The sequence below is a fragment of the Methylibium sp. Pch-M genome (genome assembly GCF_004136295.1).
Taxonomy (GTDB): Bacteria; Pseudomonadota; Gammaproteobacteria; order Burkholderiales; family Burkholderiaceae_C; genus Methylibium; species Methylibium petroleiphilum.
In genome coordinates this window covers 3,290,420-3,344,009 of record NZ_CP029606.1, presented here as the reverse complement: position 1 = coordinate 3,344,009, position 53,590 = coordinate 3,290,420, and the positions used below count along the sequence as shown (strand labels likewise).

Here is a 53,590-nt window from a genome sequence, read left to right as displayed (position 1 = left end):
GTTGTCCCCGGCACTGTCGAGCAGGCGAGCCGCCACGTTCACGGCGTCGCCGAAGCAGTCGCCATTGAGTTCCACGACCTCGCCGTGCGCCATGGCGACCTGCAGCTTCAGCGCCTGCCGGCGCGTGCCGCTCTGCGGTGCGCCGGCGACGATGCGGTCCAGAGACTCGTGCATCTCGTCGGCGGCCTCGATGCCACCCTGCGGCTGCTCGAACACCGCCATCAGGCCATCGCCCAGCGTCTTGACGACCTGGCCGCCGCAACTGCCGACGATCTGCGCCATCAGGGCGACGCTCTGCGTCACGACCGACGCCGCCTCGGCGTTGCCGAGCTTCTCGAACAGGCCGGTGCTGCCGCGCAGGTCGGCAAACAGAACGGTGCGTTGGAGCAGTGAAGTCATCAAGCCGGCGTGAGATATGTCACGCAAAGTTTATCCCGCGTGGCAGGACGCCTCCATCCCCAACAAGTCCAGCATGAAAAAAGCCCGGCGCAAGGCCGGGCTTCGGGCGGACAGGGCCGCGCTCAGAGATTGTCCAGGTACGTGCGCAGCTTGTCGGACCGGCTCGGGTGCTTGAGCTTGCGGATCGCCTTGGCCTCGATCTGGCGGATGCGCTCGCGCGTCACGTCGAACTGCTTGCCCACTTCTTCCAGCGTGTGGTCCGTGCTCATCTCGATGCCGAAGCGCATGCGCAGCACCTTGGCCTCGCGCGGGGTCAGCGAGTCGAGGATGTCCTTCACCACGTCGCGCAGGCCGGCCTGCATCGCCGCCTCGATCGGCGCCGTGTTGTTCGTGTCCTCGATGAAGTCGCCCAGGTGGCTGTCGTCGTCGTCGCCGATTGGCGTCTCCATGGAGATCGGCTCCTTGGCGATCTTCATGATCTTGCGGATCTTGTCCTCGGGCATCTCCATCTTCTCGGCCAGCGTCGGGGCGTCCGGCTCGAAGCCGAACTCCTGCAGGTGCTGGCGCGACAGCCGGTTCATCTTGTTGATCGTCTCGATCATGTGCACCGGGATGCGGATGGTGCGCGCCTGGTCGGCGATCGAGCGCGTGATGGCCTGGCGGATCCACCACGTGGCATAGGTCGAGAACTTGTAGCCGCGGCGGTATTCGAACTTGTCCACCGCCTTCATCAGGCCGATGTTGCCCTCTTGAATGAGGTCGAGGAACTGCAGGCCGCGGTTGGTGTATTTCTTGGCGATCGAGATCACCAGGCGCAGGTTGGCCTCGATCATCTCCTTCTTTGCGTCGCGCGAGGCCTTCTCGCCCTGGTTCATCTTCTTGTTGATGAGCTTCAGGTCGTCGATCGGCACGACCGCGCGGCTCTGCAGGTCGATCAGCTTCTGCTGCAGGTCCTGGATGGGCGGCAGGTTGCGCGCCATCACCGCGCTGTACGACTTGTTGGCCGCGATCTCCTTCTCGGCCCACTTCAGGTTCAGCGAGTTCGGCGGGAAGGTCTTGATGAAGTGGTCCTGCGGCATGCCGCACTTGTCGACCACGATCTTGCGCAGTTCGCGCTCGTAGCGGCGGATGTCGTCGACCTGCGAGCGCAGGATCTGGCACAGCCGCTCGATGGTCTTGACCGTGAAGCGCAGGCTCATGATCTCGGAGCTCACGCCCATCTGCGCGCGGTTGTAGGCGGGCGACTTGTAGCCTTCCTTCTCGTAAGCCTTGCGCATGCGGTCGAAGTGCGTGCGCAGTTCGTCGAAACGCACCAGCGCCTGCGTCTTCAGTTCCTCGAGCTTCTTGGTCAGCGCCTTCGAGCCGCCGTTGCCGTCGTCGTCGTCTTCCTCGTCGAACTCGTCGAAGTCTTCTTCGGCGACGTAGTCGTCTGCCTCCTCGTTCGACACGAAGCCGTCGACCGCCTCGGAGATCTGCATCTCGCCGGCGCGGATCTTGTCGGCCAGCACCAGGATCTCGGCGATCGTGGTGGGCGATTCGCTGATCGCCAGCATCATCGCCTGCAGCCCGCCCTCGATGCGTTTGGCGATCTCGATCTCACCCTCGCGCGTCAGCAACTCGACCGTGCCCATCTCGCGCATGTACATGCGCACCGGGTCGGTGGTGCGGCCGAACTCGGAATCGACGGTCGATAGCGCCGCCTCGGCTTCTTCCTCGGCCTCCTCGTCGGTCGACGTCGCGGTGGAGCCGCCGGCGATCAGCAGCGTGGCGGCATCTGGTGCCTGCTCGTAGACGGCGATGCCCATGTCGTTGAGCATCGACACGATGGCCTCGAGGATCTCGGCCTCGATCAGCTTCTCGGGCAGGTGGTCGTTGATTTCCTGGTGCGTCAGGAAACCGCGCGTCTTGCCCATCTTGATGAGCGTCTTGAGCTCCTGGCGGCGCTTGGCCACCTCGTCCTCGGTCAGCGCCGTCTCATCGAGCCCGAATTCGCGCATCAGCGCGCGCTCCTTGGCGCGCGAGACCTTCATGCGCAGCGGCTTGGCCTTGGGCTTGTCGCCACCGGTGTCCTCGGCGCTGGCTTCGCCTTCGAGGTCGGCCTCGATGTCGCCCAGGTCCTCGTCGAGCACTGGCAGCGCCTGCTTGGCGGCCGGCTTGCGGCCCGGCTTGCCCTTGGGGGCCTCGGGCGCGGCGGCTTTGGCCGTCTTGGCCGAGGTCTTGGCCGGAGCGGCAGCTGCCTTGGCCTTCTTCGGGTCGGTCTCGGCCTTGCCGGCCGGCTTGGCTGCGGCCTTGGCGGCGGGCGCCGGCGCGGCGGCCTTCGATGGCTTGCTCGCAGGGGCGGGAGCGCTCTTCTTCGCGGTCATGCGATTCCTTGGAGGATGGGTGTCTCGGGTGCCTGAAGCCATGCGCCGTGCGCCGCCCTGGCACCGCATGGCCGTGAGAGGCACCGTGCAGACACAGGTCGGGCAGCCGTCGGGCCGCAGGGGGCCGTCGGGGCATCGGCGTTGGCGGGCAAGCTCGCGTGAGTGTCCTGAAGGTGCAGCCCTGGCGGGGGAGGGTGGCCTGTTGGTAACCCTTGTCGAGGGTGGCCGGGGCCCGGAGGTGCTGCGCTCACTCTTGCCGCATACGACTAGCCGATGATTATCGGCGATTCCCGGTCGGGCGTCAAAGCCGCAGGGTCAGGAACTTGCCGTGGTCTGCCCGCGCGCGAGGCGGCGCTTGATCTCGTCGGCGTTCTGGCGGGTGCGACGGATCGTGTCCAGCATGTCTGCGGTGAGCGGTTCGGCGGCGGTGAGGCTTTCCAGGTCGCGCTCCAGCGCATCGAGGCGCACGCGGTCGGCCACCACCCGCAGTTCGGCCTCGGCGTGCTCGCCGACCTCCACCTCGTGCAGCGCGCCGATGCGCTGTGCCAGCTCGGTCAGTCCCGAGCCTTCGCCGCTGGCCTGCATCTCGGCGAGCAGGGTCTGCGGCGACAGCGGGCCCTCTTCGTGGAAGCGGCGGTCGAGCCAACGGAAGAAGCTGCCATGGGGGTCGAGCACCTCGCACAACAGCTCGTGAGTGGCCACGTCGAGCCGGTCCCACAGGTCGCAGCGCTGCACCAGCAGCCAGGCCCCGCGGTCGAGTGAGCTGGTCGCGGCGCGCAGCGCCCGCCGGCTGGGGCGCGGCGGCGGCCGCGCGGCCTCGCGCCGCGGCAGCGCCTGGCCACCCCAGAGCGCCTGCAGTTCTGCGGATTCGAGGGCGCCAGCCCGCGCCAGTTCGCCCAGCAGCTGGCGCCGCAGCGCGCCGTCCGGCAGCGCCGACCACAGCGGCTTGGCGTTGGCAAGCATGCGCGCGCGCCCTTCGGCGCTGTCGAGATCGCAGCCCTCGCGGGCCGCCTCGAGCAGCTGGCGCGACAGCGGCACCGCCTGCTCGACGCAGGCCTCGAAGGCGGCGGTGCCGTGCGCACGCACGAAAGAATCGGGGTCGTGCTCGGCCGGCAGGAACAGGAACTTCATGCTGCGCGTGTCGCTGGCATGCGGCAGCGCCGCCTCCAGCGCGCGGCCGGCGGCACGGCGGCCGGCCGCATCGCCGTCGAAGCTGAAGACGATGCGGTCGGTGAATCGCAGCAGTTTGTGCACGTGCTCGGCGGTGCAGGCGGTGCCGAGCGTCGCCACGGCGTTCGGAAATCCGAGCTGGGCAAGGGCCACGACGTCCATGTAGCCCTCGACCACCAGTGCGTAGCCGCGCTCGCGCAGCGCCTGGCGGGCCTCATACAGGCCGTAGAGCTCGCGGCCCTTGACGAACACCGGCGTCTCCGGCGAATTGAGGTACTTCGGCTCGCCGGTGTCGAGCACGCGACCGCCGAAGCCGATGACCTCGCCCTGCACCGAGCGGATCGGGAACATGATGCGGTCGCGGAAGCGGTCGTAGCGCTTCTGCTCCGGCCCTTCGTCGCCCTGCACGATCACCAGCCCCGATTCGGCGAGCAACGGGTCGTCGTAGCGCGGGAACACGCTGGCGAGGCCTCGCCACCCTTCGGGTGCGTAGCCCATGCCGAAGCGTGCCGCGATCTCGCCAGTCAGCCCGCGGCCCTTGAGATAGCTCACCGCGCGCGGGCTGCCCCTGAGCTGCTTGCGCCAGTGCTCGCCGGCCTTCGCCAGCACCTCGCTCAGCGTGGCCTGGCGCTCCTTCGCCGCCCTGGCGCGCTCGCGCTCCTCGGGCGAGCTGTCTTCCTGGGGCACGGTCATGCCCAGGCGCTGCGCGAGGTCGCGCACCGCCTCGGGGAAGTCGAGCCCGACATGCTCCGTCAGAAAGCGCAGCGCATGGCCCTGGGCACCGCAGCCGAAGCAGTGATAGAACTGCTTGGCCGGGATCACGTAGAAGCTCGGCGTCTTCTCGCCGTGGAAGGGGCAGAGGCCCTTGAAGTCCTTGCCGGCGCGCTTGAGCTCGACGTGCGGACCGATGACCTCGACGATGTCGGCGCGGGCGAGCAGTTCGTCGATGAAGGTCTGTGGAATCACGCAGAGAGTCTAGCGATCGGCGCGGCGCCTACTTCGGAGCCAGTCGGATGGCGCCGTCCAGCCGGATCACCTCGCCGTTGAGCATCTCGTTGGTGAGGATCTGCTGCACCAGCTTGGCGTAGTCTGCGGGCGTGCCCAGACGTGAGGGGAAGGGCACGCCGGCGGCCAGTGCGTCCTGCACCTCCTGCGGCATCGCGAACAGCATCGGCGTGCCGAAGATGCCCGGGGCGATCGTCATGTTGCGGATGCCGCTGCGGGCCAGGTCGCGCGCGATCGGCAGCGTCATGCCGACGACCCCGCCCTTGCTGGCGGCGTACGCCGCCTGGCCGATCTGGCCATCGTAGGCCGCTACCGAGGCCGTCGAGATCAGGACGCCACGCTCGCCGGTGGCTTCGGGGGCGTTGCGGCTCATCGCCTCGGCGGCGAGCCGGATCATGTTGAACGTGCCGACCAGGTTGACCGCGACCACCTTGCTGAACACCGCCAGCGGGTGGGCGCCGTCCCGGCCCACCGTCTTGACGGCCGGCGCGATGCCGGCGCAGTTCACCAGCCCCATCAACTTGCCCAGCGAGACCGCCTTTGCCACGACCGCCTGGCCGTCGGCCTCTCGGGTCACGTCGCAGAGCACGAAGCTGCCGCCGATGTCGCGCGCCACCGCCTCGCCCGCCTCGGCCTGCAGGTCGGCGACGACGACATGGCCGCCTTCGCGCGCCAGCATCCGCGCAGTGCCTTCACCCAGTCCCGAGGCGCCGCCGGTGACGATGTAGACCTTGCCTGCGATGTCCATGACGAGCTCCAGTGGGGTGGGAGAGGGAATGAAAAAGGGCCGCTGCTGCGGCCCCGGTGCAACAGGGAGGAATGCGGAAAGAGCCGCGAGCCGCCCCGTCGTCGGGCCTCAGGCCAGCGCCGCCAGCGCGCGCGCCGTGATCTCGTCGACGCTGCCGGTGCCAGCGATCTTGCGGTATTTCGGTGCGGCGGCATCGCCGGTCGCGGCCCAGGCCGCGTAGTAGTCGACCAGCGGCCGGGTCTGGCTCTGGTAGACCTGCAGGCGCTTGAGCACGGTGGCTTCCTGGTCATCGTCACGCTGGATCAGCGGCTCGCCGGTCACGTCGTCGATGCCGGCCACCTTGGGTGGGTTGAACTTCACATGGTAGGTGCGGCCCGAGGCCACGTGCACGCGGCGACCGCTCATGCGCTCGATGATGGCTGCATCGGGCACGTCGATCTCGAGCACGAGATCGAGCTTCACCCCGGCGGCCTTCATTGCGTCGGCCTGCGGGATCGTGCGCGGGAATCCGTCGAACAGGAAGCCCTTGGCGCAGTCCGGCTGCGTGATGCGTTCCTTGACCAGGCCGATGATGATGTCGTCGCTGACGAGGCCGCCGCTGTCCATCACCTTCTTGGCCTCCAGGCCCAGCGGGGTCCCGGCCTTGACGGCGGCGCGCAGCATGTCGCCGGTCGAGATCTGCGGGATTCCGAACTTCTGGCAGATGAAGGTGGCTTGGGTGCCCTTGCCAGCGCCGGGTGCGCCCAACAGGATCAGTTTCATCGCGGGTCCTCGTGGTTTCTTGTCGGTTCGCACGCCGTGGCACCCGGAGGCGGCACGCGGCTTGTCTCGCAGCTGCTCGACCGTGAAGGAACGTTGCCTGCAGGGTCAAAATGAGAATACCACGCAGCCTTTCGTCAACCTGACTCGCGTGGCGGTTCTTGCTTCGTATTGAGGAGCAGGGCGCGCACGCGTGCCAGGTCGTCGGGCGTGTCGACGCCCGGGCCGGGACGCAGCGCACTCACGTGCACCGCGATGCGCTCGCCGTGCCAGAGCACGCGTAGCTGTTCGAGCGATTCGATCGTCTCGATCGGGCTCGGGGCCAGTGTCGGGTAGCGGCGCAGGAAGCCGGCCCGGTAGGCATACAGACCGATGTGCCGCAGCGGCGGCGGATCGCTCAGCGCGGTCGCCTGGCGCAGCCCGGCGGCGTAGCCGTCGCGCCACCAGGGCATCGGCGCCCGCGAAAAGCTCAATGCCCGGCCCAGCGCGTCGCACACCACCTTCACGACGTTCGGGTTCTCGAACTCCGCCACGGTGTCGATCGCGTGGGCGGCCGTGCCCATCACGCATTCGGGGCGCTCGGCCAGCAGGCGCGCGCAGGCGTCGATCAGCGCCGGCTCGATCAGCGGCTCGTCGCCCTGCACGTTGACGACGATTTCGCCGTCCGGCAGTGCGAGCAGGTCGCAGGCCTCGGCGAGGCGGTCGCTGCCGGTCGCATGGTCGCGGCGCGTCAGCAGCGCCCGCACGCCATGGCGCGCACAGGCCTCGACCGTCCGCGTGTCGTCGGCCGCCACCACCACCGCGCCTGCGCCGCTGGCCAGGGCCCGCCGCGCCACGTGCACCACCATCGGCAGGCCGGCGATGTCGGCCAGGGGCTTGTCCGGCAGCCGGCTCGAACCGAGCCGCGCCGGGATCAGGACCGTGAAGCTCATTCCGACAGGGGCGCGGCCTGCGAGGGCGACTCGTCCAGCGCGCGTGCCTCCGATTCGAGCATCACCGGGATGCCGTCGCGGATCGGGAAGGCCAGCCGGTCGGCGGCGCAGTGCAGTTCATGGCTGGCGTGATCGTGCGTCAGCGGGCCCTTGCAGATCGGGCACACCAGCAGGTCCATCAATCGGGTGTCCATGCTCATCCTTCGCGGCGCGGTGACAGGGGGGCCAGTGCGGTGTCGAGTGCGGCGAAGAATGCCGGCTCGGGCGAGAAGTCTAGCGGCGCGACCCAGACCCGCGTGCCGGGCCGCTCGCGCCGCACGCGGTCGACCGGGAGCTTGACGGCGTCCTTCTCGGTCACGATCACGTCGGGGGTCGCCGCTGGCCAGGGCAGGGCGTCGAACGCCGCGTGGTCGGGCAGGGCCTGTTCCTGCACGTCGAGGCCGGCGTGGCGCAGCTGTTCGAAGAAGCGCTGAGGCTGGGCGATGCCGGCGCAGGCGAGCACCGGCCTGCCGCGCAGCGAGTCGAGGGTGGCGGCGGCAGCCGGCGTGCCCTGCCACCACGCCTCGAGCGCCACGGCGCCGGTCAGCGCGCGTCGCGTCGCGTAGCCGGGCAGCGGCGTGCTGGGCCGGTCGGCGTTGTAGAGCACCAGCGCGGTCCCGGCACCGGTCGGTGTGTCGATCGGCTCGCGCAGCGGGCCAGCCGGCAGCAGCCAGCCGTTGCCGGCGCCCCGGGCATCGAACACCACCACTTCGACATCGCGCGCCAGGCGGCGGTGTTGCAAGCCATCGTCGGCAACGATCACGTCGATCTCCGGCCGGGCGCGCAGCAGCGCGGCAGCCGCCGCCACGCGGTCGCGGCCGACCACCACCGGCGCGCCGCTGCGCAGGTGGATCAGCAGCGGTTCATCGCCCACGACGTCGGCCGGCGTGTCGGCGGCGACCGCCTGCACGCCGAGGTCCGCGCGGCCGTGTCCACGCGACACCACACCGGGCTGCCAGCCCTGCCGGCGCAGATGGTCCAGCACCGCGATCACGGTGGGCGTCTTGCCGGCGCCGCCGGCGATGCGGTTGCCGATCACCACGACCGGCCGGCCGACGCGCACGCTGCGGCCGGGGTCGAGCCGGTAGCGACGGTCGCGCAGCGCCACGGCCGCGCCGTACAGCGCCGCCAGCGGCCACAGCGCCCAGGCCACCGGCCCGCGGCGCAGCCATTGCTGGGTCAGGAAGGCTTCGAGCGGTGCGCGCCGGGGCACGCGGGGCCGGTCCGCATTCAACGCGGCTCGGCGTCGGCGCCGTTGCGGCTGCCTTGGGTCGCGAAGGTCAGCTGCTGCAGGCCCGCGCGACGGGCCGCGTCCAGCACATTGATCACGCTCTGGTGGGCCGCGCTCGCGTCGGCGGAGACGATCACCACCCGGTCGTTCTGGCCCGCGGCAGCGGCGGCCAGTGCGGCCGTCAGCGTGGCGAGGTCACGACCCGCGACCGCGTCGCGGTTGACCGTGTAGCGGCCGTCGCTTGCGACGCCGACGATGATCTCCTTCGGATAGTCGCGAGCGCGTTCCGAATCGGCCACCGGCAGGTTCACCTTCAACTCGGTGAACTTGGAGTAGGTGGTCGAGAGCATCAGGAAGATCAGGATCACCAGCAGCACGTCGATGAACGGGATCAGGTTGATCTCCGGCTCCTCGCTGCGGCGGTGGCGGAAGTTCATCGCCATGCTGTCTTTGCTCGCCTTCCGTGCCGCTCAGTTCGGTCGCGCGGTGAAGCGCAGAAGGTGCGGCATGATGCGCTCGCTGGCCTGCTCGAGGTCGATGGTGTACTCGTCGACTCGCCCGCGGAAGTAGCGGTAGAACATCAGCGAGGGGATCGCGACCACCAGACCGAAGGCCGTGTTGTAGAGCGCGATCGAGATACCGTGCGCCAGTTGCTCCGGGTTGCCGCCTACGCCGGCGGTGGTGGCCGGGGCCTGCGAGCCGAAGATCTCGATCATGCCGACCACCGTGCCGAACAGCCCCAGCAGCGGCGCGGCCGAGGCGATGGTGCCCAGCGTGTTCAGGTAGCGCTCGAGACGGTGCACGGCGGCGCGCCCGGCGGTCTCGAAGGCGATGCGCAGGCCGTCCTCGGTGATGCGCGGGTCGGCGATCACCGCGCGCAGGCCGCTGGCCAGCACGCTGCCCAGCACCGAGTTGGCCGACAGCTTGTTCACCACCTCGGGCGCCGGCAGGCTCTTGCTGGTGACGGAGATGACTTCATCGAGCAGTCGCTGCGGCACGACGCGCACGGTGCGCAGGCTGCTGAATCGCTCGATCACGAGCGCCAGCGCAACGATGGAACACAGGATCAGCGGCCAGATCGGCCAGCCCGCGGCTTGTATGATCGAAAACAACGAGGTTCTCCTGATTCGGGTCGCGGCGATTATGGCCCGGCCCCGGCGGTGCCTGCCGCGGCAGGCCCCTCGAGTTCACTGCCGCAATCGTCCACCGTTGTTGTGGATAACTTTGTGGGCAACCCCCTCGCCCCCCGCCTCAAACGCCCGCCAGTCAAGGCCGCGAACAGATTGCTCAAACAATGAGCACAAAAAAACTCTTTGGAATCAAAGGCTTGCACAACTTTGACAGGCTCATGACGGGGTCAGTGCGGTGCGCGGCCTTATTTGGCGCGGCTGTGGAGTTCCGGCCCCGCATTTCGAGGGGGCTCGGAGCGTATCGGGGCCGTTGCGATGGCCGCGGCTGATCGCCCCGCGGTGCGCGGCGTGATGCCCGCGGAGGAGGGCGCGGGCCGTGCCATCGGACCTCGGGTCTGGGAGGTCGCGGCGCTGGTGCATGCGGTCGCCGACACGCTGGCGGCGCGCTTTGCGTCCGTCGCCGTGCGTGGCGAGGTGTCCGGCTACACCCGAGCCGCCAGCGGCCATTGCTACTTCACGCTGAAGGACGCCGAAGGCACGGCCGCGCTGCGCTGCGCGATGTTCCGCCGTGCCGCGAGCCTGCTCGACTTCGCGCCCGAGGAGGGGCATCTCGTCGAGTTGCGCGGTCGTCTGGCGGTGTACGAGCCACGTGGCGAACTGCAGTTCGTCGTCGAATCGATGCAGCGTGCCGGCGCAGGTGCCCTCTACGAGCGCTTCCTGCGGCTCAAGGCCCAGCTCGAGGCCGAGGGCCTGTTCGACGCGACGCGCAAACGAACGATCGTCCGCCACCCTGCCTGCATCGGCGTGGTCACGTCGCTTGCGGCGGCGGCGCTGCACGACGTGCTGACCGCGTTGCAGCGCCGAGCGCCGCAGGTGCGCGTGATCGTCTACCCGAGCCCGGTGCAGGGCGCCGAGGCCCCGGCGGCGTTGGCCGCAGCGATCGAGACCGCCGGACGGCACGGCCGGGCCGACACGCTGATCGTCGCCCGGGGCGGTGGTTCGCTGGAAGACCTGTGGGCCTTCAACGAGGCGCTGGTGGTGCGTGCCGTCGCGGCCAGCCGCATCCCGGTGATCGCCGGCATCGGCCACGAAACCGACGTGAGCCTGGTCGACTTCGCCGCCGACCTGCGCGCGCCGACGCCGACCGCGGCGGCCGAGCTGGCCGCCATGCCGCGCGAAGAGGCGCTGGCGGTGCTGCACGATCTGGCGCGGCGCGCCGGACGCGGCGTGGCGCTGCGCCTGGACGGCCAGGCCCAGCGGCTCGACCGCACCGCGCTGCGGCTCGCGCGGCCGGCCCAGGCGCTGGCGCCGCACCGCGAGCGGCTGGCGCTGCTGTCGCAACGGCAGCGCACCGCGATGCACCGCCACCTCGAGCGCCAGCAGCAACGCCAGGCGGTGCTGGCCTCGCGCGGGATGCAGGCGGCGCGGCAACTGCGCCTGCGCGCCGTTCAGCGGCTCGACGTGCTGGTCGCCCGCCTGGGAGCGCTCGACCCGCAGCGTGTGCTGTCGCGCGGCTATGCGTGGCTCGGTGACGCCGAGGGACGTGCGCTCACATCGGTGAACCAGCTGCAGCCCGGTCAGACCGTGAAAGCCCGGCTGGCCGACGGCCGCATCGAGGCGCAGGTGATCGGCATCGAGCCCGACAAGCCCCGACGCTGATGCAGGCTTGCGCCGCGCGGGCTGCCGGCCAGCGGGTGCTGCCTACAATGCCGATCTCATCCCCCAGGCTCAAGACCAAGGAAGGACAGACCTCATGGAACACACCCTGCCGCCGCTGCCGTATGCGATGGACGCCCTCGCACCGCACCTCTCGAAGGAGACCTTCGAGTTCCACTACGGCAAGCACCACCAAGCCTACGTGACCAACCTCAACAACCTGATCAAGGGCACCGAGTTCGAGTCGCTGAGCCTGGAGGACATCATCAAGAAGTCCAGCGGTGGCGTGTTCAACAACGCAGCCCAGATCTGGAACCACACCTTCTTCTGGAACAGCATGAAGCCGCAGGGCGGCGGCGCGCCGAGCGGCGCGCTGGCGGCCGCGATCGACGCCAAGTGGGGCAGCCTGGCGGCGTTCAAGGAAGCCTTCGCGAAGAGCGCCGTCGGCAACTTCGGCTCCGGCTGGACCTGGCTGGTGAAGAAGGCCGACGGCTCGGTGGACATCGTCAACACCGGCAACGCCGCCACGCCGCTGACCAGCGCCGACAAGGCGCTGCTGACCGTCGACGTGTGGGAGCACGCCTATTACATCGACTTCCGCAACGCGCGCCCGAAGTTCGTCGAGACCTTCCTCAATTCGCTCGTGAACTGGGACTTCGCGGCGAAGAACTTCGCCTGAGCGACGCCGCGGCGCGATCCCGGGCCGGCCGAGTGCCGGCCTTTTTCATGCCGCGGCGCGGCTACGGCCTGAAGGCGTCGCCGCTGAGCCGGCTGCCCGTCTTGAGGCCGCGCTTGGCGAACCAGCCCTGGTTCATCTCGAGCACCAGCCGCACCGGCTGCGACGAGCATTTCGAGTCCAGGGTCTGCGGCGGCATGTCGACGATCTGCGTGATGGTGCCGTCGTCGGCCAGGTAGGCGATCGACAGCGGCAGCAGCGTGTTCTTCATCCAGAAGCACTGCGTCGCGGCCTCGTCGAACACGAACAGCATGCCGTCGTTCGGGGGCATGGTCGGCCGGTTCATCAGGCCGATGGCGCGCTGCTCGGGCGTGCGCGCCACCTCGGCCTGGATGTTGTGGATGCCCGCATTGAGGCGCACCGAGGGCAGCTTCTGCGGGCCCGATTGCGCCGGTGCGGTCGCCGCCAGCAGCGAAAGCAGCGCGGGAAGGACGAGGCGGAGGTGACGGCGACGTGCGGGCTTGATCTGCATCAGTTCGACGGGGGGAGTTCGGTCCTAGAGTAACGCATGGGGCCTTCCGCAGCCGACCGCAGGCTGACGCCTGCCGCGCTCCGTCGACCTCCATGCCTGCCACCACCCTGACACTTGCCGCCCCTGCGCTGGCCCCGCCGCCGACCGAACTGTCGGGGCGGCAGCGCGTTGCGCTCGACGACGACACGGCGCTGGCCGCCTGCACGACGTGGCAGGAGGCTGCCGACGGCCGGCGCGAGGCCCGCACCCGGCTGGTCCTGCAGGGGCTGCACTGCGCAGCCTGCGCGGGGCTCATCGAGGCGGCACTGGGGCGGGTCGATGGGGTGCATGCGGCGCGGGTGAACGGCGCATCCGAGCGGGCCGAGGTCGACTGGGACCCCGACCGCACCCGCGCCTCGGCCCTGATCGAGGCCGTGCAGCGGGCCGGTTACCAGGCCTACCTGGCCGATGCCGAGGACGCCCTGCGGGCTCGACAGGCCGAATCGCGCCAGGCACTGTGGCGGCTGTTCGTCGCGGCCTTCTGCATGATGCAGGTGATGATGGCTGCGGCGCCCGGCTACTTCGCGGCGCCGGGCGACATCGCGCCCGACCTCGCCGCGCTGCTGCGCTGGTCGGCCTGGGTGCTGACGCTGCCGGTGCTGCTGTTCTCGGCGCGGCCCTTCTTCAGCGGCGCCTGGCAATCGCTGCGCCAGCGGCGCATCGGCATGGACGTGCCGGTGGCGCTCGGCATCGCGGTCACCTTCGTGGCCAGCAGCGCCGCGAGCTTCGACCCTGGCGGGGTCTTCGGTCACGAGGTGTATTTCGACTCGCTGACGATGTTCGTCTGCTTCCTGCTGGCCGGCCGCTGGCTCGAGGCGCGCTCGAGCGAGCGCAGCACGCGCTCGCTCGACGCACTGTTGCGCCGCCTGCCCGACAGCGTCGAGCGACTCGCCGCCGACGGCAGCGTGGCCTGGGTGCCGGCGGCGCGGCTGGCCGCGGGTGACCGGGTTCGCGTCGCGGTGGGGCAGGCGTTCCCGGCCGACGGCCGCCTGATCGAGGGCCGGACCCAGGCCGACGAATCGCTGCTGACCGGCGAGTCGCGGCCGCTGGTGCGCGACGTCGGCGACGCGGTGATCGCCGGCAGCCTGAACCTCGGCGCGCCGGTGCTGATCCAGGTCACGCAGGTCGGCCATGGCACCCGCCATCAGCAGATCGTTGCGCTGATGCAGCGAGCGCTGACCGAGCGGCCGTCGACGGTGCGCTGGGCCGACCGCGTGGCCGCGCCGTTCGTGGGCGGCGTGCTGCTGCTGGCGGCGGCGGCCTTCGGTGTGTGGATGCACATCGACCCGTCGCGTGCCGTGTGGGTGGCCGTGTCCATCCTGATCGTCACCTGCCCCTGCGCGCTGTCGCTGGCCGCCCCGTCGGCGCTGATCGCGGCCACTGGCGCGCTGGCGCGTCGCGGCGTGCTGGTGCAGCGCCTCGACGCGCTCGAGACGCTGGCGCAGATCGACGTCGCCTGCTTCGACAAGACCGGCACGCTGACCGAAGACCGGCTTGCGCTCGCGCAGGTGGTGTGGCCGGACGGTGACGACCTGCCGGCCTGGCAGCGGCGTGCGGCAGCGCTGGCGGCCCACTCCCGTCATCCGCTTTCACAGGCGCTGGTGCGCGCGACGCCCTCCGAGGACGCCGCGTCCTGGCCTTGGCACGGCGTGCGCGAGCAGGCGGGGCAGGGCCTCGAGGCGTTCGATGCCGACGGCCGGCGCTGGCGGCTCGGCTCGGCGGCCTGGGTCGGCGTCGTGCCGCCCACCGATCTTGCACGGCCGGCGGTGTGGCTGGCGCCGCAGGACGGGGCAGCGGTCCCGCCGCACGCGCGCTTCGAGTTCGACGAGGTGCTGCGCCCCGATGCGGCCGGCCTGCTGCAGTCGCTGCGCGAGCAGGGCATCAGGTTGCGCCTGCTCTCGGGCGACCGCGCGGGGGCCGTGCAGGCGGTGGCTCAGCGTCTGGGCCTCGCGGATGCACAGCACGACGCGACGCCGCAGGACAAGCTGGCCTGCCTGCGCGCACTGCAGCGCCAGGGACACCGCGTCCTGATGGTGGGCGATGGCCTGAACGACGGCCCGGTGCTGGCCCAGGCCGATGTGTCCGTCGCGCTCGGCCACGGCGCGGCGCTCGCGCAGCAGCGCGCCGACATCGTGGTGCTCGGCAGCCGGCTCGGTGAGATCGCCCACGCGCGTGGCGTCGCACGTCGCTGCGCCGGCATCGTGCGCCAGAACCTTGCCTGGGCGGCAGGCTACAACGCGGTCTGCGTGCCGCTGGCCTTGCTGGGCTGGCTGCCGCCGTGGGCCGCGGGGCTGGGCATGGCGCTCAGTTCGCTCGTCGTGGTCGGCAACGCGCTGCGCCTCGCGCGCTGAACACGAAGGGACGGCGGACCGGATGGACAGCCTCTACCTGCTTTTGCCGATTTCGGTGCTGCTTGCGCTCGCCGTGCTCGGCGTGTTCGCCTGGGCGGTGCACCACGGCCAGTTCGACGACCTCGAGCGCGAAGCCGCCCGGGTGCTGGAAGAGCCCGGTGCCTGCGGCGCGCCCGCCACGGCGGCCGACCCGAACGCGCACGCATCGACCGAAGCTTGACCGGCGTCAAGCCGCACCAAGGTTCCGGTTCGGACACTCCCTGTCATCGACAGGATGCGAGGAGAGTTCGATGAACGCAATGGCGGCCCAGGGAGCAGCGCCGGTCTACGAGGATCGTGTGGTCACGCAGTTCGCGCTGGCGGCCGTGCTGTGGGGCGTGGTCGGCATGGCGGTGGGCGTGCTGATCGCAGCGCAGCTCACCTGGCCGGAACTCAACTTCGGCATTCCCTGGCTGAGCTACGGGAGGCTGCGGCCGCTGCACACCAACGCCGTGATCTTCGCGTTCGGCGGTTGCGCGCTGATGGCCACCTCCTTCCACGTCGTGCAGCGCACCTGCCAGGTCCGGTTGTTCGCGCCGGCGCTCGCGCACTTCACCTTCTGGGGCTGGCAGGCGGTGATCGTGCTGGCGGCGGTCACGCTGCCGCTGGGCATGACCAGCGGCAAGGAGTACGCGGAGCTCGAGTGGCCGATCGACATCCTGATCACGCTGGTGTGGGTGGCCTACGCGGTGGTGTTCTTCGGCACCATCGGCATCCGCAAGGTGCGCCACATCTACGTGGCCAACTGGTTCTTCGGCGCCTTCATCCTGACGGTGGCGCTGCTGCACCTGGTGAACAGCGCGGCGCTGCCGGTGAGCCTGACCAAGAGCTACTCCGCCTACGCCGGCGTGCAGGACGCGATGGTGCAGTGGTGGTACGGTCACAATGCGGTGGGCTTCTTCCTCACGGCGGGCTTCCTCGGGATGATGTACTACTACATCCCCAAGCAGGCCGAGCGCCCGGTGTACAGCTACCGGCTGTCGATCGTGCACTTCTGGGCGCTGATCTTCACCTACATGTGGGCAGGCCCCCACCACCTGCACTACACCGCGTTGCCCGACTGGGCGCAGAGCGTGGGCATGGTGTTCTCGCTGGTGCTGCTGGCGCCCAGCTGGGGCGGGATGATCAACGGGATCATGACGCTCAGCGGTGCCTGGCACAAGCTGCGCGACGACCCGATCCTCAAGTTCCTGATCGTCTCGCTGTCGTTCTACGGCATGTCGACCTTCGAGGGGCCGATGATGTCGATCAAGACCGTCAACGCGCTCTCCCACTACACCGACTGGACCGTCGGCCACGTGCACAGCGGCGCGCTCGGCTGGGTGGGCTTCATTTCGATGGGCTCGCTGTACTACCTGATCCCGCGCATGTTCGGCCGCAAGGCGATGTACAGCGTGCGGGCGATCGAGCTGCACTTCTGGATCGCGACCATCGGCGTCGTGCTCTACATCGCCGCGATGTGGATCGCCGGCGTGATGCAGGGCCTGATGTGGCGCGCCATCAACCCTGACGGCACGCTGGTCTACAGCTTCGTCGAGAGCGTGAAGGCGACCTTTCCGTTCTACGTGGTGCGCCTGCTCGGCGGCCTGCTGTACCTGAGCGGGATGCTGCTGATGGCCTGGAACGTGGTGATGACCGTGAAGGCGGGCCGCCGCGCGCTGGTGCCGGTGCCCGCCGCGCTGGCGCGCGCCTGAACCCTGCCGAGGACCCGATGACATGAGCAACGAACACAACGCAGCGCCGGCCCGTGGCCACGAGCGCATCGAGACCACCAACTGGCTGATGATCGTGCTGATCCTGGTGGTGGTGGCCGTCGGCGGCCTGGTCGAGATCGTGCCGCTGTTCTTCCAGCGCAGCACCACCGAGCCGGTGCCCGGCCTCAAGCCCTACACGGCCCTGCAGGTGGCCGGCCGCGACGTCTACGTGCGCGAGGGTTGCTACAACTGCCACTCGCAGATGATCCGGCCGTTCCGCGCCGAGACGCTGCGCTACGGCCACTACTCGGTGGCGGGCGAATTCGTCTACGACCGGCCGTTCCAGTGGGGCAGCAAGCGCACCGGTCCCGACCTGCACCGGGTTGGCGGGCGCTACAGCGACGAGTGGCATCGCCTGCACCTCGCCAACCCGCGCGACCTGGTGCCCGAGTCCAACATGCCCGCCTATCCCTGGCTCGCCAAGGCGGCGCTCGATCCGGCCGAGATGCCTGGAAAGCTGCGCGCGCTGCGCACCCTGGGCGCGCCTTACACCGACGCAGAGCTGGCGCAGGCCGGCGAGGACGTCAAGGGCAAGACCGAGCTCGACGCGCTGGTGGCCTATCTCCAGGTGCTCGGTACCGCAGTGAAGTGAGAAGAGGACGCACGAAATGAGCCTGAACGAATTGCGGGCGGCCGTGACGCTGCTGTCCTTCCTGGTCTTCATCGGCATCGTCGCCTGGACCTTGTCGCGTCGGCGCAATGAGAGCTTCGAAGAAGCTGCCCGTCTGCCGTTCGCGGCCGACGAGGCCGCAACCCGGCTGGAGGGCCGTCATGAGTGATTTCGTCGCGGTCGGCTGGCCGCTGTTCATCGCCATCGTCACGATCGCCGGCCTCGCGGCGTGCCTGGTGCTGCTGTTCATCGCCAGCCGCCGCAAGGTGATGGCCGGCGACAACACCACCGGCCATGTCTGGGACGAGGATCTGCGCGAGCTGAACAACCCGCTGCCGCTGTGGTGGATGGGCCTGTTCGTGCTGACGGTGCTGTTCGGCGCGCTCTACCTGGTGCTCTATCCGGGCCTGGGCACGAACCCGGGGCAACTGCGGTGGACATCGCAGACGGAATACGAAGCGGAGATGGCGCGCGGCCGTGCCCAGGTCGAGCCGCTCTACGAGCGCTTCACCGCGATGTCGGCCGCCGATCTGGCACGCGACCCGCAGGCGCGTGCGCTGGGCGAGCGGCTGTTCATCAACAACTGCGCGCAGTGCCACGGTTCTGACGCGCGGGGCAGCAAGGGCTTTCCGAACCTGACCGATGCGGACTGGCTGCACGGCGGGTCGCCCGAGCAGATTGCGCAATCGATCGCCCAGGGGCGCCAGGGCATGATGCCGCCGATGGCGGCGGCAGTCGGCAGTGCCGACGATGTGCGCAACGTCGCGAACTACGTGCTGAGCCTTTCGGGCAGCCCGCACGACAGCATCGCGGCCCAGATCGGGCGCACCAAGTTCACGGCCTGCGCCGCCTGCCACGGCCCGGGCGGCAAGGGCAACCCGGCGCTCGGCGCGCCCAACCTCAGCGACCGGATCTGGCTGCACGGCTGGGGCGAGGAGGCGGTGGTCCGGATGATCAACGAAGGCAAGACCAACCTGATGCCGGCGCACGCCGGGCGGCTGAGCGACGCGCAGATCCAGGTGCTCGCCGCCTACGTCTGGGGGCTCTCGAACAGCGGGGCCACGACCACGGCCGCAGCGAAATGAGTCACCGCCGTCGCCCCGGCGCGAGTTGCCGATGAGTCGACCGGCGTCACGCGTGATCCCGATCGCGCCGGTGTCCGACGACACCGGCGAGATGGTCTCGCTGTATGCGAAACAGGCGACCATCCACGCGCGCTCGGTGCATGGCTGGTTCGCTGCGTGGCGCTGGGCGCTGGTGTGGCTCACGCAGCTGGTGTTCTACGGGCTGCCCTGGCTGCCCTGGAATGGCCGCCCGGCGGTGCTGTTCGACCTGGGCGCACGGCGCTTCTACATCTTCGACCTGGTGCTCTACCCGCAGGACTTCATCTACCTGACGGGCCTGCTCATCCTGTCGGCCTACGGGCTGTTCCTGTTCACCGCGGTGGCCGGCCGCCTGTGGTGCGGCTACGCCTGCCCGCAGACGGTCTACACAGAGATCTTCATGTGGGTCGAGCACCATATCGAGGGCGACCGCCAGGCGCGCCTGAAGCTCGATGCCGCGCCCTGGGGCGCCGCGAAGCTGGCCCGCCGGTCGGCCAAGCACGCGGTGTGGCTGGCGATCGGCCTGTGGACCGGCTTCACCTTCGTCGGCTACTTCACGCCGATCCGCGAACTGGGCGGCGAGGTGCTCGCACTGATCGGCCTGGCCGGTCCGGGCTCGGCCGGGCCCGGCCCCTGGGAAGCGTTCTGGGTGCTGTTCTACGGCTTCGCGACCTATGGCAACGCCGGCTTCATGCGCGAGCAGGTGTGCAAGTACATGTGCCCGTACGCGCGCTTCCAGAGCGCGATGTTCGACCACGACACCTTGATCATCAGCTACGACGGCGGGCGCGGAGAACCGCGCGGCTCGCGCCCGCGCAGCCTGGCGCACGACGCGCTGGCCGCCCAGGGCAAGGGCGACTGCATCGACTGCACGCTGTGCGTGCAGGTCTGCCCGACCGGCATCGACATCCGCGAGGGGTTGCAGTACGAGTGCATCGGCTGTGCCGCCTGCATCGACGTCTGCAACGGTGTGATGGACAAGATGGCGTATCCGCGCGGCCTGATCCGCTATGCCACGCAGAACGGCCTGGCCGCCGGACGGAGCACGCTGGACTGGCGGCGCGTGCTCCGTCCGCGGGTGCTGGTCTACGGCGTGATCCTGCTGCTGATCTCGGTCGGCTTCGTCACCAGCCTCGTGCTGCGCAGCCCGATGCGCGTCGACGTGGTGCGCGACCGCGGTACGCTGGCACGGCTGGTCGACGAAGGGCGCATCGAGAACGTCTACCGGTTGCAGATCATGAACGCCACCGAGTCGGCGCAGCGCTACCGGGTGGTGGTGAGCGACATCGCCGGTGCACAGGCGCAGGTGCGTGACGAGGTGCGGCTGGCCCCGGCCGAGTCGCGCTGGGTGCCGGTCGCGGTACAGGTGCCGCCGCAGAGCGCCGCGGCGCTCGGCCCGGGCGCCCACCCGCTGCGCTTCGAGATCATCCGCGAGGCCGATGGCGTGCAGCCGGCGGCCAGCGTGTCCGAGAAGTCCACTTTCGTCGTGCCGCGCTGAGTGCGGCCCCCTCCGGAGCAGCCCATGATCCCGAACGAGAACGCAACCCGCCCGACGCCCATGCCGGAGCGGCCGCTGCCCTGGTGGCGCGAGCCCATGCTGTGGCTGGTGCTGGGCGGCCCGCTGGCGGTGGTGGTGGCTGGCATCGTCACCGCCGTGATCGCCGTGCGCGGCAGCGATCCGGTGCTCAGCCGTGGCAGCGAACCGCTGGGCAGCGACACGCCGGCGGTGCAGGCGCGCAACCATGCGGCCACGCCGCGTCCCGAGCGCTGAACGTACCGCGCATCGACCCGGAACTCGCGACGATGAGACAACGCACGCTGTGGATCGCCTGGCCGTCCTTCCTGATGGCCGGGGTGCTGGAGACCCTGGTGTTCAGCGCCGCCGACCCTGCGGACCTGAGCGGCTGGGTCGGTCGCGCACTGGAGACGGTGTCGCCGGCCGGCGTCTACACGCTGGCCTTCTTCGCGTTCTGGATCGTGTGCGCGCTGGCGTCGATGCTGACGCTGCTGCTGGCGACGCCGGAGCCGGCCAATACCGAGCCTCGCCGCTGGCCCTGAGTCGCGCCGGGCGAGGCCGGCGGCGAGCCTTCAGCAGGCCGGGCCGTTGACGAGCCGGCGCAGCCCGGATTCGTCGAGTACGCGGATGTCGCGCTGCTTCACCTCGAGCAGGCCTTCGTCCTGGAACTTCGAGAAGGTGCGGCTCACGGTCTCGAGCTTGAGGCCGAGGTAGCTGCCGATCTCCTCGCGCGTCATGCGCAGCACCAGCGACGAGGCCGAGAAGCCGCGCGCCTGCAGCCGCTGCGTCAGGTTGAGGAGGAAGGCGGCCAGCCGTTCTTCGGCCCGCATGCTGCCGAGCAGCAGCATCACGCCGTGGTCGCGCACGATCTCGCGGCTCATGATCTTGTGGAACTGGTGCTGCAGCGGCGTGGATTCGCGCGACAGCTTCTCGAGCTGCGAGTAGGGGATCTGGCAGACCTGCGAGTCCTCCAGCGCCACCGCGTCGCAGGCATGGCGGTCGGTGCTGATGCCGTCCAGGCCCAGCAACTCGCCGGCCATCTGGAAACCGGTCACCTGGTCGCGGCCATCGTCGGCGGACACGCAGGTCTTGAAGAAGCCGGTGCGCACCGCATAGAGCGACTCGAAGCGATCCCCGGCGTGGAATAGCGTGTCGCCGCGCTTCACAGGGCGGCGGCTGCCGACCAGCTGGTCGAGGTGGTCAAGGTCATCGTCCGACAGGCCCACCGGCAGGCAGAGCTCGCGCAGGTTGCAACTGGAGCATGCGACCTTGAGGGCCTCGATGCGGATCGGTTCACGTTCCATGCGCTTCATTATGATCTTGTGCGCCGCCCGCGATGGCGCATGCGAGTCGGCGGCGGTGTCGTGAGGGGCAAGTTGCATGATCGACCTCAAGCTGTGCGTGGATTGTCGGAGGCCACCGGCGACCGGCCTTGACCCAGATCAAGAGCCCGGTGAGAGGCCCTCGGCACAGTCCGGACATGCCCCCTCCGACCCTGACCGACATGCTGGAACCGGCTGCGCCGAGCGAGGAACTCCTGAGTCGTCTGGACGCCGGTGGGCCGCGCTACACCTCCTACCCGACCGCCGACCGCTTCGTGGAGGCCTTCGGCCCTGCTCAGTACCGGCAGGCCCTGGGCCAGCGCCGCAGCGGCGCCCCGGCGGCGGGCGCCGTGGGCGGTGGCACACCGCTGTCGATCTACGTTCATATCCCATTCTGCGAGTCGGTCTGCTACTACTGCGCCTGCAACAAGGTGATCACGCGGCAGCACCGGCGCGGCACCGAGTACCTGGAGTGGCTGGGCCGCGAGGTGGCATTGCACCAGGACGTGATCGGCAGCCGCCAGCGCGTCAGTCAGCTGCACCTCGGCGGCGGTACGCCGACCTTCCTGGACGATGCGGAGCTGTCGCAGCTGATGGCTCTGCTGCGCGGTGCCTTCGACCTGCAGCCGCAGGCCGAATGCTCGATCGAGGTCGACCCGCGCACCGTCAGTGCCTCGCGGCTTTCGCACCTGAAGGCGCTGGGTTTCAACCGCCTGAGCTTCGGCGTGCAGGACTTCGACCCCGAAGTGCAGCACGCGGTGCACCGCGTGCAGCCGCCCGAGCAGGTCGAGGCGCTGATCGCCAGCGCGCGCGCATTGGGCTTCGATTCGATCAATGTCGACCTGATCCACGGCTTGCCCAAGCAGACCCCGGCCTCGCTGGCCCGGACGGTGGAGCAGGTGGCGCGGCTGCGGCCGGACCGTGTGGCGCTCTACAGCTATGCGCATCTGCCGCAGCGCTTCAAGCCGCAACGGCGCATCCATGCGGCAGACCTGCCGGGCACCGCCCAGCGCGTGACGATGCTGTCGAACGCGATCGCCGCCTTCCTGGCGCACGGCTACGACTACATCGGCATGGACCACTTCGCCCTGCCGGGTGACGCGCTGGCCGCGGCCAAGCGGCAGGGCCGGCTGCACCGCAATTTCCAGGGCTACAGCACCCAGCCCGACTGCGACCTGATCGGCCTGGGCGTCTCGGCCATCGGCCGGATCGGCGCGACCTACAGCCAGAACGCGAAGACGCTGCCGGAGTACCAGGACGCCCTGCGCTCCGGGGAACTGCCGGTGGTGCGCGGCCTGGTGCTGACGCGCGACGATGTGGTGCGCCGCTCGGTGATCATGGCGCTGATGTGCCAGGGGCGGGTGGTGTTCGAATCCATCGAACTGGCCCACCTGCTCGATTTCCGGCGCTACTTCGAGGCCGAACTGCGCCGGCTGCAGCCGCTGGCCGGGCAGGGGCTGATCGAGATCGACGACGACGCGATCCAGCTCACCCCGCTGGGCTGGTACTTCGTGCGCGCGGTGGCGATGGTGTTCGATCGTCACCTGCAGGCCGACCGCGATCGCGAACGCTATTCGCGGCTGATCTGACGCAAGGGACGGTCGCTGCATGAGCCTCTCGCTGGTGGCGGCCGGGCTGGCGATCGGCATCGCGGGGAGTCCGCACTGTGCCGCGATGTGCGCCGCGCCCTGCGCGGCGATCGAGCGGTCCTGCGGCAGCGCACGGCCTGCGCGGGCCGCCGCCGCCCTGCATCTGGGGCGCCTGCTGTCCTATGGCCTGGCGGGGGCGCTGGTGGCCACCGGGGCCGGATGGATGGCCGAACTGGCCCAGGCCACCACCTGGTTGCGGCCGTTGTGGACCCTGCTGCAGGTGGCCGTGGTGGTGTTCGGCCTGTGGCTGCTGGTGGCCGGGCGCATGCCCCGCATCGTGCTGGGCACCGGCTCCGCACCCGGCGTAGCCGTACCCATGCTCGGGCCGCTCCCCGCCATGGGGCGGCGGCGCGGCTGGGCCTGGGCCGGCTCCGCCGGTCTGCTGTGGGCGGCCTGGCCTTGCGGCCTGCTCTATTCGGCGCTGGTCGTTGCGGCGCTGGCCGACGGGCCGCTGGCGGGCGCGGCGGTCATGCTCGCCTTCGCGCTGGGCGGCGCGCTGGCCTTGCTGTTCGGCCGCGGCGTGCTCGGTCGACTGGGGCAGGGCGCCGGCGCGGCGAGGTGGGCCGGTGCCCTGCTGGTGACGGCTGGCGGATGGGCGATCTGGCTGCAGCTGACCGGCCCGTCCGGGCCGTGGTGCAAGGCGGTCTGACGCAGCGGATCGATGGCGCTCGCGGCAGGCGTCCGCCGGCTCGCTGCACCGCACGATGGCTCGCCTAGAATCGAAGCCACCCCCTCTGTTCCTTCCGACCCCTTACCCAGCGGAGACGCAAGTCCATGTACCAGCACATCAAGGTGCCTGCCGACGGCCAAAAGATCACCGTCAATGCCGATTTCTCGCTCAACGTGCCCGATCAGCCGATCATCCCCTTCATCGAGGGCGACGGCACCGGCTTCGACATCACGCCGGTGATGATCAAGGTGGTCGACGCGGCGGTCGAGAAAAGCTACGGCGGCAAGCGCAAGATCCACTGGATGGAGATCTACGCCGGCGAGAAGTCGACCAAGGTCTACGGCCCCGACGTCTGGCTGCCGGAAGAGACGCTGCAGGTCCTGAAGGAGTACGTGGTTTCGATCAAGGGCCCGCTCACCACGCCCGTGGGCGGCGGCATCCGCTCGCTCAACGTGGCGCTGCGCCAGGAACTCGACCTCTACGTCTGCCTGCGCCCGATCCAGTACTTCGAAGGGGTGCCGAGCCCGGTGAAGGAGCCGCACAAGACCAACATGGTGATCTTCCGCGAGAACTCGGAGGACATCTACGCCGGCATCGAGTTCGAGGCCGAGAGCGAGAAGGCCAAGAAGCTCATCAAGATCCTGCAGGACGAATTCGGCGTCAAGAAGATCCGCTTCCCTGCCACCTCGGGCATCGGCATCAAGCCGGTGTCGCGCGAGGGCACCGAACGCCTGGTGCGCAAGGCCATCCAGTACGCGATCGACAACGACAAGCCCAGCGTGACCATCGTGCACAAGGGCAACATCATGAAGTTCACCGAGGGCGGCTTCCGCGACTGGGCCTATGGCTTGGCGCAGAAGGAGTTCGGCGCGCAGCCGATCGACGGTGGCCCGTGGTGCAAGTTCAAGAACCCGAAGACCGGCAAGGAGATCACCGTCAAGGACTCGATCGCCGACGCCTTCCTGCAGCAGATCTTGCTGCGCCCGGCCGAGTACTCTGTGATCGCCACGCTCAACCTCAACGGCGACTACGTGTCCGACGCGCTGGCCGCGCAGGTGGGCGGCATCGGCATTGCGCCGGGGGCCAACCTGTCGGACTCGATCGCGATGTTCGAGGCCACCCACGGCACCGCGCCCAAGTACGCCGGCAAGGACTACGTGAACCCGGGCTCCGAGATCCTGTCGGCCGAGATGATGCTGCGCCACATGGGCTGGACCGAGGCGGCCGACCTCATCATCTCGTCGATGGAAAAGTCCATCCTGTCGAAGAAGGTCACCTACGACTTCGCGCGCTTGCTGGACGGCGCCACGCAGGTCAGCTGCTCGGGCTTCGGGCAGGTGATGATCGACAACATGTGATGGGCCTGCCGGCAGTTGCCGGTCGCCTTGTCTCAGCCCCAGTGCATTGATTTGCCTGGGGCTTTTTCATCTTGCGGCCTACGGGCCCGCGAAGATCTCGATGCAGGATTGGCGCGCGCTGTAACGCGGACGCGGCGGCGTTCCTGTCATGGCCCGGCAGCAAGGCGGCCGGCAGCAGGCATGCGCCTGCGGTGAAAGGAGCGCCTAACGCGGTGCGCGAACGAAAAGCACGAACGCCGCGAGCAGGAACGCGATCTGGGCCAGCGAGCGGATCCAGATCGGCCACGGCGCCATCGCACGCTCCAGCCGATCGACTTCATCGGCCACCGCGCGGAATCCGGCGGGATCGACGTAGTCTTCGCGGCCGTGAGGCGCTTCGAGGTATCCGTTGGCGTTTTGAGTTCCCATGTGAGCGATTGAAACGCAGTCGGTGGAGCGACGGGCGTGCAAAGCGCACGCGACGAGCCTGTGGGTTGCCGCGCCACCTATTGAAGGGGGATCCCGGCGTTCCGCGGGCCATGCGGTCGGCGTGAGCGATTCCGCTGGCGCCACCGTCGAGCACCGGGCGCTTGTCCTACGCGAGCTTGCGGCGGCGTCCTTGTGACATCGCGGTCCGGATGTCCGAGCATGGGGCTCCTTCAGAGAACCAAGGAGTGCCGACATGGGCAAGTACTTTCTGGGCTGGATACTGGGCGTGCCGACGATCGTGCTGGTGGTCCTCTACCTCGTCTTCAACTGAAGCCGGGCGCGGAGCTTCCGATGGCCTGGTTCAGGTTCCGTTCCCGCAAGTCCGCTGTGGAAGCGGCGCGGCAGCCGTCGGCCGCGCCGCTCGATCTGGAACTCGACGATGCCGCGGCCTCCGATCCGACCTGGCTGGACTCGACCCGTGAACTGCGCACCGGCCTCACCGTGATCGAGCATCCGATCGATACGCTGCCGGGGGAGTTGCAGGAGGCGCTCGCCACCGCAAGAAGGGCGGCCAGGCGACGGCCCTGAGCGCAGGCTGGGCCGGGCGGGCTGCGAACCGATTGCCGACGGTGGCCTGCACGTTGTAATGTGATGACCGACATGGATACCGGCTACCAATCCTTCAACAACCGCGACGAGCTGACGCGCGCCCGCGTGGCCGGCTGCTTCTCGTGCCTGGGCATCTTCCACCCGGCCGACATCGTGTTGTGGCTGCACGAGGACAGCACGGCGGCGTGCCCGATCTGCGGGGCAGACACCGTGCTGCCGCACGTGGACAGCCTGGGCGCTCTGCGGGCGATCCATGCCGGCCTGGTGAGCGCCGAGGAAACGATCCCGGCCGTGCTGGACATGACGCCGCCTGCCGGTCGCGGACCGGGCGGGGCGTAGCCCGGTCGCCGGCGCGCCGTGGCATCTTTCGCACTGCACGGCCGTTGCGTCGTGTTCGCCCCTCAGAGAGGGGGACGGCAGCGGGCCCGGCATTTGCGATGCTTCATTCCGCAGTCGCACGCGCGTTTTGCGCGCCGCCCCGCAGAGGGAGCCATGGCATTCTTCAAGTCCCCCAAAAAGCGCGCACTTCCGTTGCCCGATCTGGAGTGCGTGGTCCCGGTCAGTCCCGAGCCGCCCGCCGACCCCCAGGGTGCGGGCTGGCTGGTGTCGTCGTTCGACCTGCGTCAGGGGCTCGACGTGTCCGAGTCGCCGCTCGACACGCTGCCGGGCGACCTGTTCGCGGAACTGCAGCCGGTTCGCCCGGCACCGGACGGGGCGGGCGGGCACTCCCGCTGAAGCCCCACGGCACTGCATGATTCCGGTGCGCCACCGGCGCGCGTTGGGGCGGAGCCGGAGGCCGCCGGAGCGGCATCGCCGCATTCCAGTGCACGCCATTGCGCCTGCGCGGCGCGGATGAGCCTCAGTGGCCGGCTGCCAGTTCCCGGTCGTTGGCCGGAGCGCGGACCGCTGCCGGGTCGGCGCGGCTTTCCAGCGGGGCGATGTTCTGGGCCAGCTTGCCCTTGGGGCCGTCGACCAGTTCGAAGCTGACGCGGGCGCCTTGCTTCAGCGTGCGGAAGCCGTCCATCAGGATGGCCGAGAAATGAGCGAACACGTCTTCGCCGCCACCCTCGGGTTCGATGAAGCCGAAGCCCTTGGCATCGTTGAACCACTTGACCGTGCCGTTGACCATGGACGTTCTCCCACCCCTCGACGGACGATTCTGGGCAGGGCGGCCGCGGCCTGTCAAGCCGGGGCCGGCCGTGACGGACGAACGGGATCGGGCGGCGGGGTGCGTGCATGGCGCGCCGGGGCCTTGAGTTCGGGCCCAGTGGTGTCATATTGACCGGCATGGAAGTCGCTTCCCAGCAGTCGATAGAATCTTTTCCATGCCCGACGACACCGTACCGCCCACTCCCCCGAAGCGCCCGGTCACCAAGCCGGACGACGGGCAGGGTGCGGTCGTGGCCGAACGGCAATCGGCCCGCGTCGAGCCGCCCCGGATGTACCAGGTGGTGCTGCTCAACGACGACTACACGCCGATGGAGTTCGTCGTGATGGTCCTGCAGGAATTCTTCCAGCGGGATATCGAGACGGCGACGCAGATCATGCTCAAAATCCACCACGAAGGTCGGGGCGTGTGCGGCGTCTACACGAAAGATGTCGCCTCGACCAAGGTCGAGTCGGTGCTCGCTGCGGCCAAGCGGTCGGGGCACCCGTTGCAATGCACTATGGAGGCCGCATGATTGCGCAAGAACTGGAAGTCAGCCTGCACATGGCGTTCGTCGAAGCGCGTCAGCAGCGCCACGAATTCATCACGGTCGAGCATCTGCTGCTCGCGCTGCTCGACAACCCATCCGCCGCCGAAGTGCTGCGCGCCTGCTCGGCCAGCCTCGATGACCTGCGCAAGAGCCTGACGCAGTTCATCAAGGAAAACACGCCCACGGTCGGCGGCACCGACGAGGTCGACACCCAGCCGACGCTGGGATTCCAGCGCGTGATCCAGCGCGCGATCATGCACGTGCAGTCCACCGGTTCCGGCAAGAAGGAAGTGACGGGCGCCAACGTGCTGGTGGCGATCTTCGGCGAGAAGGATTCGCACGCGGTTTACTACCTGCACCAGCAGGGTGTGACGCGGCTGGATGTGGTGAACTTCATCGCCCACGGCATCAAGAAGTCCGAGCCGCCCGAGCCTTCCAAGGGCGCCGAGGGCGGCAGCGGCGAGGGCGAGAAGGAAGAGGCGGGCGAAGGGAAGGGCTCGCCGCTGGACCAGTTCACCCAGAACCTCAACCAGCTGGCCCGTGACGGCAAGATCGATCCGCTGATCGGCCGCGAGCACGAGGTCGAGCGGGTGATCCAGGTGCTGTGCCGCCGCCGCAAGAACAACCCGCTGCTGGTGGGCGAGGCCGGGGTCGGCAAGACCGCGATCGCCGAGGGCCTGGCATGGCGCATCACGCAGAACGACGTGCCCGAGATCCTGTCCGACGCGACTGTCTACTCGCTCGACATGGGCGCGTTGCTGGCCGGCACCAAGTACCGCGGCGATTTCGAGCAGCGCCTGAAGGGCGTGCTGAAGGCCCTGAAGGAGCAGCCCCATGCGGTGCTGTTCATCGACGAGATCCACACCCTGATCGGCGCCGGTGCCGCATCGGGCGGCACGCTCGACGCCAGCAACCTGCTGAAGCCGGCGCTCGGCTCCGGGCAGCTCAAGTGCATCGGCGCGACCACGTTCACCGAGTACCGCGGCATCTTCGAGAAGGATGCGGCGCTGTCGCGGCGCTTCCAGAAGGTCGACGTGGTCGAACCGTCGGTCGAGCAGACCATCGAGATCCTGAAGGGGCTGAAGTCGCGTTTCGAGGAGCACCACAGCGTGAAGTACGCGCTGGGCGCGCTGCAGGCCGCGGCCGAGCTGTCGGCCAAGTTCATCAACGACCGCCACCTGCCCGACAAGGCGATCGACGTGATCGACGAGGCCGGTGCCGCCCAGCGCATCCTGCCCAAGAGCAAGCAGAAGAAGACCATCAACCGCGCCGAGGTCGAGGAGATCGTCGCCAAGATTGCGCGCATCCCGCCGCAGAGCGTCAGCAACGACGACCGCGGCAAGCTGAAGAATTTGGACCGCGACCTGAAGAGCGTGGTGTTCGGTCAGGACCCGGCGCTCGACGCGCTGGCGTCGGCCATCAAGATGGCGCGCTCGGGCCTGGGCAAGCCGGACAAGCCGATCGGCTCCTTCCTGTTCAGCGGCCCCACCGGCGTCGGCAAGACCGAGGCGGCCAAGCAGCTGGCCTTCATCCTCGGCATCGAGCTGGTGCGTTTCGACATGTCCGAGTACATGGAGCGCCACACCGTGAGCCGCCTGATCGGTGCGCCGCCGGGCTACGTGGGCTTCGACCAGGGCGGGCTGCTGACCGAGGCGGTCACCAAGAAGCCGCACTGCGTGCTGCTGCTCGATGAGATCGAGAAGGCCCACCCCGACGTCTTCAACGTGCTGCTGCAGGTCATGGACCACGGCACGCTGACCGACAACAATGGGCGCAAGGCCGACTTCCGCAACGTGATCATCATCATGACCACGAACGCCGGCGCCGAGACGATGAACAAGTCGACCATCGGCTTCACGAACGCACGCGAGGCGGGCGACGAGATGGCCGACATCAAGCGCCTGTTCACGCCGGAGTTCCGCAACCGGCTCGACGCCATCGTCAGCTTCCGCGCGCTCGACGAGGAGATCATCCTGCGGGTGGTCGACAAGTTCCTGCTGCAGCTCGAGAGCCAGCTGGCCGAGAAGAAGGTCGACGTGACCTTCTCCGATGCCCTGCGCAAGCACCTGGCGAAGAAGGGCTTCGACCCGCTGATGGGCGCGCGGCCGATGCAGCGGCTGATCCAGGACACGATCCGCCGCGCGCTGGCCGACGAGTTGCTGTTCGGCCGGCTGGTCGACGGCGGGCGCCTGTCGGTCGACATCGATGCCGAGGGCCAGCCGGTGCTCGACATCACGCCGTGGAAGAAGAGCGACAAGCCGAAATCGGAACCGGCCACGGCCGACTGACCCGGCCACAGGCCGGCAGCGGCTTGCAAGCAGCGGGGAGCTTCGGCTCCCCGTTGTGCTTTTAGGGCCCGGGCTGCGGCGCCAGGCGGGCGGCCGGGTCCTGCCGGAAGTAGTCGCGGAACAGCTCGTACAGCGCGGGCTGCTCGTCGCGCAGCGCGTGCGGTGCGACGAAGAAGGCCTCGGCGGCCACCGGAAAGAATTCTTCGATGGCCTCCGCGCCGTAGGGGTCGAGGAAGGGATCGCGGCCGGCATCGAGTTCGCGGCACAGCCGCTGGTAGGCCGCTTCCAGCACTTGCAGCCAGTGAGCGCGTGCGGCGCGACCGGGCAGCACCGGAACACCGTCGGCCGGCAGACCGTCGGCCATGTCCAGCACGTGCACGAACTCGTGGATCACGACGTTGTAGCCGCGCTCCGCGGTGACGCCTGCCTCGGCCACGTCGTGCCAGGACAGCATCACCGGCCCGCCCTCCATGGCCTCGCCGGTGAGCACCTCCTCGTAGCGGTGCAGCACGCCGTCCTCGTCCAGGTGTTCGCGCTGTGCCACCACCTCGTCGGCATGCACCACGATGCCGACGAAGCCGTCATAGGCCACCAGGCCGAGCTCCAGCACCGGCAGGCAGGCCTGCGCGGCGATCGCGACGGCGATCTCGTCGCTGAGCTCCAGGCCACCGACCGTGGTGAATTCCTTGTCCGCCAGGAACAGGCTGACCAGCGCGCGCAGACGCTCGCGCCCAGCGTCGTCGAGCGCGGCGAGGAAGGGGTAGCGCTGCAGCGTCAGCTGCCACAACGCCGAGGGCACCGCCCGCGTGCGCAGCGTGCGGGCCTCCCGTCGGCGGCGCCACCAGCGCGCGATCACGGTGCAGCGTGAGCGGCTGGAGAAACCGCGGGCGGCAGCCGCTGCAGGCCGCGTGCGCTCAGGCGCAGCACACCGGCGCGGGCTGGCCGCGCGGGCCCCTGGTCGAGCTCCCAGTCGGTCAGTACGTGGCGGGTGAAGCCGGGGGCCAGTTCCTGCGTGGCTGGGCGGTGGGTGTGGCCGTGCACCAGCAGCGGCGTGCCGGCTTCGTGCATCCACTGCACGGTGGCGCCGGTGTCGAGGTCGGCCCAGGTCTCGGGACGGCCGTCGCGCTGCTGCTGTTGCATGCTGACCGCGCGGATCTGGGCGGCCAGCGCGCGGCGCTCGGCCAGCGGCCGCGCCAGGAAGTCCTCGCGGGCCTGTTCGGTGCGCACGACGGCGCGGAAGCGCTGGTACTCCACGTCTTCCAGGCACAGCGCGTCACCGTGTGTCAGCAGCACCCGCTCGCCGAAGGCCCGCAGCACCGTCGGATCGGGCAGGGCCGTCACGCCGCACTCCTTCAGCAGTTCGACGCCGACCAGGAAGTCGCGGTTGCCTGCCATGAAGGACACGCTGCGTCGCGCGGCGGCTTCCTTCAGCACCTCGACGACCTGGTGCTCGAAACCTTCATGCCGGGCGTCGTCGCCGATCCACACCTCGAACAGGTCGCCGAGGATGAACACCGCGTCGGCGCTCGTGTGCAGCAGATGCTGTGAGAACGCCTCGAAGGTGAGGGGATGGCTCGCCTGCAGGTGCAGGTCGGAGATGAAGTCGATCGACTGCCATTCAGCGGGCGCCTCGAACTCCCAGAACGTCGGCAGCGACGGGGACACGCCGGCGCCCCGGGGTGTTGCGGCCGGCGACAAGGTCATCGGCTTCGAGCGCCTCAGGCGACTTCGTTCGCTCGCGTGATCACCACGTCCTCGAGCGGCACGTCGTCGTGGCCGCCCTGGCGGCCGGTCTTCACACGCTCGATCGCATCGACCACCTCGGTGCCGGCCACCACCTTGCCGAACACCGCATAGCCCCAGCCCTGCGGGCTTTCCGACTTGAAGTTCAGGAAGTCGTTGTCGGTGGCGTTGATGAAGAACTGTGACGACGCGGAGTGCGGCGCATTGGTGCGCGCCATCGCCAGCGTGTACTTGTCGTTCTTCAGGCCATTGTTCGCCTCGTTGGCGATCGGGGCCTGAGTGGGCTTCTGCTTCAGGCCCGGCTCGAAGCCGCCGCCCTGGACCATGAAGCCCTTGATGACGCGGTGGAACACCGTGCCGTCGTAGTGGCCGGCCTTCACGTAGCTCAGGAAGTTGGCGACCGTGGCGGGCGCCTTCACGTCGTCGAGCTCGGCGCGGATCACGCCGTGGTTGGTGTGCAGTTCGATGGTCTTGGTCATGTCATGGCTCCAGCGAGGCTTTCTTGATGAGCACCGGCGTCGCCGGCACGTTCTGGTGGGGGCCCTTGTTGGTGGTGGGCACGCCCTTGATGCGGTCGACCACATCCATGCCCTCGATGACCTTGCCGAACACCGCGTAGCCGTTGCCGTCGCGCGAGTTCGCCGGGTCGAGGAAGGCGTTGTTGGTGAGGTTCACGAAGAACTGCGCGGTGGCCGAGTTCGGGTCCATGGTGCGTGCCATGGCGACGCTGCCGCGCTCGTTGCGCAGGCCGCTGCGGTTCTCCAGCGCGATCGGGGCCCCGGTCTTCTTCTCCTTCATGTCCTTGTCGAAGCCGCCGCCCTGGATCATGAAGCCGTCGATCACGCGGTGGAAGATCGTGCCGTCGTAGTGCCCGCTCTTGACGTAGGCGACGAAGTTGTCGACGGTCTTCGGGGCCTTGGCGGGGTCGAGCTGCAGCACGATATCGCCCTCGCTCGTCGCGAGACGCACCTTCTGCGCCGCCGCGGTCAACGGCGCGGCGATCACCGCAGCGGCCAGCGCGAAGGCGGCCCAGGTTCTGGGAATCATCAAGTCTCCTGAATGCAAACGGCGGGCTCGTCACCCGCTCGGAACCGTATTCTCCACCGATCGGAAGCCCCGCCGCGGGCAGGGGGGTGATGGCTATACTGCGGCGCTTCGATCGTCGGCATGCGGCCTGCCCGTGACAGACCCGATCGATCCGTCCCGATGAGCCTGCGCATCCACAACACCCTCACTCGCTCGACCGAGGCGTTCTCGCCGATCGAACCCGGCCACGTGCGCATGTACGTGTGCGGCATGACGATCTACGATCTCTGCCACGTGGGCCACGCACGCATGATGATGGCGTTCGACGTGGTGCAGCGCTGGCTGCGGGTGTCGGGCCTGCGCGTCACCTACGTGCGCAACATCACCGACATCGACGACAAGATCATCAAGCGCGCGCTCGAGCGTGGCATTCCGATCCGCCAGCTGACCGACGAGATGACCGCCGCGATGCACCAGGACATCGGGGCGCTCGGCATCGAGCCGCCGACGCACGAGCCGCGCGCCACCGAGTACGTGGGGGCGATGGTCGGCCTGATCGAGATGCTCGAACGCAACGGGCTCGCCTACCGTGTGCCGGGCGGCGACGTGAACTACTCGGTGCGCAAGTTCCCCGGCTACGGCCGCCTGTCTGGCAAGTCGATCGATGCGCTGCGCGCCGGCGAGCGCGTGGCGGTGCTCGAGGGCAAGGACGACCCGCTGGACTTCGTGCTCTGGAAGGCCGCCAAGCCCGAGGAGCCGGCCGACGCGAAATACGACGCGCCGTTCGGCCCGGGTCGCCCGGGCTGGCACATCGAGTGCTCGGCGATGAGCCACGCCCTGCTGGGCGAGCGCTTCGACATCCACGGCGGCGGCATGGACCTGCAGTTCCCGCACCACGAGAACGAGATCGCGCAGAGCGACGGTGCCTTCCACCTGGGCAGCGGCCGCAGCTTCGTCAACGTGTGGATGCACAACGGCTTCCTCAATGTCGACAACGAGAAGATGTCCAAGTCGTTGGGCAACTTCTTCACCATCCGCGACATCCTCAAGCGCTACGACGGCGAGACCATCCGCTTCTTCATGCTGCGGGTGCACTACCGCAGCCCGTTCAACTTCAGCGATGCCGGGCTCGACGACGCCCGCAGCGGCCTGCGCCGGCTCTACACCGCGCTGCAGGGCGCGGCGGTCGCACCGGGCGAGATCGACTGGGCCGACCCGCATGCCGCGCGCTTCAAGGCGGCGATGGACGACGACTTCAACACCCCGATCGCGGTGTCGGTGCTGTTCGACCTGGCCGGCGAGGTGAACCGCAGCCGCTCGGCGCAGAGCGCCGGCCTGCTGCGTTCACTGGCCGGCACGCTGGGCTTGCTGCAGCAGGAGGCCGCGCAGTACCTGCAGGGCGGCAGCGGCGTCGACACCGGCCACATCGAGGCCCAGATCGCGGCGCGGGCGGCGGCCAAGGCCGCACGCGACTTCGCCGAGTCCGACCGCATCCGCGACGCCTTGGCGGCGCAGGGCATCGTCCTGAAGGACACGCCCGCCGGAACCACCTGGGTCAAGGCCTGAGCCTTCACCCGAGCAACGAGCCCTCGCGCACCATGTCGCCTCGCGGCCCCGGTTTCGTCACGCCCGATTACTGGGACGAGGCGTGCAAGCACCTCGCCAAGCGCGATCGCGTGATGCGCAAGCTGATCCCGAAGCTTGGCGAAGCCCGGCTCGAAAGCCGCGGCGATGCCTTCACCACGCTGGCACGTTCCATCGTCGGCCAGCAGATCTCGGTGCCCGCCGCGCAGGCGGTGTGGGAGCGCTTCGCCGCGCTGTTCGAGGGCGGCTCCGCGGTGCACGTGCGGCCGGCGGGAGTGCTCGCGGCCGACAGTGCCGCGCTGCGCGGGGCCGGCCTGTCGGCGCGCAAGATCGAGTACCTGCGCGACCTGGCCGGGCACTTCGACGGCGGCACGGTGCACGTGCGCAACTGGACCTCGATGGATGACGAGTCCATCATCGACGAACTCGTCGCCATCCGCGGCATCGGCCGCTGGACAGCCGAGATGTTCCTGATCTTCCACCTGATGCGTCCCAACGTGCTGCCGCTCGACGACCTCGGCCTGCTCAAGGGCATCAGCCAGCACTACTTCAGCGGCGAGCCGGTGTCGCGCAACGAGGCGCGTGAAGTGGGCGACGCCTGGGCGCCGTACCGATCGGTGGCCACCTGGTACCTGTGGCGCAGCCTGGACCCGCGCGTGGCGTACTGACGCGGCCGCGAATTCCGCGACAATGCACCCACCTTTCCCGAGAAAGGATCGTTTGGGATGAGCAAGAAACATTTTCTCGAGTTCGAGCAGCCGATCGCCGACCTCGAAACCAAGATCGACGAGCTGCGCTACGTGCAGAGCGAGTCGGCGGTCGACATCTCCGAGGAGATCGACCGCCTGTCCAAGAAGAGCCTGCAGCTCACCAAGGACATCTACTCGAGCCTGACGCCCTGGCAGGTGACGCAGATCGCGCGCCATCCGCAGCGGCCCTACACGCTGGACTACGTGAACCATGTGTTCACCGACTTCCAGGAACTGCACGGCGACCGCGCGTTTGCCGACGACCAGAGCATCGTCGGCGGTCTGGCGCGCTTCAACGGCCAGGCCTGCATGGTGCTCGGCCACCAGAAGGGGCGTGACACCAAGGAGCGCGCGCTGCGCAACTTCGGCATGAGCCGGCCCGAGGGCTACCGCAAGGCGCTGCGCCTGATGACGCTGGCGCAGAAGTTCGGCCTGCCGGTGTTCACCTTCGTCGACACGCCGGGCGCCTACCCCGGCATCGGCGCGGAGGAGCGTGGCCAGTCCGAGGCCATCGGCCACAACATCTTCGCGATGGCCCAGCTCGAGGTGCCGATCATCACCACCATCATCGGTGAGGGCGGCTCCGGCGGCGCGCTCGCCATCGGCGTGGGCGACCAGGTGCTGATGCTGCAGTACTCGGTCTATTCGGTGATCTCGCCGGAAGGCTGCGCCTCCATCCTCTGGAAGACCGCCGAGCGCGCGGCCGACGCCGCCGAGGCGATGGGCATCACCGCGCACCGGCTCAAGGCACTGGGCCTGGTCGACAAGATCGTCAACGAGCCGGTCGGCGGTGCCCACCGCGATCCGGCGCAGATGGCGGTCTACCTCAAGCGCGCGCTCAACGACGCGCTGCGCCAGGTCGCCGACCTCAAGCCCCGCGAGCTGCTGAACCAGCGCTATGAGCGGCTCAAGAGCTACGGCCGCTACAACGACACCAAGGAGCGCTGAGCCGCCCCGCGGCCTGGCCGTCGCCTACAGCGGCGGGCGCGACTCCACCGCGCTGCTGCACGCCACGCTGGTCGCCGCCCGAGAAACGGGCCTCGTCGTCCATGCGCTGCACGTGCACCACGGCCTGAGCGCCCATGCCGACGCCTGGCTCGCGCACTGCGAGGCGCAGTGCCGGCGCTGGGCGCGGCGCGGCTTGCCCGTCAGCTTCCGCGCGGTGCGCGTGCAACTCGCCTGCCGGCCCGGAGACAGCCTGGAGGCCGTGGCGCGCACCGCCCGCTATGCGGCGCTGCGCACACTGGCCGTCGAGCAGGGCGTGGCGCTGGTGCTGCTGGCCCACCACCGGCGCGACCAGGCCGAGACCCTGCTGCTGCAGGCGCTGCGCGGCGCCGGCGTGGCCGGGCTGGCCGGCATGCCGGCCTCGATCGAACGCGACGGCATCACCTGGGCGCGCCCCTGGCTGGCCCGTCCGCGCGAGGCGGTCGAGGCCTATGTGCGCCGGCACCGGCTGAGCTATATCGACGACGACAGCAACGACGACCCGCGCTTCGCGCGCAACCGCCTGCGGCTGCAGGTCTGGCCGGCCCTGCAGGCGGCGTTTCCGCAGGCTGAGGGCACGCTCGCCGATGCCGCCCGCTGGGCCCAGCAGGCCGCCGCCTGTGTGACCGACCTGGCGGCTCTGGACCTGGCGGCCTGCGCCGCGACCAACGACGTGCTCCCGCTCACAGCCTGGCGGCAGCTGGCGCCGCACCGCGCGGTGCACGCGCTGCGGCGGTGGCTGCAGGGGGCCGGCGTCACGGCGCCGACAGCCGCCGATCTGGAGCGGCTGATGGCCGAACTGCCCGCCGGCGCGCCGGCCCGCTGGCCCCTGAAGGGCGGCGAACTGCGCCGTTACCGTGGCGAACTGCGCTTCGTGCCCACGCCGGACGCGACGCGAGAGCCCCCGGCGGTCCGCGAGACCACGCTCGCGCTGCGCCGCGGTGGGCGCTACCGCCTGCCTGGCTGGGGCGGCGTGCTGGTGGCCGAGCGGGTGCGCGCCGGCGGCGTGCCGGTGGCGCAGCTGGCGGTGCTGAGCTTGCAGCCGCGCGCTGGCGGCGAGCAGTTCCAGGGAGAAGCCGGCCGCCCCGCGCGCAGCCTCAAGAAGCAGTACCAGGCCGCCGCCGTGCCGGCCTGGGCGCGCGGCGGCCCGCTGCTGTACGGCGGCGATGGACGACTGCTGTTCGTGCCCGGCCTGGGGGTCGACGCCCGGGCGCTGGCCGCACCCGGCGAGCCGCAGCTGGCGTTGCGCTGGGAACCGCTGCCGCCGGGCTGAGCGGTCCGGCGCGGCCGGGGGCGCCGCGCCGGCCGGCTAAAATGTCGGGCTCGCGGCGCCGGGCACCCCGCCCAACCGACTTTCCCGCCGCGGCTTTTCTCATGGCACTGATCGTTCACAAGTACGGCGGCACGTCGATGGGCTCGACCGAGCGCATCCGCAATGTCGCCAAGCGCGTCGCCAAATGGGCGCGCGCCGGCCACCAGATGGTGGTCGTGCCCTCCGCGATGAGCGGCGAGACCAATCGGCTGCTCGGCCTCGCGAAGGAGCTGTCGCCCGCATCGCACACGCCACAGCTGGCGCGCGAGCTCGACATGATCGCCGCCACCGGCGAGCAGGTCTCGGTCGGCCTGCTGGCCATCGCGCTGCAGGCCGAGGGCCTGGAGTCCGTCAGCTACACCGGCTGGCAGGTGCCGGTCCGCACCGACAGCGCCTACACCAAGGCGCGCATCGAGAGCATCGACGACGTGCGTGTGCGCGCCGACCTGGCCGCCGGCAAGGTGGTGGTCATCACTGGCTTCCAGGGCATCGACGGCGACGGCCACATCACCACGCTGGGCCGCGGCGGCTCGGACACCTCGGCGGTGGCGGTCGCGGCGGCGATGAAGGCCGCCGAGTGCCTGATCTACACCGACGTGGACGGCGTCTACACCACCGACCCGCGCGTCGTGCCCGAGGCCCGGCGCCTGTCGGCGATCAGCTTCGAGGAAATGCTGGAGATGGCCAGCCTGGGCTCCAAGGTGCTGCAGATCCGCTCGGTCGAGTTCGCCGGCAAGTACCGCGTGCCGCTGCGCGTGCTGTCGAGCTTCACGCCCTGGGACATCCCGCTCGACGAGGAAGCGAAGTCCGGCACCCTGATCACCTTTGAGGAAGACGAGAACATGGAACAAGCTGTCGTGTCGGGCATCGCCTTCAACCGTGACGAGGCGAAGATCACCGTGATGGGCGTACCCGACAAGCCGGGCATCGCGTTCCAGATCCTCGGCCCGGTGGCCGAGGCCAACATCGACATCGACGTGATCATCCAGAACGTCTCGCACGACGGCAAGACCGACTTCTCCTTCACCGTGCACCGCAACGACTACGCGCGCACGATGGAACTGCTGAAGGGCACCGTGCAGCCGGTCATCAACGCGGCCCAGGTGCTGGGCGACCCGAAGATCTGCAAGGTCAGCATCGTCGGCATCGGCATGCGCAGCCACGTGGGCGTGGCCAGCCGCATGTTCCGCGTGCTGTCGGAGGAGGGCATCAACATCCAGATGATCTCCACCTCCGAGATCAAGACCAGCGTCGTGATCGACGAGAAGTACATGGAGCTCGCGGTGCGCGCGCTGCACAAGGCCTTCGACCTCGACGCGCCGGCTGCCGCGCCTGCGGCATAATCCACCCCGTGCTGGAGTCGTGACCGAGAGGCCGAAGGTGCTCCCCTGCTAAGGGAGTATGTGAGCTAAAACTTGCATCGAGGGTTCGAATCCCTCCGACTCCGCCAAGCCAGTCTCCGCAAAGCTCCGTTCCACGGAGCTTTGTCGTTTCTGAGCGTCTGGCGCCGTGTTTTGACATCGCGCGCGCGAAGGGCGCCACCTCCGAATCCGATCGAACAAGGTTTCCTTGAAACCGGCCGCCGTCCCGGCATGGAGCCTCTGGATCCGATGGCTCGGAATTACGCGTAGGCAACCCAGCCCCGGAACGCGAACCCCACGTAGAAGAGGTGTACCTCGCCAAAACCTGCCTCGCGAAGGACGGCTTCGTCCTGCGCCGGCGTCAGGATCGGCAACTCTTGCTCGATCTTCTCCCTCGCCGCATTTGCTCGTCCTGGCTCGACTCCCGAGGCGGTGAGGAAGGCTGCATATCGAGACATCCAGACGGCGCGCGTCCCTTCGTCCTCCTCGATGCTGAGATGCGCAGAGATGAATGGTGCGCCGGGCTTCAGGCGGCGGTGGATCGCAGCAGCCATCGGCGTACGCTCGTCTCGTCGCACGAAGTGGAAGGTGAGCAGGCAGGTCGCCGCATCGAACGGTCCTTCCGGTGCATCCTGCACGTACCCCTCGTGCAAGTTCACGCGTGACGACAGCGGTCCCAGGCGGCGTGCCGCGAGATCGAGCATTGGCGCGCTCGGATCCACGCCGTCGAATTGCCAACCGGGGTGGGCCCGCGCGAAGTCCTCCAGTTCCAGGCCTCCTCCGGCGCCCACGACCAGCACCCGCCCCTCCCGAGGCATGCGCTCGGCCAGCAGGATGCGGGTCATCGGCACGAGGCTGCTGTAGCCGGGCACATTGCGTCGTGGACCCTCTGCGTACCTTGCGACGGCTTCGGGATCGTCGAAAGCCGATGGGGTTGCATCACGCATCACTGGATGACTCCATGTCTGAATGCCCTGCAAGGCCCCGTTCTACGGGGCTTTGTCGCTTCCGGATCTCGCGCGTCGCGCTTCGGCTCCCGGTGCCGCCGGGCGAGGCGATCAGCCGGCGGCCGCGTCGGCCCGTCGGACCTGCGCCCGCAGGGCGAGCAGCGTGCCGGCAGCGATCCCGGTCACGGCCAGCACCGCGCCGGCCGACAGCATGGCCAGCCCGGTCACGCCCTGCCCCACGGAGCAGCCCATCGCGGTCACCCCGCCGACGCCCATCAGCACGCCGCCCAGCAGGTGGTCCCGCAACTCGGCGGCGTTGCTGAAGGACTCCAGCCGGAACTCGCCGCGCGCGCGCGCCGACAGGTGGCTGCCGAGCAGGACCCCCGCGGTCAGCATGACGCCGAAGCTCAGCCGTGCGTTCTTGTCCGTCCAGTAGGTGAGCAGGTCCAGCCCGTGCGCGATCGGTGCGATGAAGGTCAGCGCCTCGGGCCGTCGCGACTGCGTTCCCTGCCAGGCGGGCTCCAGCGTGTCCGGGTGCTCGGGCAGGAAACCGATGAGCCCGGTGAGCAGCCAAGCGGCGGGAACCAGCAGCCCGATCATCACGCCCGCACTCCAGTCCAGCAGCGTCAGGTCGGCCCGGCGCCGCCACAGCCACGCGGCGGCCAGGGTCACCAGCAGCAGCAGCACGCCGGTGCGCAGCGCGCCGGCCGAGGCGGGCACCCAGGCGGCCAGCAGCGAGCCCAGATCCTGTGGGCCGGACAACTGCAGGCCCCAGGCGTCCACGGTTCGTACCCGACCTTCGGCGAACACGCCGCGCAGCGTCATCTGCGCGCTCACCGCCGCAACCAGCAAGGTCACGATGGCTCGCAGGTTGCCGGTTCCCGCCTTGACCAGGCTGCGTTGCGGACACCCGGCCGCGAGCACCATGCCGTAACCGAACAACAGCCCGCCGGCCAGGTAGGACGACCAGAGGAAGCGGTCGCTCCAGGCGATCGTGCGCTCGGGCTGAAACGACGTGAGGCCGATGACCGCCTGGGAACCGAGGGCGGCCACCACAACCACCAGCACCCATACCATCATCCGCGAGCGCCCGCCGTAGAGGAACCAGTCGGCGATCGCGCCGCGCACGCAGAAGCGTGAGGCCTGTCCGGCCGCGCCGAGGACCAGCCCGATGAGCAGGGCTCCCCACACCACGAAGTGGGTCGCTGTGTCCGGGGCAAGGGGCAGGTTCATGGCGAAGGGGCAGAAGCGGGGAGGAGCGCTGGAGGGCGACGGGCGGACATTGTGACCGCAGCGCGTCCGCGCCGCCTTGTCGGGCCGGGCGGCATGGCGCGTGGCCGGTCTCCGCGTAAGTCCGGATGGAAGCGGTCCTGTCGATCTATATATTTGTTGTTACAGATATTCGAATAAATGCATACGAATCTTCCGTCCCATGCCGCCGATGCCGCGCAGGTGTTCGAGAGGGCGGCCGAGCTGTTCGGCCTGCTGTCGTCGCCGCTGCGGCTGCGCATCGTCGGTGAGCTGTGTCGCGGCGAGCTCAATGTGGGGCAGCTGCAGGAACGCATCGGGGCGACGCAATCCAACATGTCGCAGCACCTGTCGGTGCTGTACCGCGCCGGCGTCGTCGCGAGGCGTCGCGACGGCGCCCAGGTGCACTACCGCATCAGCCACACCGGCGTGTCGGCCATCTGTCGCGAGGTCTGCACCGACATCGCGATCCGGGATGGCCTGGACTGATCCGCAACGCAGGCCCTGCCGCATCCGCAAGGAGACAACGTGATTCGAGACCCGAACGGCTCCGGTCGCCTGCTCAAGGCACCCGAGAATTTCCTGGACCGCGAAGGCATTCGCCGCGTGTTCGCCGAGGCCAAGGCCGGGCGCCGTGACTTCATCCGCAGTGCATTCGCCGCTGCGGCCGCCGGCTTGGCGACGCCATTGGCGACCTCGCAGTCCAATCCGGTGGCCGGCGACGGCGACCCGAACATCCTCACGTTGCCGGCGCACAGCCGAGGTCTGGGCCAGCCGGTCGCCACCGACGGCTACGGCAGGCCCTCGAAGTTCGAGGCCAACGTGCAGCGTCGCCGCAGCCCGGGACTCACGCAGACGGCGCAGGCCTCGGTGTCGTTCGCGCCGCTGCAGAGCCTGTTCGGCATCGTCACGCCGAGCGGCCTCCATTTCGAGCGCCACCACCAGGGCTGGTGGGACATCGACCCGTCCAAGCACCGGCTGATGGTCAACGGCTCGGACGAGAAGATGCTGCGCAAGCCGATGGTCTTCACGCTCGACGAGATCATGCGGCTGCCATCGGTGAGCCGGTTCCACTTCATCGAATGCGGCGCCAACACCGGCATGGAGTGGGGCAACGTCGCGGTGCCGACCTGCCAGTACAGCCACGGAATGATCTCGTGCAGCGAGTTCACCGGCGTGCCGTTGAAGATCCTGCTCGACCTGTGCGGCGCCGACTGGAAGCGCGGCCGCTTCGTGCTGGCCGAAGGCGCCGACGGATCGTCGATGACGCGCACCATCCCCCGCTCGCTGATCGACAGCGGCGAGGTGCTGGTGGCGTATGGGCAGAACGGCGAGATGCTGCGACCGGAGAACGGCTACCCGCTGCGCCTGGTGGTGCCTGGCGTCCAGGGCGTGAGCTGGGTCAAGTACCTGCGGCGCATCGAACTCGGAGACCAGCCCTACGGCGCGAAGGACGAGGTGATCCACTACATCGACCTCCTGCCCGGTGGCCTGCACCGGCAGTACAGCTCGCTCCAGGAGGTCAAGAGCGTGGTCACCACGCCCTCGGGGGGCCAGGTGCTGCTCGACAAGGGCTACTACAACGTGTCAGGCCTCGCGTGGTCGGGGCGGGGCAAGGTGAAGAAGGTCGATGTCTCGGTCGACGGCGGGCGCAACTGGCGCCAGGCGCGACTCGAGGGCATGGCGATGAGCAAGTGCCTGACGCGCTTCAACATCGACTGGACCTGGGACGGCAAGCCGGCGCTGGTGATGAGCCGCGCCACCGACGAGACCGGCCACGTGCAGTCGAACTATTCGCAGCTGCGGGCGGTGCGCGGCTCGCGCTCGATCTATCACAACAACGCCATCCAGACCTGGCTGGTGGAAGAGAGCGGCGAGGTGCGCAATGTCCAGCTGGCGTGAACTCGCGGTGCTCGCCGCACTGACGGTCAGCGGCGCCTCGCTGGCGCAGGGGACGGTCTATGACGGCATCGGGCGCCCCGCCACGGCCGGGGAGATCGCCGCCTGGGACATCGACGTGCGGCCGGACTTCAAGGGACTGCCCAAGGGTTCGGGTTCGGTCGCCAGGGGCCAGGGGGTCTGGGAGAGCAAGTGCGCGTCCTGCCACGGCATCTTCGGCGAATCCGGCGAGGTGTTCAATCCGCTGGTCGGCGGCACCACCCAGGCCGATGTCGAGACCGGCCGCGTCGCGCGCCTGACCGACTCGAGCTTTCCCGGCCGCACCACGTTGATGAAGGCGGCCCACCTGTCGACGCTGTGGGACTACATCAACCGGGCCATGCCCTGGGACAACCCGAAGTCGCTGGCGACCGAGGAGGTCTACGCCGTCACGGCCTACCTGCTGAACCTCGGCGGCGTGGTGCCCGACGACTTCGTGCTCTCGGACCGCAATGCCGCCGAAGTCCAGCAGCGGATGCCCAATCGCAAGGGCCTGACCACGCAGCACGGGCTGTGGCCCGGCCCCGAGTTTGGCGGCACCGGCAAGCCCGACGTGCAGGGTTCCGGCTGCATGCGCAACTGCGGCGGCGAACCGCGGCTGGCCTCCTCGCTGCCCGAGTTCGCGCGCGATGCGCATGGCAATCTTGCCGACCAGAACCGGACCGTCGGCGCGCAGCGCGGCGCCGACACGACGCGGCCCGATGCCGCCGCGAAGTCGGCGCCTGTGCCGGCGCGCGCCGTCGCCAACGGCGCCGGCAACGCCGCGTTCGCGCTGACCAGTTCGAACGCCTGCACGGCGTGCCATTCGCTCGACAGCAAGGGCCTGGGCCCGTCCTTCCGGCAGATTGCCCAGAAGTACGCGGGACGCGCCGACGGGGTCGATTACCTGGCCGGCAAGATCCGGAGCGGCGGCGGCGGCGTGTGGGGCGGTGCCATGGCGATGCCGCCGCAGGCGCTGCCCGAGGCCGATGCCCGGACGATCGCCGCCTGGCTCGCCGCCGGGGCCCCCAAGTAATTCCCTAAGGGATGGCACGTACCGAACTGCCGTCCCGTATTTATTAGCATCGGCTGAACAATAGGAGATCGATGATGAACACCCGCAGAGAGATGCTCCAGCACGGCGCCGCGGTGGCCACGCTGCTGATGAGCGCCGGCCTGCTGCCGACCACCGTGCGCGCGCAGGCCGCCGGCTACAACGCCGGCGCGTTCGAGAGCAAGACGATGGCCGACCTGATGAAGACGTTGGGCGCGTCCGCGCCGACCGAGAGCAAGGACGTGACCATCACCGGGCCCGATATCGCCGAGAACGGCGCCGTCGTACCGCTCGGTGCGGCCACCGCGCTGCCTGGCGTCAAGAACCTGCTGCTGCTGGTCGAGAAGAACCCGAGCATCATGACCTCGATGTTCGAGCTCACCGACGCCGTCGAGGCCTCGGTCAGCACCCGCGTCAAGATGGGCCAGTCGTCGAATGTCTTCGCGGTCGCGATGATGAACGACGGCCGGGTGCTGTACGCGCAGAAGGAAGTGAAGGTCACGCTCGGCGGCTGCGGCGGCTGAAGCGGACGGCGCGATCCCCCGACGATTTGAGGAGCATCCCATGGCAGACCCGATGAAGATCCGCGCCCAGGTGGCCGGCAACAACGCAACCGTGCGCGTGCTGATGGCGCACGAGATGGAGACCGGCTTGCGCAAGGACGCGGCCGGCAAGGCGATCCCGGCCTGGCACATCCAGACCGTCAGCGCCCAGCACAATGGCAAGCCGGTGATGAAGGCCCAGTGGGGCCCGGCCGTCTCCAAGAACCCGTTCCTGCAGTTCACCGTCAAGGGCGCGAAGGCGGGCGACAAGATCTCGATCACCTGGGTCGACAACAAGGGCGACACCCGCACCGACGAGGCGGTCGTTTCCTGAGCGCGGCGTGGCGCCGGGAATGACGGGTGTCCCGGTCACAAGACGATGCGCCGAGGGCGCTGAACGAGGAGACAGACCGATGAAGGCATGGAACAAGCGTGCGCTGCTCGGCGCAGCGGCGCTGGTGGTGTCCGGCACCGCGTGGTCGCAGGCCAAGAGCACGGCCGACGGCATCGCCGAGTACCGCAAGATGCTGGAGGACGGCAACCCGGCCGATCTGTTCGAGGCCAAGGGCGAGAACCTGTGGAAGCAGAAGCGCGGCCCGAAGAACGCCTCGCTCGATCAGTGCGATCTCGGCAAGGGGCCCGGCGTCGTCCAGGGCGCCTGGGTCGAACTGCCGCGCTGGTTCGCCGACACGGGGCGCGTGCAGGACCTCGAATCGCGGCTGCTGACCTGCATGGAGACGCTGCAGGGACTCAACGCGGCGGAGATCGCCAAGACCCCGTTCGGCCGCGGCGAGCAGGCCAACATGGAAGCCCTCGCGGCCTATGTCTCGGCAGCCTCGCGCGGTCTGCGGATGAACCTGCCGCAGACGCACCGCGAAGAGAAGGTGATGTACGAACTCGGCAAGCGAGCCTTCTTCTTCCGCGGCGGGCCGATGGACTTCTCCTGCGCCTCCTGCCATGGTGAGGCGGGCAAGCGGATCCGGCTGCAGGATCTGCCGGTGCTGACCCGCAATCCCGGCGACGGCGTGGGCTTCGCCGCCTGGCCTGCCTACCGGGTGTCCAGCGGCGAGCTGTGGAGCATGCAGCGCCGCCTGAACGACTGCTACCGCCAGCAACGTTTCCCGTTCCCGGGCTTTGCCTCCGACGTGACGATCGCGCTCGGTGTCTTCATGGGCGTCAATGCCAAGGGCGCCGAATCGATCGCGCCGTCGATCAAGCGCTGAAGCGAGGACTGCATGAACGCCAAGATCACTCTCGCCGTAGCCGCGCTGGCCGTCGCCGGCTGCGCCGCGTTGCAACCCCTGCCTGCTTCACAGGAGCTCGATGCGCAGGCCGCGGCCATGATGAAGGCCTCGTTCCGCGACCAGGGCATCGCCAAGGTCGATCGCCTGAACCAGGACCTGGGCCAGAAGGCCTGCTCGTCCGACCACCCGCCCGACGACAGGGCGGCCGCGCAGATCCGGGACGCCGCGCTCGCCTCGGTCAAGTGGCCGGCTTCCGGACAGTACCTCGGAGACTGGAAGGAGGGCGAGAAGATCGCCCAGAACGGGCGGGGCGGCACCTGGACCGATGCGGCCGGCAGCGTCAACGGCGGCGGTTGCTACAACTGCCACCAGATCGGCAAGGCCGAGCTGTCGTTCGGCACCATCGGCCCGAGCCTGTACCAGTACGGCAAGCTGCGCGGCGTCACCGACCCCGTCGACCCCAAGAGCGCGGCGATCGTGCAGTACACCTGGGCCAAGCTGTGGAACAGCAAGGCCTACGAGGCCTGCTCGAACATGCCGCGCTTCGGCCATGCCGGTGTGCTGGACGAGACCCAGATCCGCCATCTGATGGCGTTGCTGCTCGACCCGAAGTCGCCGGTCAACCAGTGACCGACCGCGGTTGCCTGGCCCGCCTGATCGATGCACGAGACGGCGGGCCTTTTCGTCTGCAACATATAAGTAATCACTGAATCATGAGCCTGTCCAAGCGAGAGTTCCTGCAGGTGCTGGGCGCGGCGTCGGCCGCGGGCCTGGGGCTGGGGCGGTATGCCGACGCCGATGCCGCCACGGCCGAGCGCGGGCTCTACGATGTGCCGCGTTTCGGCAACGTGTCATTGCTGCACATGACCGACTGTCATGCGCAGCTGCTGCCCATCCACTTCCGCGAGCCGAGCGTCAACCTCGGCGTGGGTGCGATGAGCGGCCAGTTGCCGCACCGGGTCGGCGAGCACCTGCTCGAGGCCGTCGGGGTGCGGCCCGGCACGTTGCTCGCGCATGCCTACACCTTTCTGGATTTCGAGAAGGCTGCGCGCCGCTACGGCAAGGTGGGCGGCTTCGCGCACATGGCGACGCTGGTCAAGCGCCTGAAGGCCAGCCGCCCCGGCGCGCTGCTGCTCGATGGCGGCGACACCTGGCAGGGCTCGGCCACGTCGCTGTGGACGAACGGCCAGGACATGGTGGACGCCTGCAAGCTGCTGGGGGTCGACGTGATGACCGGGCACTGGGAGTTCACCTACGGCCAGAAGCGTGTGCAGCAGATCGTCGACGAGGACTTCAAGGGCCGGATCGATTTCGTGGCGCAGAACGTCAGGACGACCGATTTCGGCGACGAGGTGTTCAAGCCCTACACGCTGCGCGACGTCAATGGTGTGAAGCTGGCGATCGTGGGGCAGGCCTTTCCCTACACGCCCATCGCCAACCCGCGCTACATGGTGGCGGACTGGAGCTTCGGAATCCAGGACGACAACCTGCAGAAGGTCGTCGACGCGGCGCGGGCTGACGGAGCGCAGGTGGTGGTGGTGCTGTCGCACAACGGCATGGACGTCGATCTGAAGATGGCGGGCCGCGTGCGCGGCATCGACGCCATCCTCGGCGGCCACACGCACGATGGCATTCCGGTGCCGGTGGTTGTTGCCAACCCGGGGGGCAAGACACTGGTGACCAATGCCGGCTCGAACACCAAGTTCCTCGGCGTGCTCGATCTCGACGTGAAGGGCGGCAAGGTCGCCGACTACCGCTACAAGCTGCTGCCGGTGTTCTCGAACCAGTTGCCGGCCGACCCGCAGATGCAGTCGCTGATCGACAGGGTCCGCGCACCGTACAAGGACAAGCTCGCCGAGAAGCTGGCCGTCACCGATGGGCTGCTCTACCGGCGCGGCAACTTCAACGGCAGCTGGGATCAGCTGCTGTGCGATGCGTTGATGGAGGTGCAGGGCGCGGAGATCGCCTTCTCGCCGGGCTTTCGATGGGGCACGAGCCTGCTGCCCGGTGACGTGATCACGCGCGAACTCATGATGGACCAGGTGGCGACCACCTATTCCTATGCAACCGTGACCGAGATGACCGGCGAGACGATCAAGACCATCCTCGAGGATGTCGCCGACAACCTCTTCAACCCCGACCCCTACTACCAGCAGGGCGGTGACATGGTTCGCGTGGGGGGGCTCGCCTACGCGATCGCGCCCGGCGAATCGATGGGCAAGCGCATCCAGGACCTGCGCCTCGCAGGCCGACCGATCGAGGCGGACAAGCGCTACCGGGTGGCGGGCTGGGCCCCCGTCGCCGAAGAGGCCCGCAGCGCCGGCAACAAGATGGTGTGGGACGTGGTCGAATCCTGGCTCCAGGCGAAGGGCCGCGTCACGCCGCGCAGGCTCAATGCGCCTCGACTGATCGGCGTGGACGGCAATGCCGGCGCGGCTTGACGCCGAGGTCGGCGCATCGGGGAGACACACATGAAGATCCGACGGTGGCTCATGGCCGCACTGCTGCTGACCGTGGCCGCGACGTCCCATGCACAGGACAAGGTCGCGTACCACGTCAACGAAGCCCAGACCCAGGCGCTCGCCACCCTGCGGAACATCCGCAACCATCTCGACACCGACCCCAGCGCGCAGATCACGGTGGTGACTCACGCGAACGGCGTCGACTTCCTGATGGAGGGCGCCAAGGACCCGAATGGCGGCGAGTACGCGGCCACCGTCTCGGCGCTGGTCAGCCGCGGCGTGAAGTTCGAGATCTGCGAGATCACGCTGAAGAACCGCAACCTGAAGAAGGAGCAGTTCATCCAGGAGGCGACGTTCACTCCCTCGGGCGTCGTCCGGCTCACCAAGATGCAGTTGCAGGGCTATGCGTACATCAAGCCCTGATGCGGGAGGCGCACCGATGAGCAAGGCGGAACGTTTCGCGGTGCTGGCCGCACTGTGGATGTCGGCAGGCGCCGCTCAAGCGCAAACTGCCGAAGGGACCTTCATCACCAGGTCGCTGACGCCCGAGACTGCACTGACCGCGGCGCGCGCTGCGCTCGAGCAGTGCCGAAACGCGGGCTACCAGGTCGGCGTGGCGGTGGTCGACCGCGCCGGGCTGCCGCAGGTGTTCCTGCGCGATCGCCATGCGGGCGCGCACACCGTCGAGTTGGCCATCGGCAAGGCCTGGACGGCCGCGAGCTTTCGCATCCCCACGGCCACGCTGGGGACCGAAACGCAGGCCGGCAAGGAAATGAGCGGCATCCGCGCCGCGCCGCGGGTCATGGCGGTCGGCGGTGGCCAGGTCATCGAATCGGCGGGTTCGGTCGTCGGTGCGATCGGCGTGTCCGGCGCGCCGGGCGGCGCTGCGGACGACGCCTGCGCGAAGGCCGGCATCCAGGCCATTGCCGAGGCGCTGGAGTTCTAGCCCAGCGTGTCGGCCCAGATGTTGCGCGCCCAGGCCATGGCGAAGCCGGCTTCGGCTTCGTTGCGCGCGGCCGAGACGCCGCCGGAACCGGCCACGGTCTTGAAGGTCTTCTCGGCCGCGACGTACTCGTGCACGCTGGCGACGTGGATCACGTGCTTCTCGTCGACGAAGCTGTAGCAGGTGTTGGTCAGCATCGGACGCGGATTGATCTCGAGGTCCATCAGCTGCGCCACGATCGCCGCGGCGGCCACCTTGCCATGCGAGTTGGCCATGTGGCCGCTCTTGGGCATCAGCGGCGCGACCTGGATCGAATCACCCAGCACGTGGATGTGCTTCGCCGCCGTGGATTCGAAGGTCTGGTAGTCCACCTGGCACCAGCGTGCGTTGGCATTGGCCAGGCCGGTCTGCACCGCGATCGCGCCGGCGCGCATCGGCGGCAGCACATTGAGCACGTCGGCCTTCACATCGTCCTGCACATCGAACCTGATCGTGCCGGTCCGGGGATCGACCCCCACCGCCTTGTGCTGCGGCCGGTACTCCACCATGCCGGGATAAAGCTCGGCCCAGGCCTTCTTGAAGAGCGCGGCCTTGGAGACGACATCCTGGTTGGCGTCGAGGATCAGCACCTTCGAGCGGGGCTTCGCGCGCTTGAAATAGGCCGCGACCACACTGGCCCTCTCGTAGGGCCCGGGGGGGCAGCGGAAAGGCGCCTCGGGGATCGCGATGGCGTACACGCCGCCGTCGGGCAGCGCTTCGAGCTGCCGGCGCAGCGCCAGGGTCTCGGGCCCGGCCTTCCAGGCCTGCAGGATCTGGCCGCCGGCCTGTGCCTCGCGCAGTCCCTGGACGCCGTCGAACATCAGTTCGATGCCCGGGGAGAGCACCAGCTTGTCGTAGCGGATCGTGGCGCCGGAGGCGAGCGTCACGGTCCGGGCCGGGGCATCGATCCTCGAAGCCGTGTCCCGCACGATGCGCACCCCGTGGCGTGTGGCCAGCGCGTCGTAGGACGTGGTCAGGTCCCCCAGCGTCTGCGTGCCGCCCACCACGAGATTGGAGATCGGGCAGGAGACGAAGCTGGCCTGGGGTTCGATCAGGACCACGTCGATGCGCTGACCGGACAGCAGGCGCACGTACTTCGCTGCGGTCGCACCGCCGTAACCTCCGCCGATGACGACGACCTTCGCGCTGCCGGGTACGCCGCGGCTCGGGGTGGCGCAGCCCCCCAGGGCGAGCAGCCCGCCGCCGGCGAGGCCGGCCTGGATCAGTTGACGACGCTTCATGGCAGGCCTTTCAGTTCTGGGCCGCGAAGTACGCGGCAAGCTGCTCGACCTGCTCGGGCGTGTAGCCCTTGGCGAGCTGGTGCATCACGGTGGCCGCGCGCTTGCCTTCACGGAAGGCGGTCATCTGGGCCACGATGTAGTCCTTGCCCAGCCCGCGCAACGGGATGCTGCCGGCGCCGTCGACGGCGCGACCGTCGGTGCCGTGGCAGTTTGCGCAGGTGGCCGCGAGCGCCTTCAGGTGGAGGGCCTGCGATGCACTCTGCGCCTGGGCGCTGCCGGCGACGGCGAGCCCCACGGCGAGGCACACGCGCAGTGCCGGCAGGGGCGGGAGGATTCTTGGCATGCAGGCTCCTGGTGTCTGTGGTGGAAGACGCTTCGACGCACGGTGCTCACCCCGGTAGAAACGATGAGCGTCGTCGCTGGCGGTACGGGCTGGCAGCTCTTAATATTCGTCAATGCTAATTTACGGTTGCTTGTGGCGACTGCACCATCAGGGTCTGCCCGCACCCCGAGGCCTCGGAGGCCGATGGCGGTCTGCGTCGCGCCGCATCGCGGTGGCGCTCGGCCTGTATGCACTGCTGCCGGGCGCGCATGCGCAGGCAAACGGTGTGACCGTGGCGATGCACGCCGAGCAGGTGGCGCCGCACAGCTACTTCGTGCAGGGCGAGACGGCCCTCGGGTCGGCCTCGAACCAGAACTTCATCTCGAACGCCGGCTTCGTGGTGACCGACAGTTCGGTCGTGGTCATCGATGCGCTCGGCTCGCCGCCGCTCGCCGAGCGCCTGCTGCAGGAGATCCGCCGCATCACGGACAAGCCGGTGAGCCATGTGCTGGTGACCCACTATCACGCCGACCACGTGTACGGACTGCAGGCGTTCAAGACGGCAGGCGCGACCGTCGTGGCGCAGCGGCGTTCCCTCGAGTACCTGAACTCCGACACCGCACGACAGCGGCTGGAGGCCAGCCGTCTGACGCTCTTTCCGTGGGTGGACGAAACCACGCGGCTCGTGCCGGCCGACGTCTGGCTCGATGGCGATACCGATCTGAAGGTCGGTGGATTCGAGTTCCAGTTGCGCGCCGTCGGGCCGGCACACACGCCCGAGGACATGGTGGTTCACGTACCCCGCGAGCTCGTGCTGTTCGCCGGCGATACGGTGTTCCGGGGTCGCATCCCCTTCGTGGGCCAGGCGGACAGCCGGCGATGGATCGCATCGCTCGACGGCTTGCTGCGCTTCGACATCCGGGTCATGGTGCCGGGACACGGCCCGCCGTCACGCCAACCCGCCGAGGACATCCGCCTGACGCACGATTACCTGCTCTACCTGCGACAGACCATGGGTGACGCGGCCCGCAACCTGGAGCCTTTCGAGGACGCCTATCGGAAGGCCGACTGGTCTCGTTTCGAGGGGTTGCCGCTGTTCGGCGCGGCGAACCGAATGAACGCCTACAACACCTATCTGCAGATGGAGCAGGAACGTGACTGAACTGCCGCGGCGGGAGTGGTCACGCCGCGCGATGCTGGCCGCGGCGGCCGGAGGTCTGCTGCCGATGCCGGCCGCGTCGGCACAACCGGGTGCGTCGCCGGCCATCGACTGGCCGACGATCGCCCTGGTGGACGGAACGGTCCTGCAACCGGCCGACTGGAAGGACACCGCGGCCGTTGTCGTGTTCTGGTCGACGACCTGCCCGTTCTGCCGACGGCACAACGAACACGTCGAGAAGCTCCACCGTGCCAGCGCCGGTCAGCGGCTGCGGGTGCTCGGTGTCGCCGTCGACCGCGATGCCGGCGTCGTGCGCCGCTATCTGGCCGACCGCGGCTACGGCTTTCCGGTCTCGGTGAGCGCCCAGCGGCTCCGGCCGCTCTTCACCTCCCGCAACGTCATTCCGATGACGTGCGCGGTCGGTCGGTCGGGACGCTTGTTGCAGTCGATACCCGGCGAAATGTTCGAGGAGGACGTCCTGGACCTGCTCCGGCTGGCGGATCGACCGGACCGGACCGCGGGCATGCCGGACACTTCGCGATGCGCCACCTGATGCCCGGTCCGGCCCGGACCGCCACGTCCTCCGAGGAGTCGTCCATGGTCTCCACCGTTCGCCGGATCTGCGCCTCGATCGCCTGCCTGGCGGCGGCGGGCGCCGGTGCCCAGGGCCTCGACATCTTCAAGGACGCCGACCTCGCGATGGGCCAGCGGCTGATGACGGAGCACAAGTGCCAGCAATGCCACGCCACGAAGTTCGGCGGGGACGGGTCCGCGGTGTTCCGACCCGGTGAACGCATCACCACGCCCGGGCTGCTGCGTGGCATGGTCGAGCAGTGCAACACCGAGCTGGGTCTCGGCCTGTTCCCCGAGGAGGTCACCGCGATCGCAGCCGTGCTGCAACGGGATCACTACCGCTTCAAGTGAGGGGTGGGAGGCCATGATTTGATATATGCGCAAGTAGTGCAGGAAGCGCAGAATCCGCTACGATGGCAATTGAACGACACCCGAAGGAATCCCGGTGAGCCAGGAAGAGTCAGAGGCCGTCTTCTCCTCGGCGGCGGACCTGTTTTCCATTTTGTCGACGCCGATCCGCCTGAGGTTGATCAGCGCGCTGTGCCATGGCGAAAAGAACGTCTCGCAGCTGCTTGCGGAGATCGACACCACGCAGCCCAACATGTCGCAGCACCTCTCCACGCTGTACCGCGCCGGCATCCTGGGCAAACGGCGTGAGGGCACCCAGATCTTCTACAACCTGAAGAGCCAGCGTGCGGCCACCCTGTGTCGAGCGGTCTGCAACCAGATCGCGACCGAGATCGACGGCGATGCCAGCATCCCCGTGTCCGATCGGCTGATGCCGACGCTCAGGCAGGGTTGAGTGAAGGGCAGGATGCGGAATTCGGCGCTCTGTTCAAGCGCTTGAACCAGCAGCGCGAAGCGCATCGCGCATCCCTGAGCGCCGTCAAGAAGCTCCTCGACTGCCTGTGTCGCAAGGGCCCGGAACAGGCGCCTTGGCGGTCGATCCGAACGCTTCGGGCCGACTCAGCTCCGCCAGTCGCGCGGCGCGCCTTGATCGCACTTCCTGCAGGCCAGGCGCTTGCCGAGCGCGCCGTCGCGGCCCTCGGCGGTGGTGGTCCACGGCCGGTTCGTCCACGGTGGGTCG

At 69.0% G+C, this 53,590-nt stretch carries 61 protein-coding genes and 1 tRNA gene (2 of these 62 cut by a window edge); 39 read left to right on the top strand and 23 right to left on the bottom strand.

The genetic code is table 11. The features are described from left to right. From C1M51_RS16140 to C1M51_RS16095, 10 genes are all read right to left on the bottom strand, one after another. A protein-coding gene (locus C1M51_RS16140) for an adenylate/guanylate cyclase domain-containing protein (protein WP_129451393.1) crosses the window boundary here: on the bottom strand, positions 1-399 show its start. 543 nt of this gene lie to the left of the window's left edge; the window shows 399 of its 942 coding nt (coding positions 1-399); the start codon lies at positions 397-399; the stop codon falls past the left edge of the window. 122 nt (positions 400-521) lie between these two features. Beyond that, positions 522-2,762, bottom strand: a complete 2,241-nt coding sequence (gene rpoD / locus C1M51_RS16135; RefSeq protein WP_129451391.1) for an RNA polymerase sigma factor RpoD — start codon at positions 2,760-2,762, stop codon at positions 522-524. 315 nt (positions 2,763-3,077) lie between these two features. Beyond that, complete coding sequence (dnaG, locus tag C1M51_RS16130) at positions 3,078-4,898, bottom strand: DNA primase (RefSeq protein ID WP_129451389.1); 1,821 nt, start codon at positions 4,896-4,898, stop codon at positions 3,078-3,080. A gap of 28 nt (positions 4,899-4,926) precedes the next feature. Beyond that, complete coding sequence (locus C1M51_RS16125; protein WP_129451388.1) at positions 4,927-5,685, bottom strand: 3-hydroxyacyl-CoA dehydrogenase; 759 nt, start codon at positions 5,683-5,685, stop codon at positions 4,927-4,929. A 108-nt stretch (positions 5,686-5,793) separates the two neighbouring features. Then, positions 5,794-6,447, bottom strand: a complete 654-nt coding sequence (gene adk, locus C1M51_RS16120) for an adenylate kinase (protein WP_129451386.1) — start codon at positions 6,445-6,447, stop codon at positions 5,794-5,796. A 134-nt stretch (positions 6,448-6,581) separates the two neighbouring features. After that, positions 6,582-7,376, bottom strand: a complete 795-nt coding sequence (gene kdsB / locus C1M51_RS16115) for a 3-deoxy-manno-octulosonate cytidylyltransferase (protein ID WP_129451384.1) — start codon at positions 7,374-7,376, stop codon at positions 6,582-6,584. Next, entirely contained in the window at positions 7,373-7,570 is a 198-nt protein-coding gene (locus tag C1M51_RS16110) for a Trm112 family protein (protein ID WP_036235914.1), read from the bottom strand. The genes kdsB and C1M51_RS16110 overlap by 4 nt, the downstream gene beginning before the upstream one ends. A gap of 2 nt (positions 7,571-7,572) precedes the next feature. Continuing rightward, entirely contained in the window at positions 7,573-8,649 is a 1,077-nt protein-coding gene (gene lpxK / locus C1M51_RS16105) for a tetraacyldisaccharide 4'-kinase (RefSeq protein ID WP_129451382.1), read from the bottom strand. Continuing rightward, complete coding sequence (locus C1M51_RS16100; RefSeq protein WP_036235919.1) at positions 8,646-9,083, bottom strand: biopolymer transporter ExbD; 438 nt, start codon at positions 9,081-9,083, stop codon at positions 8,646-8,648. Before C1M51_RS16100 ends, lpxK begins: the two co-directional genes overlap by 4 nt. A 33-nt stretch (positions 9,084-9,116) precedes the next feature. After that, positions 9,117-9,758: a MotA/TolQ/ExbB proton channel family protein gene (locus C1M51_RS16095; protein ID WP_129451380.1), complete on the bottom strand. Its 642-nt coding sequence runs from the start codon at positions 9,756-9,758 to the stop codon at positions 9,117-9,119. A 369-nt stretch (positions 9,759-10,127) separates the two neighbouring features. On the opposite strand from C1M51_RS16095, the gene xseA reads away from it, so the two are divergent. Together xseA and sodB are read left to right on the top strand one after the other, a co-directional pair. Beyond that, positions 10,128-11,435 (top strand): exodeoxyribonuclease VII large subunit, encoded by a 1,308-nt coding sequence (gene xseA, locus C1M51_RS16090; protein WP_409072634.1) that lies wholly within the window; start codon positions 10,128-10,130, stop codon positions 11,433-11,435. Between the two features lie 94 nt (positions 11,436-11,529). Next, positions 11,530-12,111, top strand: a complete 582-nt coding sequence (sodB, locus tag C1M51_RS16085) for a superoxide dismutase [Fe] (RefSeq protein WP_129451376.1) — start codon at positions 11,530-11,532, stop codon at positions 12,109-12,111. A gap of 61 nt (positions 12,112-12,172) precedes the next feature. On the opposite strand, the gene C1M51_RS16080 is transcribed toward sodB, so the two are convergent. Then, a complete protein-coding gene (locus C1M51_RS16080) occupies positions 12,173-12,640 on the bottom strand; it encodes a DUF192 domain-containing protein (RefSeq protein WP_129451374.1) in 468 nt (155 codons plus the stop codon). 92 nt (positions 12,641-12,732) lie between these two features. Between C1M51_RS16080 and C1M51_RS16075 the strand changes: the two genes are divergently transcribed. The 9 genes from C1M51_RS16075 (at position 12,733) to C1M51_RS16035 (ending at position 20,594) form a co-directional block, all read left to right on the top strand. After that, positions 12,733-15,030 carry a cation-translocating P-type ATPase gene (locus C1M51_RS16075; RefSeq protein ID WP_129451372.1) on the top strand — a complete coding sequence of 766 codons (2,298 nt, stop codon included), beginning with the start codon at positions 12,733-12,735 and terminating at the stop codon, positions 15,028-15,030. Between the two features lie 22 nt (positions 15,031-15,052). Next, positions 15,053-15,250, top strand: coding sequence for a cbb3-type cytochrome oxidase assembly protein CcoS (gene ccoS / locus C1M51_RS16070; RefSeq protein WP_129451371.1), 198 nt, complete (start codon positions 15,053-15,055; stop codon positions 15,248-15,250). Positions 15,251-15,320: 70 nt separating this feature from the next. Further along, the gene (ccoN, locus tag C1M51_RS16065) at positions 15,321-16,763 is read left to right on the top strand and encodes a cytochrome-c oxidase, cbb3-type subunit I (protein ID WP_129451369.1); all 1,443 of its coding nucleotides are present in this window, start codon (positions 15,321-15,323) and stop codon (positions 16,761-16,763) included. 22 nt (positions 16,764-16,785) lie between these two features. Continuing rightward, on the top strand, positions 16,786-17,415 hold the full coding sequence (gene ccoO, locus C1M51_RS16060) for a cytochrome-c oxidase, cbb3-type subunit II (RefSeq protein ID WP_011830065.1): 630 nt from the start codon (positions 16,786-16,788) through the stop codon (positions 17,413-17,415). A gap of 16 nt (positions 17,416-17,431) precedes the next feature. Then, complete coding sequence (locus C1M51_RS16055) at positions 17,432-17,602, top strand: CcoQ/FixQ family Cbb3-type cytochrome c oxidase assembly chaperone (RefSeq protein ID WP_129451367.1); 171 nt, start codon at positions 17,432-17,434, stop codon at positions 17,600-17,602. Further along, entirely contained in the window at positions 17,595-18,518 is a 924-nt protein-coding gene (gene ccoP / locus C1M51_RS16050; RefSeq protein WP_129451365.1) for a cytochrome-c oxidase, cbb3-type subunit III, read from the top strand. The genes C1M51_RS16055 and ccoP overlap by 8 nt, the downstream gene beginning before the upstream one ends. 31 nt (positions 18,519-18,549) lie before the next feature. Further along, positions 18,550-20,034 carry a cytochrome c oxidase accessory protein CcoG gene (ccoG, locus tag C1M51_RS16045; RefSeq protein WP_207207763.1) on the top strand — a complete coding sequence of 495 codons (1,485 nt, stop codon included), beginning with the start codon at positions 18,550-18,552 and terminating at the stop codon, positions 20,032-20,034. Between the two features lie 24 nt (positions 20,035-20,058). Further along, complete coding sequence (locus C1M51_RS16040) at positions 20,059-20,307, top strand: nitrogen fixation protein FixH (protein WP_129451362.1); 249 nt, start codon at positions 20,059-20,061, stop codon at positions 20,305-20,307. 32 nt (positions 20,308-20,339) lie between these two features. Next, positions 20,340-20,594, top strand: coding sequence for a hypothetical protein (locus C1M51_RS16035; protein ID WP_129451360.1), 255 nt, complete (start codon positions 20,340-20,342; stop codon positions 20,592-20,594). A 30-nt stretch (positions 20,595-20,624) separates the two neighbouring features. Here the strand turns inward: C1M51_RS16035 and fnr are convergent, their stop codons facing one another. After that, the gene (gene fnr, locus C1M51_RS16030) at positions 20,625-21,356 is read right to left on the bottom strand and encodes a fumarate/nitrate reduction transcriptional regulator Fnr (protein WP_036233357.1); all 732 of its coding nucleotides are present in this window, start codon (positions 21,354-21,356) and stop codon (positions 20,625-20,627) included. Between the two features lie 176 nt (positions 21,357-21,532). On the opposite strand from fnr, the gene hemN reads away from it, so the two are divergent. From hemN to icd, 3 genes are all read left to right on the top strand, one after another. Continuing rightward, positions 21,533-22,963: an oxygen-independent coproporphyrinogen III oxidase gene (gene hemN, locus C1M51_RS16025; protein WP_207207762.1), complete on the top strand. Its 1,431-nt coding sequence runs from the start codon at positions 21,533-21,535 to the stop codon at positions 22,961-22,963. Positions 22,964-22,982: 19 nt separating this feature from the next. Next, a complete protein-coding gene (locus tag C1M51_RS16020) occupies positions 22,983-23,672 on the top strand; it encodes a sulfite exporter TauE/SafE family protein (RefSeq protein WP_129451358.1) in 690 nt (229 codons plus the stop codon). A 125-nt stretch (positions 23,673-23,797) separates the two neighbouring features. After that, positions 23,798-25,051, top strand: a complete 1,254-nt coding sequence (gene icd, locus C1M51_RS16015; protein ID WP_129451356.1) for an NADP-dependent isocitrate dehydrogenase — start codon at positions 23,798-23,800, stop codon at positions 25,049-25,051. A gap of 204 nt (positions 25,052-25,255) precedes the next feature. Here icd and C1M51_RS16010 read toward each other — a convergent pair whose 3' ends face one another. Beyond that, positions 25,256-25,459, bottom strand: coding sequence for a hypothetical protein (locus tag C1M51_RS16010; RefSeq protein ID WP_129451354.1), 204 nt, complete (start codon positions 25,457-25,459; stop codon positions 25,256-25,258). Positions 25,460-25,810: 351 nt separating this feature from the next. On the opposite strand from C1M51_RS16010, the gene C1M51_RS16005 reads away from it, so the two are divergent. From C1M51_RS16005 to C1M51_RS15995, 3 genes are all read left to right on the top strand, one after another. Beyond that, positions 25,811-26,047, top strand: a complete 237-nt coding sequence (locus C1M51_RS16005) for a hypothetical protein (RefSeq protein WP_129451352.1) — start codon at positions 25,811-25,813, stop codon at positions 26,045-26,047. A 63-nt stretch (positions 26,048-26,110) separates the two neighbouring features. Continuing rightward, the gene (locus C1M51_RS16000; RefSeq protein WP_242499797.1) at positions 26,111-26,407 is read left to right on the top strand and encodes a hypothetical protein; all 297 of its coding nucleotides are present in this window, start codon (positions 26,111-26,113) and stop codon (positions 26,405-26,407) included. Between the two features lie 153 nt (positions 26,408-26,560). After that, a complete protein-coding gene (locus C1M51_RS15995) occupies positions 26,561-26,803 on the top strand; it encodes a hypothetical protein (protein WP_129451350.1) in 243 nt (80 codons plus the stop codon). A gap of 124 nt (positions 26,804-26,927) precedes the next feature. Here the strand turns inward: C1M51_RS15995 and C1M51_RS15990 are convergent, their stop codons facing one another. Beyond that, positions 26,928-27,197 carry a cold-shock protein gene (locus C1M51_RS15990; RefSeq protein WP_129451348.1) on the bottom strand — a complete coding sequence of 90 codons (270 nt, stop codon included), beginning with the start codon at positions 27,195-27,197 and terminating at the stop codon, positions 26,928-26,930. A 196-nt stretch (positions 27,198-27,393) separates the two neighbouring features. On the opposite strand from C1M51_RS15990, the gene clpS reads away from it, so the two are divergent. Both clpS and clpA read left to right on the top strand, forming a co-directional pair. After that, positions 27,394-27,750 (top strand): ATP-dependent Clp protease adapter ClpS, encoded by a 357-nt coding sequence (gene clpS, locus C1M51_RS15985; protein ID WP_011830050.1) that lies wholly within the window; start codon positions 27,394-27,396, stop codon positions 27,748-27,750. Continuing rightward, positions 27,747-30,053, top strand: a complete 2,307-nt coding sequence (clpA, locus tag C1M51_RS15980) for an ATP-dependent Clp protease ATP-binding subunit ClpA (RefSeq protein WP_129451346.1) — start codon at positions 27,747-27,749, stop codon at positions 30,051-30,053. Before clpS ends, clpA begins: the two co-directional genes overlap by 4 nt. Positions 30,054-30,114: 61 nt before the next feature. On the opposite strand, the gene C1M51_RS15975 is transcribed toward clpA, so the two are convergent. From C1M51_RS15975 to C1M51_RS15960, 4 genes are read right to left on the bottom strand one after another with little or no spacing between them, the layout of a single operon-like run. Next, a complete protein-coding gene (locus C1M51_RS15975; protein WP_129451345.1) occupies positions 30,115-30,909 on the bottom strand; it encodes a zinc-dependent peptidase in 795 nt (264 codons plus the stop codon). Beyond that, on the bottom strand, positions 30,906-31,757 hold the full coding sequence (locus tag C1M51_RS15970; RefSeq protein WP_207207761.1) for a UDP-2,3-diacylglucosamine diphosphatase: 852 nt from the start codon (positions 31,755-31,757) through the stop codon (positions 30,906-30,908). Before C1M51_RS15970 ends, C1M51_RS15975 begins: the two co-directional genes overlap by 4 nt. 14 nt (positions 31,758-31,771) lie before the next feature. After that, positions 31,772-32,275, bottom strand: a complete 504-nt coding sequence (locus tag C1M51_RS15965) for a peptidylprolyl isomerase (protein WP_129451341.1) — start codon at positions 32,273-32,275, stop codon at positions 31,772-31,774. A gap of 1 nt (position 32,276) precedes the next feature. After that, positions 32,277-32,843, bottom strand: coding sequence for a peptidylprolyl isomerase (locus C1M51_RS15960; RefSeq protein ID WP_129451339.1), 567 nt, complete (start codon positions 32,841-32,843; stop codon positions 32,277-32,279). A gap of 159 nt (positions 32,844-33,002) precedes the next feature. On the opposite strand from C1M51_RS15960, the gene cysS reads away from it, so the two are divergent. The 6 genes from cysS to C1M51_RS15930 all read left to right on the top strand — a co-directional run bounded on the left by cysS (position 33,003) and on the right by C1M51_RS15930 (position 38,901). Continuing rightward, positions 33,003-34,388, top strand: coding sequence for a cysteine--tRNA ligase (gene cysS, locus C1M51_RS15955; protein ID WP_129451337.1), 1,386 nt, complete (start codon positions 33,003-33,005; stop codon positions 34,386-34,388). A 32-nt stretch (positions 34,389-34,420) separates the two neighbouring features. Next, complete coding sequence (locus C1M51_RS15950; protein WP_129451335.1) at positions 34,421-35,074, top strand: DNA-3-methyladenine glycosylase; 654 nt, start codon at positions 34,421-34,423, stop codon at positions 35,072-35,074. Between the two features lie 57 nt (positions 35,075-35,131). Beyond that, complete coding sequence (locus C1M51_RS15945; RefSeq protein WP_011830042.1) at positions 35,132-36,103, top strand: acetyl-CoA carboxylase carboxyltransferase subunit alpha; 972 nt, start codon at positions 35,132-35,134, stop codon at positions 36,101-36,103. Then, positions 36,054-37,412, top strand: a complete 1,359-nt coding sequence (tilS, locus tag C1M51_RS15940) for a tRNA lysidine(34) synthetase TilS (protein WP_129451333.1) — start codon at positions 36,054-36,056, stop codon at positions 37,410-37,412. The genes C1M51_RS15945 and tilS overlap by 50 nt, the downstream gene beginning before the upstream one ends. Before the next feature lie 101 nt (positions 37,413-37,513). After that, complete coding sequence (locus C1M51_RS15935) at positions 37,514-38,794, top strand: aspartate kinase (protein ID WP_129451331.1); 1,281 nt, start codon at positions 37,514-37,516, stop codon at positions 38,792-38,794. 13 nt (positions 38,795-38,807) lie between these two features. Then, positions 38,808-38,901: transfer RNA gene (locus C1M51_RS15930), tRNA-Ser, on the top strand. A 171-nt stretch (positions 38,902-39,072) separates the two neighbouring features. Here C1M51_RS15930 and C1M51_RS15925 read toward each other — a convergent pair. Further along, positions 39,073-39,759, bottom strand: coding sequence for a class I SAM-dependent methyltransferase (locus C1M51_RS15925; protein ID WP_129451329.1), 687 nt, complete (start codon positions 39,757-39,759; stop codon positions 39,073-39,075). A 111-nt stretch (positions 39,760-39,870) separates the two neighbouring features. Further along, positions 39,871-40,992, bottom strand: coding sequence for a YeeE/YedE family protein (locus tag C1M51_RS15920; RefSeq protein ID WP_129451328.1), 1,122 nt, complete (start codon positions 40,990-40,992; stop codon positions 39,871-39,873). A gap of 177 nt (positions 40,993-41,169) precedes the next feature. Between C1M51_RS15920 and C1M51_RS15915 the strand changes: the two genes are divergently transcribed. From C1M51_RS15915 to C1M51_RS15870, 10 genes are all read left to right on the top strand, one after another. After that, positions 41,170-41,496 (top strand): metalloregulator ArsR/SmtB family transcription factor, encoded by a 327-nt coding sequence (locus C1M51_RS15915; RefSeq protein WP_129451326.1) that lies wholly within the window; start codon positions 41,170-41,172, stop codon positions 41,494-41,496. Positions 41,497-41,535: 39 nt separating this feature from the next. After that, positions 41,536-42,909 carry a sulfite dehydrogenase gene (soxC, locus tag C1M51_RS15910; protein WP_129451324.1) on the top strand — a complete coding sequence of 458 codons (1,374 nt, stop codon included), beginning with the start codon at positions 41,536-41,538 and terminating at the stop codon, positions 42,907-42,909. Continuing rightward, a complete protein-coding gene (locus tag C1M51_RS15905; protein WP_129451322.1) occupies positions 42,893-43,960 on the top strand; it encodes a c-type cytochrome in 1,068 nt (355 codons plus the stop codon). Before soxC ends, C1M51_RS15905 begins: the two co-directional genes overlap by 17 nt. Positions 43,961-44,034: 74 nt before the next feature. Next, the gene (soxY, locus tag C1M51_RS15900; protein WP_129451320.1) at positions 44,035-44,502 is read left to right on the top strand and encodes a thiosulfate oxidation carrier protein SoxY; all 468 of its coding nucleotides are present in this window, start codon (positions 44,035-44,037) and stop codon (positions 44,500-44,502) included. A gap of 40 nt (positions 44,503-44,542) precedes the next feature. Then, the gene (soxZ, locus tag C1M51_RS15895; RefSeq protein ID WP_011830023.1) at positions 44,543-44,854 is read left to right on the top strand and encodes a thiosulfate oxidation carrier complex protein SoxZ; all 312 of its coding nucleotides are present in this window, start codon (positions 44,543-44,545) and stop codon (positions 44,852-44,854) included. 79 nt (positions 44,855-44,933) lie between these two features. Beyond that, positions 44,934-45,743: a sulfur oxidation c-type cytochrome SoxA gene (gene soxA / locus C1M51_RS15890; protein ID WP_129451318.1), complete on the top strand. Its 810-nt coding sequence runs from the start codon at positions 44,934-44,936 to the stop codon at positions 45,741-45,743. A 12-nt stretch (positions 45,744-45,755) separates the two neighbouring features. After that, a complete protein-coding gene (gene soxX, locus C1M51_RS15885; protein WP_129451316.1) occupies positions 45,756-46,394 on the top strand; it encodes a sulfur oxidation c-type cytochrome SoxX in 639 nt (212 codons plus the stop codon). Positions 46,395-46,477: 83 nt separating this feature from the next. Next, positions 46,478-48,205, top strand: coding sequence for a thiosulfohydrolase SoxB (soxB, locus tag C1M51_RS15880; protein WP_129451314.1), 1,728 nt, complete (start codon positions 46,478-46,480; stop codon positions 48,203-48,205). Positions 48,206-48,235: 30 nt separating this feature from the next. Then, on the top strand, positions 48,236-48,649 hold the full coding sequence (locus C1M51_RS15875; protein ID WP_129451312.1) for a DsrE family protein: 414 nt from the start codon (positions 48,236-48,238) through the stop codon (positions 48,647-48,649). Between the two features lie 16 nt (positions 48,650-48,665). Next, complete coding sequence (locus tag C1M51_RS15870) at positions 48,666-49,172, top strand: heme-binding protein (protein WP_129451310.1); 507 nt, start codon at positions 48,666-48,668, stop codon at positions 49,170-49,172. Here C1M51_RS15870 and C1M51_RS15865 read toward each other — a convergent pair. Next, the gene (locus C1M51_RS15865; RefSeq protein WP_129451309.1) at positions 49,169-50,449 is read right to left on the bottom strand and encodes an NAD(P)/FAD-dependent oxidoreductase; all 1,281 of its coding nucleotides are present in this window, start codon (positions 50,447-50,449) and stop codon (positions 49,169-49,171) included. The genes C1M51_RS15870 and C1M51_RS15865 overlap by 4 nt on opposite strands. Positions 50,450-50,459: 10 nt before the next feature. Next, positions 50,460-50,792: a c-type cytochrome gene (locus tag C1M51_RS15860; RefSeq protein WP_129451307.1), complete on the bottom strand. Its 333-nt coding sequence runs from the start codon at positions 50,790-50,792 to the stop codon at positions 50,460-50,462. Positions 50,793-51,069: 277 nt separating this feature from the next. On the opposite strand from C1M51_RS15860, the gene C1M51_RS15855 reads away from it, so the two are divergent. The 4 genes from C1M51_RS15855 (at position 51,070) to C1M51_RS15840 (ending at position 53,305) form a co-directional block, all read left to right on the top strand. Next, entirely contained in the window at positions 51,070-51,933 is an 864-nt protein-coding gene (locus C1M51_RS15855) for an MBL fold metallo-hydrolase (RefSeq protein ID WP_129452231.1), read from the top strand. After that, on the top strand, positions 51,926-52,483 hold the full coding sequence (locus C1M51_RS15850; RefSeq protein ID WP_129451305.1) for a TlpA disulfide reductase family protein: 558 nt from the start codon (positions 51,926-51,928) through the stop codon (positions 52,481-52,483). Before C1M51_RS15855 ends, C1M51_RS15850 begins: the two co-directional genes overlap by 8 nt. Positions 52,484-52,527: 44 nt before the next feature. Continuing rightward, positions 52,528-52,854: a hypothetical protein gene (locus tag C1M51_RS15845; RefSeq protein WP_242499796.1), complete on the top strand. Its 327-nt coding sequence runs from the start codon at positions 52,528-52,530 to the stop codon at positions 52,852-52,854. 94 nt (positions 52,855-52,948) lie between these two features. Beyond that, on the top strand, positions 52,949-53,305 hold the full coding sequence (locus C1M51_RS15840; protein ID WP_011830012.1) for a helix-turn-helix transcriptional regulator: 357 nt from the start codon (positions 52,949-52,951) through the stop codon (positions 53,303-53,305). 164 nt (positions 53,306-53,469) lie between these two features. Here the strand turns inward: C1M51_RS15840 and C1M51_RS15835 are convergent, their stop codons facing one another. Then, a protein-coding gene (locus tag C1M51_RS15835; protein WP_129451302.1) for a DUF3565 domain-containing protein crosses the window boundary here: on the bottom strand, positions 53,470-53,590 show its 3' portion. It continues 89 nt past the right edge of the window; 121 of the gene's 210 nt are visible here — the last part of the coding sequence; its start codon lies beyond the right edge, outside the window — the gene reads right to left on this strand; its stop codon occupies positions 53,470-53,472.

Coding starts and splice junctions, on each gene's coding strand:
- C1M51_RS15920 (WP_129451328.1), bottom strand. CDS start 40,992: ATGAACCTGCCCCTTGCCCCGGACACAGCGACCCACTTCGTGGTGTGG.
- C1M51_RS15870 (WP_129451310.1), top strand. CDS start 48,666: ATGAGCAAGGCGGAACGTTTCGCGGTGCTGGCCGCACTGTGGATGTCG.
- cysS (WP_129451337.1), top strand. CDS start 33,003: ATGAGCCTGCGCATCCACAACACCCTCACTCGCTCGACCGAGGCGTTC.
- C1M51_RS16000 (WP_242499797.1), top strand. CDS start 26,111: ATGACCGACATGGATACCGGCTACCAATCCTTCAACAACCGCGACGAG.
- C1M51_RS15935 (WP_129451331.1), top strand. CDS start 37,514: ATGGCACTGATCGTTCACAAGTACGGCGGCACGTCGATGGGCTCGACC.
- C1M51_RS15960 (WP_129451339.1), bottom strand. CDS start 32,843: ATGATTCCCAGAACCTGGGCCGCCTTCGCGCTGGCCGCTGCGGTGATC.
- rpoD (WP_129451391.1), bottom strand. CDS start 2,762: ATGACCGCGAAGAAGAGCGCTCCCGCCCCTGCGAGCAAGCCATCGAAG.
- adk (WP_129451386.1), bottom strand. CDS start 6,447: ATGAAACTGATCCTGTTGGGCGCACCCGGCGCTGGCAAGGGCACCCAA.
- ccoG (WP_207207763.1), top strand. CDS start 18,550: ATGAGTCGACCGGCGTCACGCGTGATCCCGATCGCGCCGGTGTCCGAC.
- C1M51_RS16075 (WP_129451372.1), top strand. CDS start 12,733: ATGCCTGCCACCACCCTGACACTTGCCGCCCCTGCGCTGGCCCCGCCG.
- C1M51_RS16110 (WP_036235914.1), bottom strand. CDS start 7,570: ATGGACACCCGATTGATGGACCTGCTGGTGTGCCCGATCTGCAAGGGC.
- soxB (WP_129451314.1), top strand. CDS start 46,478: ATGAGCCTGTCCAAGCGAGAGTTCCTGCAGGTGCTGGGCGCGGCGTCG.
- C1M51_RS15845 (WP_242499796.1), top strand. CDS start 52,528: ATGGTCTCCACCGTTCGCCGGATCTGCGCCTCGATCGCCTGCCTGGCG.
- clpS (WP_011830050.1), top strand. CDS start 27,394: ATGCCCGACGACACCGTACCGCCCACTCCCCCGAAGCGCCCGGTCACC.
- C1M51_RS16100 (WP_036235919.1), bottom strand. CDS start 9,083: ATGAACTTCCGCCACCGCCGCAGCGAGGAGCCGGAGATCAACCTGATC.
- C1M51_RS15875 (WP_129451312.1), top strand. CDS start 48,236: ATGAAGATCCGACGGTGGCTCATGGCCGCACTGCTGCTGACCGTGGCC.
- C1M51_RS16035 (WP_129451360.1), top strand. CDS start 20,340: ATGAGACAACGCACGCTGTGGATCGCCTGGCCGTCCTTCCTGATGGCC.
- icd (WP_129451356.1), top strand. CDS start 23,798: ATGTACCAGCACATCAAGGTGCCTGCCGACGGCCAAAAGATCACCGTC.
- soxX (WP_129451316.1), top strand. CDS start 45,756: ATGAACGCCAAGATCACTCTCGCCGTAGCCGCGCTGGCCGTCGCCGGC.
- C1M51_RS15860 (WP_129451307.1), bottom strand. CDS start 50,792: ATGCCAAGAATCCTCCCGCCCCTGCCGGCACTGCGCGTGTGCCTCGCC.
- C1M51_RS16010 (WP_129451354.1), bottom strand. CDS start 25,459: ATGGGAACTCAAAACGCCAACGGATACCTCGAAGCGCCTCACGGCCGC.
- C1M51_RS16040 (WP_129451362.1), top strand. CDS start 20,059: ATGATCCCGAACGAGAACGCAACCCGCCCGACGCCCATGCCGGAGCGG.
- C1M51_RS15905 (WP_129451322.1), top strand. CDS start 42,893: ATGTCCAGCTGGCGTGAACTCGCGGTGCTCGCCGCACTGACGGTCAGC.
- fnr (WP_036233357.1), bottom strand. CDS start 21,356: ATGGAACGTGAACCGATCCGCATCGAGGCCCTCAAGGTCGCATGCTCC.
- C1M51_RS15965 (WP_129451341.1), bottom strand. CDS start 32,275: ATGACCAAGACCATCGAACTGCACACCAACCACGGCGTGATCCGCGCC.
- C1M51_RS16005 (WP_129451352.1), top strand. CDS start 25,811: ATGGCCTGGTTCAGGTTCCGTTCCCGCAAGTCCGCTGTGGAAGCGGCG.
- C1M51_RS16125 (WP_129451388.1), bottom strand. CDS start 5,685: ATGGACATCGCAGGCAAGGTCTACATCGTCACCGGCGGCGCCTCGGGA.
- C1M51_RS16020 (WP_129451358.1), top strand. CDS start 22,983: ATGAGCCTCTCGCTGGTGGCGGCCGGGCTGGCGATCGGCATCGCGGGG.
- xseA (WP_409072634.1), top strand. CDS start 10,128: ATGCCCGCGGAGGAGGGCGCGGGCCGTGCCATCGGACCTCGGGTCTGG.
- kdsB (WP_129451384.1), bottom strand. CDS start 7,376: ATGAGCTTCACGGTCCTGATCCCGGCGCGGCTCGGTTCGAGCCGGCTG.
- soxY (WP_129451320.1), top strand. CDS start 44,035: ATGAACACCCGCAGAGAGATGCTCCAGCACGGCGCCGCGGTGGCCACG.
- C1M51_RS15865 (WP_129451309.1), bottom strand. CDS start 50,449: ATGAAGCGTCGTCAACTGATCCAGGCCGGCCTCGCCGGCGGCGGGCTG.
- ccoP (WP_129451365.1), top strand. CDS start 17,595: ATGAGTGATTTCGTCGCGGTCGGCTGGCCGCTGTTCATCGCCATCGTC.
- C1M51_RS15925 (WP_129451329.1), bottom strand. CDS start 39,759: ATGCGTGATGCAACCCCATCGGCTTTCGACGATCCCGAAGCCGTCGCA.
- ccoN (WP_129451369.1), top strand. CDS start 15,321: ATGAACGCAATGGCGGCCCAGGGAGCAGCGCCGGTCTACGAGGATCGT.
- C1M51_RS15945 (WP_011830042.1), top strand. CDS start 35,132: ATGAGCAAGAAACATTTTCTCGAGTTCGAGCAGCCGATCGCCGACCTC.
- sodB (WP_129451376.1), top strand. CDS start 11,530: ATGGAACACACCCTGCCGCCGCTGCCGTATGCGATGGACGCCCTCGCA.
- soxA (WP_129451318.1), top strand. CDS start 44,934: ATGAAGGCATGGAACAAGCGTGCGCTGCTCGGCGCAGCGGCGCTGGTG.
- C1M51_RS16055 (WP_129451367.1), top strand. CDS start 17,432: ATGAGCCTGAACGAATTGCGGGCGGCCGTGACGCTGCTGTCCTTCCTG.
- C1M51_RS16080 (WP_129451374.1), bottom strand. CDS start 12,640: ATGCAGATCAAGCCCGCACGTCGCCGTCACCTCCGCCTCGTCCTTCCC.
- C1M51_RS15970 (WP_207207761.1), bottom strand. CDS start 31,757: ATGACCTTGTCGCCGGCCGCAACACCCCGGGGCGCCGGCGTGTCCCCG.
- C1M51_RS15990 (WP_129451348.1), bottom strand. CDS start 27,197: ATGGTCAACGGCACGGTCAAGTGGTTCAACGATGCCAAGGGCTTCGGC.
- C1M51_RS15915 (WP_129451326.1), top strand. CDS start 41,170: ATGCATACGAATCTTCCGTCCCATGCCGCCGATGCCGCGCAGGTGTTC.
- C1M51_RS15995 (WP_129451350.1), top strand. CDS start 26,561: ATGGCATTCTTCAAGTCCCCCAAAAAGCGCGCACTTCCGTTGCCCGAT.
- tilS (WP_129451333.1), top strand. CDS start 36,054: ATGAGCGGCTCAAGAGCTACGGCCGCTACAACGACACCAAGGAGCGCT.
- clpA (WP_129451346.1), top strand. CDS start 27,747: ATGATTGCGCAAGAACTGGAAGTCAGCCTGCACATGGCGTTCGTCGAA.
- C1M51_RS15855 (WP_129452231.1), top strand. CDS start 51,070: ATGCACGCCGAGCAGGTGGCGCCGCACAGCTACTTCGTGCAGGGCGAG.
- ccoO (WP_011830065.1), top strand. CDS start 16,786: ATGAGCAACGAACACAACGCAGCGCCGGCCCGTGGCCACGAGCGCATC.
- hemN (WP_207207762.1), top strand. CDS start 21,533: ATGCCCCCTCCGACCCTGACCGACATGCTGGAACCGGCTGCGCCGAGC.
- ccoS (WP_129451371.1), top strand. CDS start 15,053: ATGGACAGCCTCTACCTGCTTTTGCCGATTTCGGTGCTGCTTGCGCTC.
- C1M51_RS15950 (WP_129451335.1), top strand. CDS start 34,421: ATGTCGCCTCGCGGCCCCGGTTTCGTCACGCCCGATTACTGGGACGAG.
- soxZ (WP_011830023.1), top strand. CDS start 44,543: ATGGCAGACCCGATGAAGATCCGCGCCCAGGTGGCCGGCAACAACGCA.